Raw genomic sequence first — 54,846 nt, 5'->3', positions numbered from 1 at the left:
AAAATAGGCTCCATAAGATCCATAGGGGATTTACCCACTACAAATATTATAGAGCCAATTTTTTGAACAAACTTGTCATTGTTGAACATTTATGGTAAACTAAATTTATACTATTTGAAAATCAAAGTAAATGAGGTCTGCATCGTTTGACTGTACTTAGATATGGTTTATAACGAACTTCCTAATTTGTTCTTGCATTTTCATTTCGTATGAATTAAAAAAATAGGGAGTAACTTATGATTAACGCATATAAGAATTTCTTTAAAGGTTATGTAGATTTTACAGGCCGTTCAACACGCTCAGAGTATTGGTGGATTTGGCTAGGAAATATGATTCTCCTTGTCCCTTTTTACTCAGTATATTTTAAGGCACTCGCAAATCCAAGAAATGAGGCGGCTCTTATGGCCTTGGGTGGAATTGCTATTATCTACATGATTTTCGGGCTAGCCCTAATATTACCTATGTTAGCTTTGACAGTTCGTCGACTACGTGATGCTGGTTTCCACTGGGCTCTAATCTTTATCATTTTTATTCCGATGGTTGGACCTCTTGCTCTTTTAGTTTTGTTAGCCATGCCATCGAAACAAGTAGAAGTAGTAACCATCAATGAAACTGAAGAAGTTGTAGAAGTTTCACCATTCGAAGAATCAGACAAAAACTAAGAAGTTCAGGTTTTACAAGTGAAACTGTTTTAGAGTTTTCTTTATATTGTTAAGCAAATATCTAACACTCCCATATCTAAAAATAGATTTGGGAGTGTTTTAGAACAATGAGGCTGCTTTATAGTATACAGTTGTTAAAAAGGAGAAATATCTTGTTTAGGGCTTATATAAATTTTTTAAAAGGTTATGTAGATTTTGTAGGACGCTCAACACGTCCAGAGTATTGGTGGGTTTGGTTGATGAATAATATTTTTTGCATCCCACTTTATATTATCTATTTTCAAATGATTTTGAATGACGGAAAAGAAATAGACCCAATTTCAGGCGTAGCTATCTTAAGTCTTTATATCATTTTGTTTATGGTGTTATTTATTCCTAGCCTTGCTCTAAAAGTTCGTCGTTTACGTGATGCAGGCCTCCACTGGGCTTTCATCTTCCTTCACTTTGTTCCAATGGTCGGACGTTTTGCTCTATTAGTTCTGCTAGCTATGCCAAGTAAGGAAGTAGAAATAGTAACAATCAATAGATCTAAAGAAGTTGAAAGCGAAGAAGTTTCCCCTTTTGAATAATTGGACGAATACGGGGAATGTCATTCTCCTCATTAAGACCAGACAAAAAACTCCCAAACCTAACTTTTAGGCTGGGAGTCTTTTGTTTTAGCGTTTTAATTGTAGATGGTGTAAAATGTCTGTTGGGTGGTGAGCAATCCAGTCAGGATTATAGTCCATGAGGTCTTTCTCCTCACCGAATCCCCAGGTTACCGCTAATTTTTTAATGCCGGTTTCTTGGGCGCCAATCATATCAAACTTGGTATCTCCGATAATAACGACTGTTTCGGGAGTTAGATGATGAGTTTCCAGAGCTTGACGAATGACATCAGCCTTGTGTAGGGCCTGAGGGCTTGAACCATAAATGCCATCAAAAAAGTGGTCAATCCCAAAATTGCTAGTCATGTCAACGGCGGTTGGTGTATTCTTCGTAGTAGTGATATAAAGAGGATAATGCTCAGCTAGTTCTACGAGTAAATCTTTGATATGTGGAAAGAGTTGGGCTTCGTACACACCTTTTTCCTTATAATAAGAACGATAGAGCTGGATGGCTTCCTCTATCTGCTCAGCCGGCAAACAACTAGCAAAGCTGGTTTCTAGTGGGGGCCCCATAAAACCTCGAATAATTTTGGCACCAGGACTAGAAACTCCAAGTTGGTCAAAGGTATAGGTGAAACCATTGTGAATTCCGATAGAACTATCCACAAGTGTTCCATCTAAGTCAAAAAAGATAGCAGATATAGATGACATTGATTCTCCTCATAATGATGAAATTATTCGCCGAAGATTTCTTTTTGAAGGCGACGGCCTGTCGGTGTGGCAGCGAGCCCCCCTTCAGCAGTTTCACGAAAGGCAGTTGGTAAGCTAGATCCTACTTGATACATGGCGTCAATGACCTCATCAACTGGAATTTTGGATTCAATACCAGCTAGAGCCATATCGGCTGCGATGAATGCAAAGCTTGCTCCCATGGCATTCCGCTTGACACAAGGAACTTCAACCAAACCTGCAACGGGATCACAGATTAGGCCGAGCATGTTTTTGATAACGAAGGCGATAGCCTGACTCGCTTGATAAGGCGTTCCGCCTGCAGCTAGAGTTAGGGCAGCGGCACTCATGGCTGAAGCTGAACCGACTTCGGCCTGGCAGCCACCTTCGGCTCCCGAGATAGAAGCGTTGTTAGCAATCACGAGTCCAAAAGCACCTGCAGCGAATAAGAAGTCTAGTTGTTGTTCATGAGTTAGATTGAGTTTTTGAATAGCAGATGTGAGAACTGCAGGAAGACAACCTGCGCTACCTGCGGTTGGTGTCGCACAAACAAGACCCATCTTGGCATTGTGCTCATTAACGGCAATGGCGTTACGGGCGGCAGACAAGACAGTGAAGTCTGATAGGGTCTTTTCTTTTTTGATGTAGTGGTCAAGCTTGGCAGCATCTCCACCTGTTAAGCCGCTACGAGATTTCTTCTCGCTAAGTCCAAGTTCTACAGAAGCCTTCATGACTTCAAGGTTGCGCTCCATGAGAAGGAGAACTTCTTCGCGCTCGCGTCCAGTCAATTCAAACTCAGTCCTAATCATGAGTTCAGCAACATTGCCTTGAAAATCAAGTTCAGCTTGTTGGACTAATTCTTTGATAGAGTAAAACATATTTTCTCCTATTGAAAGAAATTGACATTATGCAAATGAGGAATTTTACGAATTTCTTCGATAGATTCTTCACAGTTGCGGCTATCAACTTCGATAATCATAATGGCTTTCTCACCAGCTTTTTCTCGAGTTACATTCATTTGAGCGATGTTAATATTAAAGCGCGATAAGGCCTCTGTCACATGAGCGATCATACCAGGTACATCCTGATGAACGATGATAATGGTAGGGGTGTTCATGTTGAGAGATACGGCAAAGCCATTTAGTTCTGTCACCTGGATGTTACCACCACCGATTGAGATTCCTGTTACACTGATAGTCTTACGATCGTTCTTCACAGTGATTTTCGTGGTGTTTGGGTGGGGAGCATTACTATCCTTTTGGATGGTCCATACGATTTTGATACCACGTTTGTGGGCAATTTCCAGACTGTTAGGAATTTCAGGGTCATCTGTATCCATTCCTAAGATCCCAGCGACGAGGGCAAGATCGGTCCCATGTCCGCGATAGGTTTTGGCAAAAGAATTGAAAAGTTGGAACTCGACTTCAGTAGGAGTGTCGTCAAAGATAGAAGAGACGATTTTACCGATACGAACAGCTCCTGCCGTGTGACTACTAGATGGGCCAATCATGACTGGCCCAATGATATCAAAGACAGATTGAAAACGAAGTGATTGCATCTGTTTCCCCTTAAAAAGATTCTTAACTCTATTATATCAAAGATTAGATGCAAGCGCTCAATTCCATGATAAAATATCTAAAATCCTCATAAAGCCTATAAAATCAAGCCTTTTGTAACAAAAAGAGGCTATTTAAGTGAAATAAAACATAGTCTTGTAACATTTCTACATAAAACCGTCAAGAAACAGTAATAATAGTAGGGTATGATGGAAATATAAGAAAGAAGGAGAATCTTTTAATATGAAATCAACAACTAACAAAATTAAAACAGGACTTGTAGGAGTAGCAGCAGCGCTTGCTTTCCTTGCACCATCACTTACTTTTGCACAAGAAACAACAACTTACACAGTAAAATCAGGTGACACTCTATCAGGAATCGCTGAAAAATACAATACAACTGTTGAAAAATTGGCAGAAAAAAATAAGATTAAAGATATTCATTTGATCTATGTAGACCAAGTATTGGTTATTGATGGTGAAGCACCAGCATCTTCAACTACTTCAGCTGCGACAGCAGAAGCTCCAGTAGCAGCACCTGCAACTACTGAAACAACAACTTATGAAGCACCAGCAGCAAGCGTAACTGTTGCAGAAGAAACTGTTGCTACAACAGAAACTTCAGCATCAACTTCAACTGTAAGCGGATCTGAAGCAGAAGCTAAAGAATGGATCGCTCAAAAAGAATCAGGCGGTAGTTACGCAGCTACAAACGGACGTTACATCGGACGTTACCAATTGACAGATTCATACTTGAACGGTGACTACTCAGCTGAAAACCAAGAACGTGTAGCAGATGCCTACGTTGCAGGACGTTACGGTTCATGGACTGCAGCTAAGAACTTCTGGCTTAACAACGGTTGGTACTAAGAACTGACGAACAAAATAAGATGCAAAAGTCGAGGGATTTCCTCGACTTTTTTCGTGTTTCCTAATTGAAGGCCTCTGTCATCTTTCTTGTCTTCTCCAACCAAGCATGTTATAATGAAAACTGCTCAAACGACCTTCAATCGTTAAAGCACACACGACCTTCAATCGTGAATAAACGAATAGATGGGAGAACTACCATGAGTGATAACTCTAAAACACGTGTTGTCGTGGGGATGAGTGGTGGTGTTGATTCGTCGGTGACGGCTCTCTTGCTCAAAGAACAGGGCTACGATGTGATCGGTATCTTCATGAAGAACTGGGACGACACAGATGAAAACGGCGTCTGTACGGCGACCGAAGATTACAAGGATGTGGCTGCGGTGGCAGATCAGATTGGCATTCCTTACTACTCTGTCAATTTTGAAAAAGAGTACTGGGACCGCGTTTTTGAGTATTTCCTAGCGGAATACCGTGCAGGACGCACGCCAAATCCAGACGTTATGTGTAACAAGGAAATCAAGTTCAAGGCCTTTTTGGACTATGCCATGACCTTGGGAGCAGACTATGTAGCGACTGGGCACTATGCCCGTGTGACGCGTGATGAGGATGGCATCGTTCACATGCTTCGTGGCGTGGACAATGGCAAGGATCAGACCTATTTCCTCAGCCAACTTTCACAAGAACAACTCCAAAAGACCATGTTCCCTTTGGGACATTTGGAAAAACTTGAAGTTCGCAGACTAGCAGAAGAAGCAGGCCTTGCGACTGCTAAGAAGAAAGACTCAACAGGGATTTGCTTTATCGGAGAAAAGAACTTTAAAGAATTTCTCAGCAACTACCTACCAGCTCAGCCTGGTCGCATGATGACTGTGGATGGACGTGATATGGGCGAACATGCTGGTCTGATGTATTATACGATTGGTCAGCGTGGTGGCCTAGGTATTGGTGGACAACACGGCGGTGACAATGCCCCTTGGTTTGTTGTTGGAAAAGACCTGAGCAAGAATATCCTCTATGTCGGCCAAGGCTTCTACCATGATTCGCTCATGTCAACTAGCCTAGAGGCGAGTCAAGTCCACTTTACTCGTGACATGCCAGAGGAATTTACGCTCGAATGTACGGCTAAATTCCGCTACCGTCAGCCGGACTCGAAGGTGACTGTACATGTCAAAGGAGACAAGGCAGAGGTCATTTTCGCAGAACCGCAACGCGCCATTACACCAGGACAGGCAGTTGTCTTTTACGATGGTGAAGAATGTCTCGGTGGTGGTTTGATTGATAATGCCTACCGCGATGGCAAGGTTTGTCAGTATGTCTAACTGGAGTTAAGTAAAAACGATGAGTTCTCAATTTTTTTATGCATTTATGGCATTTTTCGCTATAATGAACCCAATTTCAAATCTTCCTGCTTACATGGCTTTAGTAGCAGATGATAGTCAAAAAATTTCACGAAAAATTGCTTTTAGGAGTCTTTTGATTGCCTTTGTTATTGTAACTGTTTTTATCTTTTCAGGAGATTTCATTTTTAAAGTATTTGGAATTACAATTGTTTCTTTCAGAATTGCTGGTGGAATATTAGTGGCCGTTATCGGTTATCATATGATTAATGGTAATCATTCACCCAGCTATAAAGGAATGGAGCAGCAAGCAGTAAATTCAGATCCAATGTCTATTGCTATTTCTCCTCTTGCAATGCCACTTTTTGCAGGACCAGGTACAATTACAACTGCTTTAAGTCTGGCTAATGGAGGTTTGCAGAATCAACTGATGACCGTAGTTGCTTTTGCTCTACTATGTGTCATCACTTATCTCCTGTTAAGAAGTGCAAAACAAATTGCAGGCTTCTTGGGAGAAAATTTGATGAAAATTATAACAAAAATGATGGGACTTTTACTATTCTCGATAGGAATACAGATGATTATCGTCAGTGTGCAGACCTTGCTCAAATAGTGATTTGCATTGACAAAACGATTTGATTTGATAAAATAACTTTAACAATAGTCATGATGGTCAAAGCTCATGGATATTGCAGGCTTTTTGTTCTGCACTTCTTACGAGTTTTGACTGTTTTTGTATCGTTTAAAGGAAAGGGCAAAAATGACTCAACAAGACTTTCGGACAAAGGTGGGAAACACTGTTTTTGGTGTTCGGGCTACAGCCTTGATTGTCCAAAATCACAAGCTTCTAGTTACCAAAGACAAGGGCAAGTATTACACTATTGGTGGTGCGATTCAAGTCAATGAGAGAACGGAAGATGCGGTAGTCCGTGAAGTGAGGGAAGAACTGGGTGTCAAAGCTCAAGCTGGACAACTAGCTTTCGTGGTTGAAAATCGTTTTGAAGAAGACGGCGTCTATTATCACAACATCGAGTTTCATTATTTAGTGGACTTACTTGAGGATGCCCCATTGACCATGCAGGAAGATGAGAAAATGCAGCCCTGTGAGTGGATTGATTTGGACAAGCTTGAGGATATTCAGCTAGTTCCAGCCTTTTTGAAAACAGCCCTGCCAAATTGGGACGGACAATTACGACACATCCATCTTAACGAATAGGAGAGAAAATGATGGTTAAGCTTATTGCCCATGTACTTGTTCATAGTGGTGGTGATTATTTACTCATTCAGCGTTCGGAAATTAAAAGAGGACAACCCAACGTTTATCCAACTTACTGGGATATTCCTGGTGGCGGGGTTGAAAAGGGTGAACTTCCGCGAGATGGAGCTCTTAGAGAATGTATTGAAGAAGCGGGAGTTAGGCTAGACAGCAGTTCGCTCAAACTTCTTCACGAAGATAGTCAACTGGATACCTCTAAGGATACTGTCTTTACTCGCTTAGTTTATAAAGCAGAGTGGGTTGGGGAGAAGCCAATTATCAGATTAGATCCTGAAGAGCATACGCACTTTAAATGGGTTGCTATGGATCAAGCTCTAGAGGAGGAAAAGTTAGTTCCTTATTTGCGAGAAATTTTTGAAAGGTTAAGAAATGACTTATAATTTTACAGAAGAATACGATATTATTGTAATCGGTGCTGGGCATGCGGGAGTAGAAGCCTCTCTAGCAGCTAGCCGTATGGGTTGCAAGGTCTTACTTGCGACTATTAACATTGAAATGTTGGCTTTCATGCCATGTAATCCCTCTATCGGTGGTTCTGCCAAGGGGATTGTCGTGCGCGAAGTCGACGCCCTTGGTGGTGAAATGGCCAAGACCATTGACAAGACTTACATCCAGATGAAGATGCTTAACACTGGGAAAGGTCCAGCTGTTCGTGCCCTTCGTGCGCAAGCTGACAAGGAGCTCTACTCTAAGGAAATGCGCAAGACAGTTGAAAACCAAGAAAATCTAACCCTACGTCAAACTATGATTGATGAGATTTTGGTGGAAGATGGCAAGGTTGTCGGTGTGCGTACTGCGACCCATCAAGAGTATGGAGCTAAGGCTGTTATCGTGACAACAGGGACTGCCCTCCGTGGGGAAATCATCATCGGAGACCTCAAGTACTCATCGGGTCCAAATCACAGCCTAGCTTCTATTAATCTAGCTGATAATCTCAAGGAACTCGGCCTCGAAATCGGTCGTTTCAAGACAGGAACGCCTCCACGTGTCAAGGCTTCCTCTATCAACTACGATGTGACAGAAATCCAGCCAGGAGACGAAGCGCCTAATCACTTCTCATACACTTCACGTGACGAAGATTATGTCAAGGACCAAGTTCCATGCTGGTTGACCTACACAAATGGTACTAGTCATGAGATTATCCAAAACAACCTCCACCGTGCGCCTATGTTTACAGGTGTGGTCAAGGGAGTGGGGCCTCGTTACTGTCCATCGATTGAGGATAAAATTGTGCGTTTTGCGGACAAGGAACGCCACCAACTCTTCCTTGAGCCAGAAGGACGCAATACAGAAGAAGTATATGTCCAAGGTCTCTCAACCAGCCTTCCTGAGGATGTGCAACGTGACTTGGTACATTCCATCAAAGGTTTGGAAAATGCAGAGATGATGCGAACTGGTTATGCTATCGAGTACGACATGGTCTTGCCTCATCAATTGCGTGCGACTCTGGAAACCAAGAAAATCTCAGGACTTTTCACAGCTGGTCAGACCAATGGAACGTCAGGTTACGAAGAAGCAGCTGGCCAAGGGATTATCGCTGGTATCAATGCGGCTCTGAAAATCCAAGGTAAGCCTGAGTTGATTCTGAAACGAAGCGACGGTTATATCGGAGTGATGATTGACGACTTGGTAACAAAGGGTACCATTGAACCTTACCGTCTCTTGACCAGTCGTGCTGAGTACCGTCTCATCCTCCGTCATGACAATGCGGATATGCGTTTAACTGAGATGGGGCGCGAGATTGGGCTTGTTGACGATGAACGCTGGGCTCGCTTTGAAATCAAGAAAAATCAATTTGACAATGAGATGAAGCGCCTAGACAGCATCAAACTCAAGCCGGTCAAGGAAACTAACGCCAAGGTCGAAGCGATGGGATTCAAACCATTGACTGATGCAGTCACTGCCAAGGAGTTCCTCCGTCGTCCAGAAGTCTCTTACCAAGATGTGGTTGCCTTCATCGGACCTGCTGCTGAAGAATTGGATGACAAAATTATCGAATTGATTGAAACGGAAATCAAGTACGAAGGATACATCTCAAAAGCCATGGATCAGGTTGCTAAGATGAAACGCATGGAAGAAAAACGGATTCCAGCCAACATCGACTGGGATGATATTGACTCCATTGCGACAGAGGCTCGTCAGAAGTTCAAACTCATTAATCCAGAAACCATTGGTCAAGCCAGCCGTATTTCTGGAGTTAACCCAGCAGATATCTCCATTCTGATGGTGTATCTGGAAGGTAAAAATCGAAGCATTTCGAAAAATTTAGAAAAGAAAGCTGATTAGAAACAAAGCGCTGAATTCTCTTTTGGAAATTCAGCTTTTTTGATAGAATCGTCCTCTATTTTCGAATAAAGAGAAAAGGAGGAATGATTATGCTGACGGTAGAAGAAAAAAATTTTTTAGACCACTATAAAAATGCTTCCTATCATCGTTTTTATGAGATTGAACGCTTCGCTAGTCTCTGTCAAAAGTTAGACAAATGGCCACCACAGGCTGACAAGCTTTAGACTTTTTGATATACTAGAACAAATTAAAACATAGGAGAGAATGAATGAACGTATATGGCAGATTAGAAGAGGAACCAACTCCATCTTGGACGGGAATTCAGGATGATTTAGTTGGGAGAGAGGAGCGCTTCGAGGATGAACCAAGTTCATTTGCTCCCTTACCATTATTTAAGATCCTAATCTGGAGCACTCTAGTTGTACTTGTATCTGTAGTTCTTCCTTTTTTGCTAGGACTAACTAGCCCAGAGCAGGCACAAGATTTTTATATGGGATGGGCGATGCACCAGGGGGGAGATATCTACACAGACTATTTTGGAACGAGTGGTCTTCTCTATTACTTTTTACAGTATCTAAGCAAGGGTAGTATTTTGTTTGCAGCCTTTACTTGGCTTGCTCTAGTGGGTGCTGGGATTTTTCTTTTCCGTTCAACTTATACCTTGACGGAGGAGAACAAGCAGTCGCAACAAGTGTTGACCATCTTTTATCTTCTTGTTGGAGGACTTAGCTTTGGCGGTGGTTATGCCACCATTTTGGCCCTTCCATTTCTGTTTTACGCTCTTAGTTTAGTAACAAGGTATTTGGTAGAGTATAATCATGACAAAGGTTTTGTGCGTATCGGGATGAGTTTGGCGCTTGCCTTCTTCTTGGCCCCTCTAGTCGCAGTTCTATATACTCTTGTCTTGTTTTTAGCCTTATTAGCCTTTAATATCGGACGTGGTCGCTTGGTTCATGGGTTCTATCAATTCTTTGCAGCTGGTCTTGGGTTCTCACTTTTCTTTTATCCAATTGGTTACTATACGGCTTATAACGGGAGTTTCGGGAATGCTATTAGTCAAATTCTCTATCCAGTAGATAGTTTGAAGTTTATGTCCAATCCAGCCTTGCTAGACAACCTCCTTTTTTATGGATTATTAACAATTGGTCTTGGAGGATTAAGATTCGTATTTACAGGGCTTTTTCAGTCTAAGCCAAGCAAGCAATATGTCTTATCTATTTTTGCTTCAGTAGCTATCTTATTGTTACTAGGATTGGAAATTTTCTCTACAGAACCGATTCACGGTAGTCGTCTAGCTACTTTTCTTCCGTTCTTGTCCATTCTTCTATTGACTCACATTCGAACTGGGGAATTAGAAGGAGCCAATCGCCGTAGAAGACATCGAGAAGTTCCTTCAATATGGGCAATATTTCTTCAGGGTAATGTCTATTTGCCAGTGTTAGCTTTGACCTACCTATTTTTGGCTCCTCTGGTCGCCCGTTATGTTCTTCACTCAGAACAATATCAAGAACGAACTCGTATAGAAACTACGGTTAAAGGACAAACACAGGCAACAGATCGTATTTATATATGGGATGATCTTACTAATGGTTATAAGACTAGTGAACGTTTAGCAGCTAGTCAGTTGCTATCACCAAAATTATATACTGGCCTGGATGCAAATCGTAGCAAACTTGTCAATGATTTACGTGATAATCAGCCTAAAGTGATTGTGGTCAATACCAAAACAGCTCTGTGGACAGAAGTAGAACAGCTTCTAGCAGAAAGTTATCAACCAGTTCAAAGTGAATTCAAAGACTTTAAACTTTACAAATTAAAATAAAATAATCAATATCTAGTGTAAATTTTATGAAAATATGAATTTTGACACTAGATATTGATTTTTATTTTTATAGTGATATAATACTTTAAGAAAGAAAATTTAAGAAAAGAGCCTGGATATGATTGTATTAGAAGAGAAAACAAACCCTGATCCAACCTTATTCGTTGAAAAGCGCGACGGTAGACGCGTCATTTTTGATGTAGACAAGATTGACAAAGCCTTGCATAAGGCTGCGGAAAAAGTCATGGATGTAACCCCCTTGGTCGAAAAGCGTCTTAATACTCTAGTTGAACGTATTGTAGAAGAGATTCATAGTCGCTTTCCTCAAGGTGTAAAAATCTATGAAATCCAAAATATCGTAGAACATGAGTTATTGGAAGCTAAAGAATATGCCTTGGCAGAGGAATATATCACTTACCGAACTCAAAGGGATTTTGAGCGCTCAAAAGCAACAGATATCAATTTCAGTATCCATAAACTTCTCAACAAAGACCAGGCAGTTGTCAATGAGAATGCTAATAAAGATAGTGATGTTTTTAATACCCAGCGTGATTTGACGGCGGGGATTGTTGGGAAATCAATCGGTCTTCAAATGCTTCCTAAGCATGTGGCTAATGCCCACCAAAAAGGGGATATCCACTATCACGATTTGGACTATAGCCCTTACACCCCGATGACCAACTGCTGTCTGATTGATTTCAAGGGCATGTTGGAAAATGGTTTTAAGATTGGGAATGCTGAGGTAGAGAGTCCTAAGTCTATTCAGACTGCGACTGCTCAGATATCACAAATCATCGCCAACGTTGCATCAAGTCAGTATGGGGGATGTTCAGCAGACCGTATTGATGAAGTCTTGGCTCCTTATGCAGAGAAAAATTACCAAAAGCACCTCAAAGATGCAGAGGAATGGGTTCTACCTGATAAACGCGAAGAATATGCTTGGAAGAAAACCCAAAAAGACATCTATGATGCTATGCAATCATTGGAGTATGAAATCAATACCCTCTTCACTTCAAATGGGCAAACACCCTTTACTTCCCTTGGTTTCGGTCTAGGAACCAATCGTTTTGAACGAGAAATTCAAAAGGCAATCCTGAACATTCGTATCAAGGGGCTTGGTTCAGAACACCGTACAGCTATCTTCCCTAAACTCATCTTCACTCTTAAAAGAGATCTTAACTTAGAGGAAGGTTCGCCTAACTACGATATCAAGCAGTTAGCACTTGAATGCGCAACTAAACGCATGTATCCAGATGTCTTGTCTTATGATAAGATTGTCGAGCTGACAGGTTCTTTCAAGGTTCCTATGGGTTGTCGATCATTTCTTCAAGGCTGGAAGGATGAAAATGGAGTAGAAGTCAATTCTGGTCGTATGAACCTAGGTGTGGTAACAGTCAATCTTCCTCGTATCGCCCTCGAGTCTGAAGGCGACCTGAACAAGTTCTGGGAAATCTTCAATGAGCGGATGAATATCGCAGAAGATGCACTGGTCTATCGTGTAGAGCGGACCAAGGAAGCAACTCCAGCTAATGCGCCTATCCTTTATCAATACGGAGCTTTTGGTCGTCGTCTTGGGAAAGAAGAAAGTGTCGATGAGCTCTTTAAGAATAGACGTTCCACAGTTTCGCTTGGCTACATTGGACTTTATGAAGTAGCGACAGTCTTCTTTGGCAACAATTGGGAAACCAATCCAGAAGCTAAAGAATTCACCCTTGATATCATTCGAGATATGAAACATCGAGTAGAAGAGTGGTCAGACCAATATGGATATCACTTCTCAATCTACTCAACTCCATCTGAAAGTTTAACGGACCGTTTCTGTCGTTTGGATACAGAGAAATTCGGTTCTATTCCAGATATAACGGATAAAGAGTACTACACAAATTCCTTCCATTATGATGTGCGAAAAAATCCAACTCCTTTTGAAAAATTGGACTTCGAGAAGGTTTATCCAGAAGCGGGTGCATCAGGTGGCTTTATCCATTACTGTGAGTACCCAGTTCTTCAACAAAATCCAAAGGCCTTGGAAGCTGTTTGGGACTATGCTTATGATCGAGTAGGTTATCTAGGAACTAATACTCCGATTGATCGTTGCTACAAGTGTGATTTCGAAGGAGACTTTGATCCAACTGAGAGAGGTTTTGCATGTCCTAACTGTGGCAATAGCGACCCTAAAACAGTAGATGTTGTCAAACGGACCTGTGGCTATCTAGGAAATCCTCAAGCTCGTCCAATGGTTAACGGACGTCACAAGGAAATTGCTGCGCGTGTGAAACACATGAACGGTTCTACTATCAAAGCAGCAGGACATGAAGTAAGAAATTAGAAAGAGATAGAATGGGAAAATATCAATTAGATGATAAGGGCAAGGCCTTGGTTCAACGATTCCACGAAAAACATTCAAAGGGTGGAGTCAATAAAAAAGACCGAGTAGCTAGCCTTAGAGAACAATTTTTAAACAAAAACAAGAAAAAGTGAGAGTTGCCTCTCACTTTTCTTATAGCGGGGAGGGGAATATGGAACTACGCAGACCAGGATTGGCAGATAAAGAAACAATTTTAGAGATGATGTCAGAGTTTGAAAAGAACCAATCAGTCCACGATGGTGGATTTTGGGATGCTGAGGGTTTTGTTTACGAAGAGTGGCTGGAGACAAATATGCAAAAAGAAATGGGAATAAATTTGCCTGAAAATCGTGTTCCTTCTATTCAATTTGTATCATTTGATGCTGTAGGTCGAGCTCTAGGATTTTTGAATCTGCGATTGAGACTGAATGAGGGCTTGCTGAATTATGCTGGCCACATTGGCTATTCCATTCGTCCATCTGAAAGAGGTAAGGGTTATGCGAAAGAATCCCTCCGACAAGGTCTACAAGTTGCTAAGGGAAAGAATATCAAACGAGCGCTTGTGACTTGTAGCACAGAAAATCCTGCCAGCCGAGCTGTTATTTTAGCTAACGGTGGTGTTTATGAGGATGTTCGAAACGGAACAGAGCGCTATTGGATAGACTTGGAGTAGACAGCATGACATGGAATACACCAAAACCAGGCGAGTGGAAAAGTGAAGAACTCAGTCAGGGGCGTATCATTGACTATAAGGCTTTTAACTTTGTGGATGGAGAAGGGGTGCGCAACTCCCTTTACGTAGCAGGTTGTATGTTTCACTGTGAGGGCTGTTATAATGTTGCAACCTGGTCTTTCAATGCTGGTATCCCATATACGCCAGAGTTAGAAGAACAAATCATGGCAGACTTGGCTCAGCCTTATGTTCAAGGATTGACTTTATTAGGAGGAGAACCCTTCCTAAATACAGGAATCCTCTTGCCCCTAGTCAAACGCATTCGAAAAGAATTGCCAGATAAAGATATCTGGTCTTGGACAGGATATACCTGGGAAGAAATGCTGTTAGAAACTCCAGATAAACTAGAACTTTTATCCATGATTGATATCTTAGTCGATGGTCGGTATGACAAAAGCAAGCGCAATCTCATGCTCCAGTTCCGAGGCTCTTCTAACCAGCGGATTATCGATGTTCAAAAATCTCTTAAAAGCGGGGAAGTCATTATTTGGGAAAAGCTTAACGATGGAAAAGAAAGCTATGAACAGGTGAAGAGAGAATGAAGAAAAAAGACTTAATAGAGCAACTGGTCTCAGAAATAGACTCAGGAAGAATTAGGACGCTAGGGATCTACGGTCATGGAGCTTCAGGAAAATCAACTTTTGCTCAAGAATTGTACCAAGAACTTGATTCCCAAAAGGTAAATTTACTAGAGACAGATCCCTACATTACTTCGGGACGATATTTAGTGGTACCTAAAGAGACACCAGACCAAAAGGTGACAGCATGTTTACCGGTAGCACATGAGCTGGCAAGTTTACAAAGAGATATTCTTGCTCTGCAAGCGGGTATGGATGTCTTGACAATAGAAGAACCTTGGAAAACTAGTGAGATCTTATCTGGAGAAAAAAAGATTTTGATTGTCGAAGGGATGTCTGTGGGTTTTCTACCCAAGGAACTCTTTGACAAAACCATTTGTTTCTACACGGATGAGGAGACTGAATTAAAGAGACGACTAGCTCGAGATACGACTGTGAGAAATCGTGATGCATCCTTTATATTAGCTAGTCAGCAGATGAGACGGGAGCAGTATCTACAATACTATAAAGAAACCGAGTCAAGAGCTGATATCTTGGTAGATCAATCAGATGATAAATTTCAAATTAAAACTAACTATATATAGAAGAAAAGTCAGAAAATCCAGCACTTAAATATGCAAATTCATTAAAATGGAACAAGAAAACAGTTTCATTTAAAAAATTTAAAAAAACCTGTCAAATCCCTTGCAATCGCAGGGGCTTTGTGTTATTCTATTATGGTGCTGTAAATTACAGCTTTAGCTTTGATGCAAGAGGTTGCGACACGCTCGGTTGCATTGCCACGCAACGCGCGTCGGTTTTCTTGTGGAGCTAGCCTATTATCTTAAATAGACGAAAAGGAGAAAAAGATGGCAAACAAAAAAATCCGTATCCGTTTGAAAGCTTACGAACACCGTACGCTTGACACAGCGGCTGCAAAAATCGTAGAATCAGCTACTCGTACAGGTGCACAAGTTGCGGGTCCAATCCCACTTCCAACTGAGCGTAGCCTCTACACAATCATTCGTGCGACTCACAAATACAAAGACTCTCGCGAACAATTTGAAATGCGTACACACAAACGTTTGATCGATATCGTTAACCCAACTCAAAAAACAGTTGACGCTTTGATGAAATTGGATCTTCCAAGTGGTGTAAACGTAGAAATCAAACTTTAATTTAAAGCTTGATACCTTGAGCATAAAAAACGCTCGTTAAAAACTTTTTGAATAAAAAATATAGAAAAGGAACTATTTTCTCATGACAAAAGGAATCTTAGGGAAAAAAGTGGGAATGACTCAAATCTTCACTGAAGCTGGCGAATTGATCCCTGTAACAGTTATTGAAGCAACTCCAAACGTTGTTCTTCAAGTTAAAACTGTTGAAACAGACGGATACAACGCTATCCAAGTTGGTTTCGATGATAAACGCGAAGTATTGAGCAACAAACCTGCTAAAGGACATGTAGCAAAAGCTAACACGGCTCCTAAGCGCTTCATTCGTGAATTCAAAAACGTTGAAGGCTTGGAAGTTGGTGCTGAAATCACAGTTGAAACATTCGCAGCTGGAGACGTTGTTGACGTAACTGGTACTTCTAAAGGTAAAGGTTTCCAAGGTGTTATCAAACGCCACGGACAATCACGTGGACCTATGGCTCACGGTTCTCGTTACCACCGTCGTCCAGGTTCTATGGGACCTGTTGCACCTAACCGCGTATTCAAAGGTAAAAACCTTGCAGGACGTATGGGTGGCGACCGTGTAACAATTCAAAACCTTGAAGTTGTACAAGTTGTTCCAGAAAAGAACGTTATTCTTATCAAAGGTAACGTACCAGGTGCTAAGAAATCTCTTATCACTATCAAATCAGCAGTTAAAGCTGGTAAATAATAAGGAAAGGGGAATACAGTCAAAATGGCAAATGTAACATTATTCGACCAAACTGGTAAACAAGCGGGCGAAGTTGTTCTTAACGATGCAATCTTTGGTATCGAACCAAACCAATCTGTTGTGTTTGATGTCATCATCAGCCAACGTGCTAGCCTTCGTCAAGGAACTCACGCTGTTAAAAACCGTTCAGCCGTTTCAGGTGGCGGACGCAAACCATGGCGTCAAAAAGGAACTGGACGTGCTCGTCAAGGTTCTATCCGCTCTCCACAATGGCGTGGTGGTGGAATCGTCTTCGGACCAACTCCACGTAGCTATGCGTACAAACTTCCTCAAAAAGTTCGTCGCCTTGCACTAAAATCTGTTTACTCAGAAAAAGTTGCTGAAAACAAATTTGTAGCCGTTGATTCTCTTGAATTTACAGCTCCAAAAACTGCTGAATTTGCAAAAGTTCTTGCAGCTTTGAGCATCGATTCTAAAGTCCTTGTTATTCTTGAAGAAGGAAACGAATTCGCAGCTCTTTCAGCTCGTAACCTTCCAAACGTGAAAGTTGCGACTGCTACAACTGCAAGTGTTCTTGACATCGCAAATAGTGACAAACTTCTTGTTACTCAAGCAGCTATCTCTAAAATCGAGGAGGTTCTTGCATAATGAATTTGTATGATGTTATCAAAAAACCTGTAATCACTGAAAGCTCAATGGCTCAACTTGAAGCAGGAAAATATGTATTTGAAGTTGACACACGTGCGCACAAACTTTTGATCAAGCAAGCTGTTGAAGCTGCTTTCGAAGGTGTTAAAGTTGCAAATGTTAACACAATCAACGTAAAACCTAAAGCTAAACGTGTTGGACGTTACACTGGTTTTACTAACAAAACTAAAAAAGCTATCATCACACTTACAGCTGATTCAAAAGCAATCGAGTTGTTCGCTGCTGAAGCTGAATAATCTAAGGAGGAAATATCGTGGGAATTCGTGTTTATAAACCAACAACAAACGGTCGCCGTAATATGACTTCTTTGGATTTCGCTGAAATCACAACAAGCACACCAGAAAAAACTTTGCTTGTTGCTTTGAAGAACAAGGCTGGTCGTAACAACAACGGTCGTATCACTGTTCGTCACCAAGGTGGTGGACACAAACGCTTCTACCGTTTGGTTGACTTTAAACGTAACAAAGATAACGTTGAAGCAGTTGTTAAAACTATCGAGTACGATCCAAACCGTTCTGCAAACATCGCTCTTGTGCACTACACTGACGGTGTGAAAGCATACATCATCGCTCCAAAAGGTCTTGAAGTTGGTCAACGTATCGTTTCAGGTCCTGAAGCAGATATCAAAGTAGGTAACGCTCTTCCACTTGCTAACATCCCAGTTGGTACTTTGGTTCACAACATTGAGTTGAAACCAGGTCGTGGTGGTGAATTGGTTCGTGCTGCTGGAGCTTCTGCTCAAGTATTGGGACAAGAAGGTAAATACGTTCTTGTTCGTCTTCAATCAGGCGAAGTTCGTATGATTCTTGGAACTTGTCGTGCTACAGTTGGTGTTGTCGGAAACGAACAACATGGACTTGTAAACCTTGGTAAAGCAGGACGTAGCCGTTGGAAAGGTATCCGCCCAACAGTTCGTGGTTCTGTAATGAACCCTAACGATCACCCACACGGTGGTGGTGAAGGTAAAGCACCAGTTGGTCGTAAAGCACCATCTACTCCATGGGGCAAACCTGCTCTTGGTCTTAAAACTCGTAACAAGAAAGCGAAATCTGACAAACTTATCGTTCGTCGTCGCAACGAGAAATAATTTAAAACTAGTCGCTTAGGCAACTAGAAATTCCGCCAGCTCGGTAGCGCTCCTTGTGAGCGCAAGCCGCTGTGGTACAAAATTTAAAGGAGAAAATATAAAAATGGGACGCAGTCTTAAAAAAGGACCTTTCGTCGATGAGCATTTGATGAAAAAAGTTGAAGCTCAAGCTAACGACGAAAAGAAAAAAGTTATCAAAACTTGGTCACGTCGTTCAACGATTTTCCCAAGTTTCATTGGTTACACTATCGCAGTTTATGATGGACGTAAACATGTACCTGTTTACATCCAAGAAGACATGGTAGGTCACAAACTTGGTGAATTCGCACCAACTCGTACTTACAAAGGTCACGCCGCAGACGACAAGAAGACACGTAGAAAATAAGGAGAACATAAATGGCAGAAATTACTTCAGCTAAAGCAATGGCTCGCACAGTACGTGTTTCACCTCGTAAATCACGTCTTGTTCTTGACAACATCCGTGGTAAAAGCGTAGCCGATGCAATCGCAATTTTGACATTCACTCCAAACAAAGCTGCTGAAATCATCTTGAAAGTTTTGAACTCAGCTGTAGCTAACGCTGAAAACAACTTTGGTTTGGATAAAGCTAACTTGGTAGTATCTGAAGCATTCGCAAACGAAGGACCAACTATGAAACGTTTCCGTCCACGTGCGAAAGGTTCAGCTTCACCAATCAACAAACGTACAGCTCACATCACTGTAGCTGTTGCAGAAAAATAAGGAGGTAAAATCGTGGGTCAAAAAGTACATCCAATTGGTATGCGTGTCGGCATCATCCGTGATTGGGATGCCAAATGGTATGCTGAAAAAGAATACGCGGATTACCTTCATGAAGATCTTGCAATCCGTAAATTCGTTCAAAAAGAACTTGCTGACGCAGCTGTTTCAACTATTGAAATCGAACGCGCAGTAAACAAAGTTAACGTTTCACTTCACACTGCTAAACCAGGTATGGTTATCGGTAAAGGTGGTGCTAACGTTGATGCACTTCGTGCTAAACTTAACAAATTGACTGGAAAACAAGTACACATCAACATCATCGAAATCAAACAACCTGATTTGGATGCTCACCTTGTTGGTGAAGGAATTGCTCGTCAATTGGAGCAACGTGTTGCTTTCCGTCGTGCACAAAAACAAGCAATCCAACGTGCAATGCGTGCTGGAGCTAAAGGAATCAAAACTCAAGTATCAGGTCGTTTGAACGGTGCAGATATCGCCCGTGCTGAAGGATACTCTGAAGGAACTGTTCCACTTCACACACTTCGTGCAGATATCGATTATGCTTGGGAAGAAGCAGACACTACATACGGTAAACTTGGTGTTAAAGTATGGATCTACCGTGGTGAAGTTCTTCCAGCTCGTAAAAACACTAAAGGAGGTAAATAACCAATGTTAGTACCTAAACGTGTTAAACACCGTCGTGAATTCCGTGGTAAAATGCGCGGTGAAGCTAAAGGTGGAAAAGAAGTAGCATTCGGTGAATACGGTCTTCAAGCTACAACTAGCCACTGGATCACTAACCGCCAAATCGAAGCTGCTCGTATCGCCATGACTCGTTACATGAAACGTGGTGGTAAAGTTTGGATTAAAATCTTCCCACACAAATCATACACAGCTAAAGCTATCGGGGTTCGTATGGGATCTGGTAAAGGGGCACCTGAAGGTTGGGTAGCACCAGTTAAACGTGGTAAAGTAATGTTTGAAGTTGCTGGTGTATCTGAAGAGATCGCTCGCGAAGCGCTTCGTCTTGCAAGCCACAAATTGCCAGTTAAATGTAAATTCGTAAAACGTGAAGCAGAATAAGGAGAAGGCATGAAACTTAATGAAGTAAAAGAATTTGTTAAAGAACTTCGTGGTCTTTCTCAAGAAGAACTCGCGAAGCGCGAAAACGAATTGAAAAAAGAATTGTTTGAACTTCGTTTCCAAGCTGCTACTGGTCAATTAGAACAAACAGCTCGCTTGAAAGAAGTTAAAAAACAAATCGCTCGTATCAAAACAGTTCAATCTGAAGCGAAATAATAGACTAGGGAAGGAGAAATTTCAATGGAACGCAATAATCGTAAAGTTCTTGTTGGACGTGTTGTATCTGACAAAATGGACAAGACAATCACAGTTGTAGTTGAAACAAAACGTAACCACCCAGTCTATGGTAAACGTATTAACTACTCTAAAAAATACAAAGCACATGATGAAAACAATGTTGCCAAAGAAGGCGATATCGTACGTATCATGGAAACTCGTCCGCTTTCAGCTACAAAACGTTTCCGTCTTGTAGAAGTCGTTGAAGAAGCGGTTATCATCTAATCAAACCTGAAAGGAGAAAACTGAAATGATTCAAACAGAAACTCGTTTGAAAGTCGCAGACAACAGCGGTGCACGCGAAATCTTGACTATCAAAGTTCTTGGTGGTTCTAAACGTAAATTTGCGAACATCGGTGATGTTATTGTGGCATCTGTAAAACAAGCTACTCCTGGTGGTGCGGTTAAAAAAGGTGACGTTGTTAAAGCAGTTATCGTTCGTACTAAATCAGGTGCTCGTCGTGCTGATGGTTCATACATCAAATTTGACGAAAACGCAGCAGTTATCATCCGTGAAGATAAAACTCCTCGCGGAACACGTATCTTTGGCCCAGTTGCACGTGAATTGCGTGAAGGTGGCTTCATGAAGATCGTGTCACTTGCTCCAGAAGTACTTTAATTGATTGCTCAAAGAAAATTAAAACAAGTCTAGGAAGTAAGACGAAAGCATAACTTAAGTTAGGTGAGTTGAAACTGACGAAGGATTGCTTTAATTTTCACAGAGCAAAAACAAACAAACACAGTCCCCTGGCTTAGCCAGGGTGCCCATTGGGCGTAAGAATAAAAGGAGAAAAAAATGTTTGTAAAAAAAGGCGACAAAGTTCGCGTAATCGCTGGTAAAGATAAGGGAACAGAAGCTGTTGTCCTTACTGCCCTTCCAAAAGTAAACAAAGTTATCGTTGAAGGTGTTAACATCGTTAAGAAACACCAACGTCCAACTAACGAACTTCCTCAAGGTGGTATCATCGAGAAGGAAGCAGCTATCCACGTATCAAATGTTCAAGTTTTGGACAAAAATGGTGTAGCTGGTCGTGTTGGTTACAAATTTGTAGACGGTAAAAAAGTTCGCTACAACAAAAAATCAGGCGAAGTGCTTGATTAATCACGAAGGAAAGGAGAAGTATAATGGCAAATCGTTTAAAAGAAAAATATCTTAATGAAGTAGTTCCTGCTTTGACAGAACAATTCAACTACTCATCAGTGATGGCTGTGCCTAAAGTAGATAAGATCGTTTTGAACATGGGTGTTGGTGAAGCTGTATCAAACGCTAAAAGCCTTGAAAAAGCTGCTGAAGAATTGGCGCTTATCTCAGGTCAAAAACCACTTATCACTAAAGCTAAAAAATCAATCGCCGGCTTCCGTCTTCGTGAAGGTGTTGCGATCGGTGCAAAAGTTACCCTTCGTGGTGAACGTATGTACGAATTCTTGGATAAATTGGTTTCAGTTTCACTTCCACGTGTGCGTGACTTCCATGGTGTTCCAACAAAATCATTTGATGGACGAGGAAACTACACACTTGGTGTGAAAGAACAATTGATCTTCCCAGAAATCAACTTTGATGACGTTGACAAAACTCGTGGTCTTGACATCGTTATCGTAACTACTGCTAACACTGACGAAGAGTCACGTGCATTGCTTACAGGCCTTGGAATGCCTTTTGCAAAATAATATAGGAGGTATAACTAATGGCTAAAAAATCTATGATTGCTAAGAACAAACGCCCAGCGAAGTTCTCTACTCAAGCATACACTCGCTGTGAACGTTGTGGACGTCCACACTCAGTTTACCGCAAGTTTAAACTTTGCCGTGTTTGCTTCCGTGAATTGGCATATAAAGGTCAAATCCCTGGTGTAACAAAAGCATCTTGGTAATATCATGATACAAAGAGCGTAACAACCATAGCAAAAATAGGAGATTTGGTGCAGGAGCGATGCTCCAAGACAAATCTATCTTTTTTGCCCAGGTTGTAGCTCGTGTTCAAATGAGAGTTATCTTATTTGAATGTGTCAATACTATCTGAGCTTAGCTCAATCATTAACTAGCAAGTGCAACTTGCAAACTACTAGTAAGAGGAGAAAAATAAAATGGTTATGACTGACCCAATCGCAGACTTCCTAACTCGTATTCGTAACGCTAACCAAGCAAAACACGAAGTACTTGAAGTACCTGCATCAAACATCAAAAAAGGAATTGCTGAAATCCTTAAACGCGAAGGTTTTGTTAAGAACGTAGAAATCATCGAAGATGACAAACAAGGCATCATCCGTGTATTCCTTAAATACGGACCAAACGGTGAAAAAGTTATCACAAACTTGAAACGTGTTTCTAAACCAGGACTTCGTGTCTACAAAAAACGTGAAGACCTTCCAAAAGTACTTAACGGTCTTGGAATTGCTATCCTTTCAACTTCTGAAGGTTTGCTTACTGATAAAGAAGCACGCCAAAAGAACGTTGGTGGAGAAGTTATCGCTTACGTTTGGTAATATTTAGCTCCCAATTTCTTTGTGATTCGTCGTTATCGTCTCTTGCCTAACCCAAAGTTATGCCTGCGAGACGATGCCTAGATTCACTTTGAAATTGAAACCTAAATATTCCTTTAAATCGAGAAATCGATTTAACCCCGTGAAAACTGGCCAACATGGCCTGACAATTTAACAGGAGAATAAAAACATGTCACGTATTGGTAATAAAGTTATCGTGTTGCCTGCTGGTGTTGAAATCACTAACAATGACAACGTTGTAACTGTAAAAGGACCTAAAGGAGAACTTACTCGTGAGTTCTCAAAAGATATTGAAATTCGTGTGGAAGGTACTGAAGTAACTCTTCACCGTCCAAACGATTCAAAAGAAATGAAAACTATCCACGGAACTACTCGTGCTCTTTTGAACAACATGGTTATTGGTGTATCAGAAGGATTCAAGAAACAACTTGAAATGCGTGGGGTTGGTTACCGTGCACAACTTCAAGGATCAAAACTTGTTTTGGCTGTTGGTAAATCACATCCAGACGAAGTTGAAGCTCCAGAAGGAATTACTTTTGAACTTCCAAACCCAACAACAATCGTTGTTAGCGGAATTTCAAAAGAAGTAGTTGGTCAAACAGCTGCTTACGTACGTAGCCTTCGTTCACCAGAACCATACAAAGGTAAAGGTATCCGTTACGTTGGCGAATATGTTCGTCTTAAAGAAGGTAAAACAGGTAAATAATATTGAGTGGTTGATTTTCAACCACCAATACTATTTCCAACTTTGTGCATAGCACACGATTTAAAACTAAAGAGGTGAAAACTGTGATTTCTAAACCAGATAAAAACAAACTCCGCCAAAAACGCCACCGTCGCGTTCGCGGAAAGCTCTCTGGAACTGCTGATCGCCCACGTTTGAACGTATTCCGTTCTAATACAGGCATCTACGCTCAAGTTATTGATGACGTAGCGGGTGTAACGCTCGCAAGTGCTTCAACTCTTGACAAAGAAGTTTCAAAAGGAACAAAAACTGAACAAGCCGTTGCTGTCGGTAAACTCGTTGCAGAACGTGCAAACGCTAAAGGTATTTCAGAAGTGGTGTTCGACCGCGGTGGATATCTATATCACGGACGTGTGAAAGCTTTGGCTGATGCAGCTCGTGAAAACGGATTGAAATTCTAATAGGAGGACACTAGAAAATGGCATTTAAAGACAATGCAGTTGAATTAGAAGAACGCGTAGTTGCTGTTAACCGTGTTACTAAAGTTGTTAAAGGTGGACGTCGTCTTCGTTTTGCAGCTCTTGTAGTCGTTGGTGACCACAACGGTCGCGTAGGATTTGGTACTGGTAAAGCTCAAGAAGTTCCAGAAGCAATCCGCAAAGCAGTAGAAGATGCTAAGAAAAACTTGATCGAAGTTCCTATGGTTGGAACAACAATCCCACACGAAGTTATTTCAGAATTCGGTGGAGCTAAAGTATTGTTGAAACCAGCTGTAGAAGGTTCTGGAGTTGCCGCTGGTGGTGCTGTTCGTGCCGTTATCGAGTTGGCAGGTGTAGCTGATGTTACATCTAAATCTCTTGGCTCAAATACTCCAATCAACATTGTTCGCGCAACTGTTGAAGGTTTGAAACAATTGAAACGCGCTGAAGAAGTTGCTGCCCTTCGTGGTATTTCAGTTTCTGATTTGGCATAAGAAAGGGGATAAAATGGCTCAAATTAAAATTACTTTGACTAAGTCTCCAATCGGACGCATTCCATCACAACGTAAAACTGTTGTAGCACTTGGACTTGGCAAATTGAACAGCTCTGTTATTAAAGAAGATAACGCTGCAATTCGTGGTATGATTACTGCAGTATCTCACTTGGTAACAGTTGAAGAAGTAAACTAATTAAATTTTAGGGGATGTGCAGTATACCATCCCCTAAAACTAGATATAGTCATCTTTGATGACAAACGTATAGGCGAGTTGATAGGAGAGACAACCTTTTCTCTCTTATCGGCGCTAGCATTTTACAAAAGAGGAGAAAATATATAATGAAACTTCATGAATTGAAACCTGCAGAAGGTTCTCGTAAAACTCGTAACCGTGTTGGTCGTGGTACTTCATCAGGTAACGGTAAAACATCTGGTCGTGGTCAAAAAGGTCAAAAAGCTCGTAGCGGTGGCGGAGTACGTCTTGGTTTTGAAGGTGGACAAACTCCATTGTTCCGTCGTCTTCCAAAACGTGGATTCACTAACATCAACGCTAAAGAATACGCAATTGTTAACCTTGACCAATTGAACGTCTTTGAAGATGGTGCAGAAGTAACTCCAGTTGTTCTTATCGAATCAGGAATTGTTAAAGCTGAAAAATCAGGTATCAAAATTCTTGGTAACGGTGAGTTGACTAAGAAATTGTCTGTAAAAGCAGCTAAATTCTCTAAATCAGCTGAAGAAGCTATCACTGCTAAAGGTGGTTCAGTAGAAGTCATCTAAGAGAGGTGACCTATGTTTTTTAAATTATTGAGAGAAGCCTTCAAAGTTAAGCAAGTTCGATCAAAAATTCTTTTTACAATTTTTATCGTCTTTGTCTTCCGTATCGGGACTAGCATTACGGTTCCATGGGTGAATGCCAATAGCTTGAATGCTTTGAGTGGTCTATCTTTTCTAAATATGTTAAGTTTGGTGTCTGGTAATGCCATGAAAAACTTTTCAGTTTTTGCACTTGGTGTTAGTCCATACATTACTGCTTCTATCGTTGTCCAACTCTTACAAATGGATTTATTACCAAAGTTTGTAGAGTGGGGTAAACAAGGGGAAGTTGGTCGTAGAAAATTGAACCAGGCAACACGATATATTGCCCTTGTTCTTGCATTCGTGCAATCTATCGGAATTACAGCTGGTTTTAATGCTTTATCTGGAGCCAAACTTTTGACTGTTCCTCTAACACCACAAGTTTTCCTTGTGATTGGAGCAATCCTAACAGCGGGTAGTATGATTGTAACTTGGTTGGGAGAGCAAATTACTGATAAGGGTTATGGGAATGGTGTTTCCATGATTATCTTTGCCGGGATTGTTGCTTCAATTCCTGATATGATCAAAGGTATCTATGTTGACTATTTTGTCAACGTACCAAGCGACCGCTTGACTTCATCCCTCATTTTTGTTGCTATCTTAATTGTAGCAGTCTTATTGATTGTTTACTTTACAACTTATGTTCAACAAGCTGAATATAAGATACCAATTCAGTATACTAAGGTAGCACAAGGAGCACCGTCAAGTTCCTATCTTCCATTGAAGATTAACCCTGCAGGAGTTATTCCAGTTATCTTTGCTAGCTCAATTACAGCAGCACCAGCGGCAATTTTACAATTTGTAAGTGCATCTGGTCTTGATTGGGCCTGGGTACGTAGTGCTCAGGAGTTACTATCTACAACAGCTCCTACAGGTATCGCTTTGTACGCTCTGTTGATTATCCTCTTTACATTCTTCTATACATTTGTACAGATTAATCCAGAGAAGGCAGCAGAAAATTTGCAAAAGAGTGGTGCTTATATCCACGGTGTCCGTCCTGGTAAAGGGACAGAAGAGTATATGTCAAAACTTCTTCGTCGTCTCGCAACAGTCGGTTCCCTCTTCTTAGGTGTTATTTCTATTTTACCTATTGTAGCTAAGGATTTATTCGGTCTTTCAGAAGTAGTTGCTTTTGGGGGAACAAGTCTTTTGATCATTATCTCAACAGGTATTGAAGGAATTAAACAATTGGAAGGTTATTTATTGAAACGTAAGTATGTTGGTTTCATGAATACAACAGAATAATTGTAATAGAAAAGAAAATTCACTATTGCTCAGAGAGTGGAGTTTAAAAATCAAAGACCTTGTCAGATTTTTATCTCCTCTCTTCTATTTTGTTTTTAAATAGGAGTTGAAATGAATTTTTGCTTCTATTTAAAAACAAAAAAGGAGTTTGAATCATGAATCTTTTGATTATGGGCTTACCTGGTGCAGGTAAGGGTACACAGGCAGCAAAAATTGTTGAACAATTTCATGTTGCTCATATCTCAACAGGTGATATGTTCCGTGCGGCAATGGCTAACCAAACTGAAATGGGTGTCTTAGCTAAGTCTTATATCGACAAAGGCGAGTTGGTTCCAGATGAAGTTACAAATGGTATCGTGAAAGAGCGTCTCTCACAAGATGACATTAAAGAAACTGGTTTCTTGTTGGACGGGTACCCACGTACAATTGAACAAGCTCATGCCTTGGATAAAACTTTAGCTGAATTAGGGATTGAGCTTGAAGGTGTTATTAACATCGAAGTAAATCCAGATTGTCTTTTGGAGCGTTTGAGTGGTCGTATCATTCACCGTGAAACTGGCGAAACTTTCCACAAAGTTTTCAATCCACCAGTTGACTACAAAGAAGAAGATTATTACCAACGTGAAGATGACAAACCTGAAACAGTAAAACGTCGTTTAGATGTTAATATTGCCCAAGGTGAACCAATTATTGCCCACTATCGTGCAAAAGGTTTGGTACATGATATCGAAGGTAACCAAGATATCAATGATGTCTTTGCAGATATCGAAAAAGTATTGACAAAATTGAAATAAAAGCGTTTTTCATGCTTGCAAAATGTCTCTACAAATGTTATACTGAGTTAGTCTGACTTATAATTGTTGTCTCTGTGTCTAGAGGCATCAAATCGAAATTTATGGAGGTACTTTTGCGTGGCAAAAGACGATGTGATTGAAGTTGAAGGTAAAGTAGTTGATACTATGCCGAATGCAATGTTTACGGTTGAACTTGAAAATGGACATCAGATTTTAGCAACAGTTTCTGGTAAAATTCGTAAAAACTATATTCGTATTTTAGCGGGAGATCGTGTTACTGTCGAAATGAGTCCATATGACTTGACACGTGGACGTATCACTTACCGCTTTAAATAATCGAAAAACTTGGAGGGATAAGAAATGAAAGTAAGACCATCGGTCAAACCAATTTGCGAATACTGTAAAGTAATTCGTCGTAATGGTCGTGTTATGGTAATTTGCCCAGCAAATCCAAAACACAAACAACGTCAAGGATAAGATAGAAAGGAGAAAACATGGCTCGTATTGCTGGAGTTGACATTCCAAATGACAAACGCGTAGTAATTTCATTGACTTATGTGTACGGTATCGGACTTCCAACATCTAAGAAAATCTTAGCAGCTGCTGGAATTTCAGAAGATGTACGTGTTCGCGATCTTACACCAGATCAAGAAGATGCTATCCGTCGTGAAGTGGATGCAATTAAAGTTGAAGGTGACCTTCGTCGTGAAGTTAACTTGAACATCAAACGTTTGATGGAAATCGGTTCATACCGTGGTATCCGTCACCGTCGTGGACTTCCTGTCCGTGGACAAAACACTAAAAACAACGCTCGCACTCGTAAAGGTAAAGCTGTTGCGATTGCTGGTAAGAAAAAATAATATAGGAGGTAAAAGTCTTGGCTAAACCAACACGTAAACGTCGTGTGAAAAAGAATATCGAATCTGGTATTGCTCATATTCACGCTACATTTAATAACACTATTGTTATGATTACTGATGTGCATGGTAATGCAATTGCTTGGTCATCAGCTGGTGCTCTTGGTTTCAAAGGTTCTCGTAAATCTACACCATTTGCTGCTCAAATGGCTTCTGAAGCTGCTGCTAAATCTGCACAAGAACACGGTCTTAAGTCAGTTGAAGTTACTGTTAAAGGTCCAGGTTCTGGTCGTGAGTCAGCTATTCGTGCTCTTGCTGCCGCTGGTCTTGAAGTAACAGCAATTCGTGATGTGACTCCAGTGCCACACAATGGTGCTCGTCCTCCAAAACGTCGCCGTGTATAATCATAACCTTACACTGCTTTTCGTTTAAGAGGGAGTAACTAAATGATCGAGTTTGAAAAACCAAATATAACAAAAATTGATGAAAATAAAGATTATGGCAAGTTTGTAATCGAACCGCTTGAACGTGGTTACGGTACAACACTTGGTAACTCTCTTCGTCGTGTACTTCTAGCTTCTCTTCCAGGGGCTGCTGTAACATCTATCAATATCGAAGGTGTATTGCATGAATTTGATACAGTTCCGGGTGTTCGCGAAGACGTGATGCAAATCATTCTGAACATCAAAGGTATTGCAGTAAAATCTTACGTTAAAGACGAAAAGATCATTGAACTAGATGTGCAAGGTCCTGCTGAAATTACAGCTGGAGATATCTTGACAGATAGCGACATTGAAATTGTAAATCCAGATCATTATCTCTTTACAATCGGTGAAGGTTCTTCTCTAAAAGCGACAATGACTGTTAACAGTGGTCGTGGATATGTACCTGCTGATGAAAACAAAAAAGATAATGCACCAGTTGGAACACTTGCTGTAGATTCTATTTATACACCAGTTACAAAAGTCAACTATCAAGTTGAACCTGCTCGTGTAGGTAGCAATGATGGTTTCGACAAATTAACCCTTGAAATCTTGACTAATGGAACAATTATTCCAGAAGATGCTTTAGGGCTTTCAGCACGTATCTTGACAGAGCACCTTGATTTGTTTACAAATCTTACAGAGATTGCTAAGTCAGCAGAAGTGATGAAAGAAGCTGATACTGAATCGGACGACCGTATCTTGGAACGTACGATTGAGGAACTTGACTTGTCTGTGCGTTCATACAACTGTTTGAAACGTGCCGGTATCAACACTGTGCATGATTTGACAGAAAAATCTGAAGCAGAGATGATGAAAGTAAGAAATCTTGGACGCAAGAGTTTGGAAGAAGTGAAAGTCAAACTCATTGATTTGGGTCTTGGATTAAAAGATAAATAAAGGAGGAATAAATGGCTTACCGTAAACTAGGACGCACTAGCTCACAACGTAAAGCAATGCTTCGCGATTTGACAACTGACCTTTTGATCAACGAATCAATCGTGACAACTGAAGCTCGTGCTAAAGAAATCCGTAAAACTGTTGAAAAAATGATTACTCTAGGTAAACGTGGTGATTTGCATGCACGTCGTCAAGCAGCTGCTTTCGTACGTAATGAAATCGCATCTGAAAACTATGATGAAGCAACTGATAAGTACACTTCTACTACAGCACTTCAAAAATTGTTCTCAGAAATCGCACCTCGTTATGCTGAGCGTAACGGTGGATACACTCGTATCCTTAAAACTGAACCACGTCGTGGTGATGCAGCGCCAATGGCGATCATCGAATTAGTATAAAATCATCAATTTTGTTGAGTGTTATGATGATGGGGTCTTGTGCTCTTAGTCTAGCTCTGGTCTACCGCTAGGACTTATGTCCTAGCGGGAACACTCATCATAAGATGATAAGGTAGACGCTTGTTTACGAAATTGTTTTTTACTAAAGAACAATTTCGTAAGCAGGCGTTTTTGAGTATTTTATTAGGAAATATGCTATACTATTGAAAAAGAAAATCAACAATGTTCATTTTTTCAAAAATATTCTATAAAGAGGTTATGAGTCAATATACTATCAGTTTCAAGTTCTAAACTAGCGACTTGGTAAAAAAAAATACTAGTCTGGTACAAGATCAACTAAGAGATTTTTTAGGGTTTCAACTTGGATAATCGTTCACTATTAAGTAATTTAGTTACTCTATCCCCCCTTTTTTATTTTGTTTTTGGCCGAAATGGATATCGTTCTGTGTTAGAAACGGAGTTTAATCATGAAAGCTATTATTACTGTTGTTGGTAAAGATAAATCTGGAATTGTTGCAGGTGTTGCGACAAAAATTGCTGAATTAGGCTTAAATATTGATGATATCTCGCAAACAGTCTTGGACGAATTCTTTACAATGATGGCTGTGGTATCTAGTGATGAAAAACAAGATTTTACTCATCTTAGAAACGAATTTGAGGTTTTTGGTCAGACTTTGAATGTCAAAATCAATATTCAAAGTGCGGCTATTTTTGATGCTATGTACAATATCTAGGAGGTATTTATGGATATTAGACAAGTTACCGAAACAATCGCTATGATTGAGGAGCAAAACTTTGATATTAGAACCATTACCATGGGGATTTCCCTTTTGGACTGTATCGATCCAGATATCAATCGTGCTGCGGATAAAATATATGAAAAGATTACTACAAAAGCAGCTAATTTAGTGGCTGTTGGGGATGAAATTGCGGCTGAGCTGGGAATTCCCATCGTAAATAAACGGGTATCAGTTACTCCAATTTCCTTGATTGGTGCTGCTACCGATGCGACGGATTATGTAGTCTTAGCTAAAGCACTGGATAAAGCTGCGAAAGAAATTGGTGTTGACTTCATTGGTGGTTTTTCAGCCTTGGTACAAAAGGGTTATCAAAAAGGTGATGAAATCCTTATCAACTCCATTCCTCGTGCATTGGCAGAAACGGATAAGGTTTGTTCATCAGTAAATATCGGTTCTACCAAATCGGGCATCAATATGACTGCAGTAGCGGATATGGGACGCATTATCAAGGAAACGGCTTCTTTATCTGATATGGGGGCGGCTAAATTAGTTGTATTTGCCAACGCGGTAGAGGACAATCCTTTTATGGCAGGCGCTTTTCATGGTGTAGGTGAAGCAGATGTCATCATCAATGTCGGTGTTTCAGGACCGGGTGTTGTCAAACGTGCCTTGGAAAAAGTTCGAGGTCAGAGCTTTGATGTTGTTGCTGAAACTGTTAAAAAAACAGCTTTCAAGATTACCCGTATTGGTCAATTGGTTGGTCAAATGGCTAGTGAGCGCCTCGGAGTTGATTTTGGGATTGTCGATTTGAGTTTAGCTCCAACTCCAGCAGTGGGTGATTCTGTAGCTCGTGTTCTTGAAGAAATGGGGCTAGAGACAGTTGGGACTCATGGAACGACTGCTGCCTTGGCTCTCTTGAATGATCAAGTTAAAAAAGGCGGAGTTATGGCTTGCAACCAAGTTGGTGGATTGTCAGGTGCTTTTATCCCAGTTTCTGAGGACGAGGGGATGATTGCTGCAGTGCAAAACGGCTCCCTTAATTTGGAAAAATTAGAAGCTATGACAGCTATCTGTTCAGTTGGTTTGGATATGATTGCCATTCCTGAGGATACACCTGCAGAAACGATTGCGGCAATGATTGCGGATGAAGCTGCTATCGGAGTCATCAACATGAAAACAACTGCTGTACGTATTATTCCAAAAGGAAAAGAAGGCGACATGATTGAGTTTGGTGGCCTTTTAGGAACAGCTCCAGTCATGAAAGTCAACGGTGCATCGTCTGTTGATTTCATTGCACGTGGAGGACAAATCCCAGCTCCAATCCATAGTTTTAAAAATTAAAAAGAAATTGAATCTGTTTAAGTTGGGTTTAAGGATAGACCTGTATACTACTATTATTAAATAAAGACCTCCTAACTTTATTTAATTAAAATCCTAACTTTTTCATAATAATCTCCTACAAAAGTCACTCCAAAGGGTGACTTTTGTTTTATCTCAAGAGAAAGTAGCATGTTCAAATTTGTAAATTTGTCAAAAAATAATATGATTTAAAGGATAAAACTAGTTTTTTCATTCTGTAAAATGGGCTAAAACCTTGCTATGATTGGCTTTTTGAAAAATTATGGTATAATAGTAGTAGTTTTAATAGATGGAGTTGAATTTTGAAAAAACGCTTTCGTGTAAAAAAAGAGAAAGATTTTAGTGCAATATTTAAAAAAGGGGAGAGTTTTGCTAATCGTAAATTTGTTATTTATCGATTAGAAAATAATGAGCAGCATTTTCGAGTTGGTCTGTCTGTCAGCAAAAAATTGGGAAACGCTGTCATGAGGAATCAGATCAAGAGAAGAATTCGACATATTCTGATTGAACATAAAAATCAGCTGGTTGAAAATGTAGATTTTGTTGTGATTGCTCGAAAAGGTGTTGAGATCTTAGACTACGCGGAAATGGAAAAAAATCTACTTCACGTATTAAAGTTATCAAAGATTTACCAGGAAGGAAATGGGAGTGAAAAAGAAATTACAGTTGACTAGCTTAATGGTGCTTGCTTTATTTGTGATGAGCGCCTGCACGGCTAGTGGTACGACGAGTGAGATTACAGCGGAATCAACAGATTTTTGGAGTAAATTTGTTTATTTTTTTGCTGAAACTATTCGCTTTTTATCATTTGATACAAGTATTGGTCTGGGTATTATTTTATTTACCCTTTTAATCAGAACCATTCTTTTACCAGTCTTTCAGATACAGATGGTGGCATCTAGAAAGATGCAAGAAGTACAACCACTGGTTAAGGAGTTGCGAGAACGTTATCCGGGACGGGATATGGAGAGCCGTACCAAGCTGGATCAAGAAATGCGTCAGTTGTTTAAGCAACATGGTGTGAAGCAGTCAGCTTCTCTTTGGCCAATCTTAATCCAAATGCCAGTCTTGTTGGCCTTGTTCCAAGCTTTGAGTAGGGTAGAATTTCTAAAAACGGGTCATTTCTTATGGATTAACCTTGGTGGTGTTGATACGACTTTTGTTTTGCCTATTCTGGCAGCTATCTTTACTTTCCTTAGCACCTGGTTATCCAATAAGGCCATGGTTGAGAAAAATGGTGCTATGACAGGAATGATGTATGCAATGCCAGTCATGATTTTCTTCTTTGCCATGTATTCACCAAGTGGGGTTGCCTTATACTGGGCGGTATCCAATGCTTATCAGGTGCTCCAAACCTATCTGCTCAACAATCCATTTAAGATTATTGCAGAGCGTGAGGCGGGAGTACAGGCTAAGAAGGATTTAGAAATCAAGAAGAGAAAAGCTCTCAAGAAAGCACAGAAAAAGAAAAAGTAAGGAGGAATCTTGTAATGGTATTATTTACAGGTTCAACTGTTGAGGAAGCGATCCAAACGGGATTGAAGGAATTGGAGATTCCTAGAATGAAGGCGCATATCAAGGTTGTCTCAAGGGAGAAAAAAGGTTTCTTTGGCCTTTTTGGGAAGAAACCAGCGCAAGTTGATATCGAAGCAATTAGTGAGACAACTGTTGTGAAGGCAAATCAGCAAGCAGTTAAGGGAGTTCCAAAGGAAGTTAATGCTAAGAACGAACCCGTTAAGACTGTTAGTGAAGCAACAGTAGACTTAGGGCATGTTGTTGAAGCAATCAAGAAAATCGAGGAAGAAGGACAAGGGATCTCTGAAGAAGTTAAGGCCGAAATTCTTAAAAATGAGAAAGAAGCTAGTACAATTTTAGAGGAGACTGGTCATATTGCCATTCTAAAAGATTTACTGCCAGAAGAATCTAAAGAGCAGGAAGAAGTCGAGCAGAATGATGATTTAGAAAATCTAGGTTTGAAGATTGAACCGACCTATGATATTGACCAGGTGGTCGAAGAAGTAACCAACTATGTTCAAGGTATTATTGATGATATGGATGTTGAGGGAGCAATTTCAAGTACCTCAAATCGCCGTTCTATCAATATGCAAATTGATACCAATGAACCGGGTCGTATTATCGGTTACCATGGTAAGGTCTTGAAATCTCTTCAGCTCTTAGCACAAAATTATCTTTATAACCGCTATTCAAGAACCTTCTATATTACCATCAATGTTAATGACTATGTAGAGCACCGTGCAGAAGTCTTGCAGAGCTATGCACAAAAATTAGCTACACGTGTCCTAGAAGAGGGACGAAGCCAGGTGACTGATCCAATGTCTAGTAGCGAACGTAAAATTATCCATCGTATCATCTCACGTATGGAAGGTGTTACTAGTTATTCAGAAGGTGATGAGCCAAATCGTTACGTTGTCGTGGATACAGAATAGTCAAAGCAAAATCAGGGTATCCCTGATTTTTTGCTAGCCAAGGGAGATTGAGCCTATGTTGAATACAATGAGAGACTACCTTGCATACTCTGGTTTACAGTATCAAAAACCAGAGAAGGCAGGACAAGATGCTGAGAAAATGCTATATTTGAGGAGTAAGGGACAGGAAGCTAGAAAGGCTTTTACAGAACTGGCTAAAGCTTTTCAAGCAAGGCATCCAGAATGGATACTGCAAAGATCGAGTCAGTGGATGAATCAAGCCCAACGTTTGCGACCCCATTTCTGGGCCTATTTGCAGCGTGAGGGAAGAGTGACAGAACCTATGTTGGCCCTTCGTTTGTATGGAAGCCCTTCTGATTTTGGAATTTCACTAGAAGTGAGTTTTATTGAACGTAAGAAGGATGAGCGAACTTTAGATAAACAGGCCAAGGTCCTAGAAGTTCCAGTGGTAGAAGGGATTTATTATTTAGCATACTCAGATGGAGAAAGTCAAAAGATGGAGGCTACTGAGGAAAATCGCCAAGTTTTAAGAGAAAAACTATCCCATCAGGAAGTCCGCAAAGTTTTAGTAAAGGCAGATGTTCCAGTAACTGCAAATTCATCGGAAGAAGAAATCGTAAAAGCTCTACTGAAATCTTATGACAAAATTCTTCCATTTTATCTAGCTACAAGAAAATAAGATAATCATTAAAATATCATAAATCATACAGTCCAAGAGTGAACAGTCCGCTGTGTAATTCTTGGTCTTTTTGTTTCCGTTTTCAAATTATATAATAAACTTACAAAAACAATTCAAAAGGAGAACAATTATGGAAGTCATTTCAAGTGTTCTAAATTGGTTTTCTAGCAATATTTTGCAGAATCCCGCATTTTTCGTAGGTTTATTGGTGCTAATAGGATACGCACTTTTGAAAAAACCTGCTCATGACGTTTTCTCAGGTTTCGTTAAAGCAACAGTAGGGTATATGTTGCTCAACGTGGGTGCTGGTGGTTTGGTTACAACCTTCCGTCCAATCTTGGCAGCCCTTAACTATAAATTCCAAATTGGTGCGGCGGTTATCGACCCTTACTTTGGACTTGCTGCAGCAAACAACAAAATTGCAGCAGAGTTTCCAGATTTCGTTGGGACTGCAACTACAGCTCTATTGATCGGTTTTGGAGTAAATATCTTACTTGTAGCTCTACGCAAGATTACGAAAGTAAGAACCCTCTTTATTACTGGTCACATCATGGTACAACAAGCTGCGACTGTATCTCTTATGGTTCTATTCTTAGTCCCACAATTGCGTAATGCTTATGGTACAGCAGCAATCGGTATCATCTGTGGCCTTTACTGGGCAGTTAGTTCAAATATGACTGTTGAGGCAACTCAACGCTTGACTGGTGGTGGCGGATTTGCGATTGGTCACCAACAACAATTTGCAATCTGGTTTGTAGATAAAGTAGCAGGACGCTTTGGTAAGAAAGAAGAAAGCCTAGACAATCTTAAATTACCTAAGTTCCTCTCAATTTTCCACGATACAGTTGTTGCATCTGCTACTTTGATGCTCGTATTTTTCGGAGCTATTCTGTTAATCTTGGGTCCAGAGATTATGTCTAATAAAGAAGTCATCACTTCAGGAACTCTATTCAATCCTGCTAAACAAGATTTCTTTATGTACATTATCCAAACAGCCTTCACCTTCTCAGTTTACTTGTTCGTTTTGATGCAAGGTGTCCGCATGTTCGTATCTGAGTTGACAAATGCCTTCCAAGGTATTTCAAACAAATTGTTGCCTGGTTCATTCCCAGCGGTTGACGTTGCGGCTTCTTATGGATTTGGTTCTCCAAACGCGGTCTTGTCAGGATTTGCCTTTGGTTTGATTGGTCAATTGATTACAATTGTCTTGCTCATCGTCTTTAAAAACCCTGTCCTTATTATTACAGGATTTGTACCAGTGTTCTTTGATAATGCAGCCATCGCGGTCTATGCTGATAAGCGTGGCGGATGGAAAGCAGCCGTTATCCTATCTTTCATTTCAGGTGTCCTACAAGTTGCTCTAGGAGCTCTCTGTGTAGCCCTTCTCGACTTAGCATCTTACGGTGGTTACCATGGAAATATCGACTTTGAATTCCCATGGCTTGGATTTGGCTATATCTTCAAATACCTTGGTATTGTTGGTTATGTACTTGTATGTCTCTTCTTGCTCGTTATTCCTCAACTTCAATTTGTAAAAGCAAAAGATAAAGAGAAATATTACAACGGTGAAGTTCAAGAAGAAGCTTAGTATCTAGAAAAGGAGAAATAAAATGGTTAAAGTATTAGCAGCGTGCGGAAATGGAATGGGTTCATCTATGGTTATCAAGATGAAGGTTGAAAATGCCCTCCGTAAACTTAATCAAACAGATTTTACAGTCAATTCATGCAGTGTCGGTGAAGCAAAAGGTTTAGCAGCAGGCTATGACATCGTAATCGCTTCTCTTCATTTGATCCAAGAATTGGAAGGTCGGACTAATGGGAAGTTAATCGGGCTTGACAACTTGATGGATGATAAAGAAATCACTGAAAAACTCAGTCAAGCACTACAGTAAAAGGTTGGAGGGGGCTGGACAGAAACTGAGAGTTATCGTTTCTGTCCTTCTCCCTCTTTAAATAAAGGAGGCAGATATGAATTTAAAACAAGCTTTAATTGAAAATGACTCAATCCGACTAGGTCTAGAAGCTAAAGACTGGAAGGAAGCAGTCAAGGTAGCAGTAGATCCCTTGATTGAAAGTGGGGCAATCTTGCCAGAGTATTACGATGCTATCATCGAATCGACTGAAGAGTATGGCCCTTACTATATCTTGATGCCAGGTATGGCTATGCCCCATGCTAGACCTGAAGCTGGAGTGCAAAGAGATGCCTTTTCATTGATTACCTTACAAAATCCTGTTGTATTTTCAGATGGGAAAGAGGTCTCTGTTTTGTTGGCACTAGCAGCAACAAGCTCAAAAATTCACACAAGTGTTGCCATTCCACAAATCATTGCCTTATTTGAATTAGAAGATTCTATCGCACGTTTACAGGCTTGCCAGACTAAAGAAGATGTCTTGGCGATGATCGAAGAATCTAAGGATAGCCCTTATCTTGAAGGATTGGATTTGGAAAGTTAGAAAGAGGAATAAAGAGATGACAAAAAGAATACCTAATTTACAAGTTGCATTAGACCATTCAGACTTGCAAGGAGCGATTAAAGCAGCTGTTTCTGTTGCTCAGGAAGTAGATATTATCGAAGCTGGAACTGTTTGCTTGCTTCAAGTTGGAAGTGAACTGGTTGAGGTCTTGCGTAGCCTTTTCCCAGATAAGATTATTGTGGCAGATACAAAATGTGCTGATGCTGGTGGAACAGTTGCCAAAAATAATGCCGTTCGTGGAGCAGATTGGATGACTTGTATCTGTTGTGCAACCATCCCTACTATGGAAGCAGCTCTAAAGGCTATCAAGGCTGAACGTGGGGACCGAGGCGAAATCCAGATCGAGCTTTATGGTGATTGGACTTTTGAACAAGCTCAGCTTTGGCTAGATGCAGGTATCTCACAAGCTATCTATCACCAATCTCGTGATGCCCTTCTTGCTGGTGAAACTTGGGGTGAAAAAGACCTTAATAAGGTTAAAAAACTCATTGACATGGGCTTCCGAGTTTCTGTAACAGGTGGTCTAGATGTAGATACTCTCAAACTCTTTGAAGGTGTTGATGTCTTTACCTTTATCGCAGGTCGTGGAATTACGGAGGCTGCGGATCCAGCAGGAGCAGCGCGTGCCTTCAAGGATGAAATCAAACGGATTTGGGGGTAAACCATGGCACGTCCAATTGGAATTTATGAAAAGGCAACCCCGACCCACTTTACTTGGATAGAACGTTTAAATTTCGCTAAGGAGTTAGGCTTTGATTTTGTCGAGATGTCTATTGATGAACGTGACGAGCGTTTAGCAAGACTTGACTGGAGCAAGGAAGAGCGCTTGGAAGTTGTCAAAGCGATTTATGAAACTGGAGTTCGTATTCCTTCTATCTGTTTTTCAGGTCATCGTCGTTACCCATTGGGATCGAATGATCAAGTTCTAGAGGAAAAATCTCTGGAACTCATGAAAAAATGTATCGAATTAGCCCAAGATTTGGGAGTTCGTACGATTCAATTAGCTGGTTACGACGTTTACTATGAGGAAAAGTCACCCCAGACACGCCAACGTTTTATCAAAAATTTGAGAAAAGCTTGTGACTGGGCTGAAGAAGCTCAGGTGGTACTTGCTATTGAAATTATGGATGATCCTTTCATCAATAGCATCGAAAAATACTTGGCTATAGAAAAAGAAATTGACTCTCCCTACCTCTTTGTATATCCAGATATTGGGAATGTGTCTGCCTGGCATAATGATGTCTACAGTGAATTTTATCTTGGCCATCATGCCATCGCAGCTCTCCATCTCAAGGATACTTATGCAGTGACAGAAAGTTCAAAGGGCCAGTTCCGAGATGTACCTTTTGGGCAAGGTTGTGTCAAATGGGAAGAAGCTTTCGATATTTTAAAGCAAACCAATTATAATGGACCTTTCTTAATCGAAATGTGGTCTGAAAATTGTGAAACTGTAGAAGAAACACGCGCAGCCATTCAAGAGGCCCAAGCCTTTCTCTACCCACTAATTAAGAAAGCAGGTTTGATGTAAGATGAATCAAATAATCAATGCTATGCGTAAACGAGTCTGTGATGCTAATCAATCATTGCCAAAACATGGACTTGTTAAATTTACCTGGGGCAATGTATCGGAAGTCAATCGCGAACTCGGTGTCATTGTTATCAAACCATCAGGCGTAGATTATGACGAATTGACACCTGAAAACATGGTGGTGACTGACCTGGATGGCAAGGTTCTAGAAGGAGATTTAAGACCATCTTCGGACCTTCCAACTCATGTACAGTTATATAAAGCTTGGCCAGCCATTGCTAGTGTGGTCCATACCCATTCGACAGAAGCTGTTGGTTGGGCTCAGGCAGGCCGTGATATTCCTTTCTATGGAACAACCCATGCGGATTATTTCTACGGTTCAATTCCTTGCGCCCGTAGTTTGACCAAGGATGAAGTAGAAGTAGCCTATGAAAAAGATACTGGCCTAGTTATCGTAGAAGAGTTTGAACGTCGTGGTCTCAACCCTGTTGAAGTACCAGGGATTGTCGTACGTAATCACGGTCCATTCACCTGGGGCAAAAACCCAGAGAATGCTGTCTATCACTCTGTTGTATTAGAGGAAGTATCTAAGATGAATCGCTTTACAGAGCAAATCAATCCAAGAGTTGAACCTGCTCCTCAGTACATCCTAGAAAAACACTACCAACGTAAACATGGACCAAATGCTTATTACGGTCAAAAGAAATAAGAAATTGAATTGAAAAGAGGCTAGGACCTTTCGATCCAAGCCTCGCTTTTGTAGTTGTCAGTATCCACTGTTAAGAGTTTACAGCATATAATTGCAAAGTCTGTACGAATGTGATACCATTATAAAGTTGTTTTGGAAGCGATTGACAAATAGAGGAGTATGAATTATGGTTTTAGATAAGGCGAGCTGTGACTTGCTTCAATATTTGATGGATCAAGAAACGTCCAAAACGATTATGACGATTTCAAAAGATCTGGCTCAATCTCGAAGAAAAATCTACTATCACATTGATAAAATCAATGATGCTTTGGACGATGAGAATTTGCATATCATCAGTCTGCCTCGGATTGGTATTTACTTGACCGATGAACAAAGAGAAGCTTGTCGTCAATTATTAGACGAAGTTGATTCTTATGATTACATCATGAGTGCAAACGAGCGGATGCAGCTGATGCTCCTTCTGATTGGTATTTCCAAAGAGAGAATCACGCTTGAAAAACTCATGGAATTGACAGAAGTTTCTCGAAATACGGTCCTAAATGATTTAAATACCATTCGTTACCAGCTGACATTAGAGCAGTATCAAGTAACGCTTCAAGTTAGTAAATCTCGCGGTTACTATCTAAATGCACATCCTCTTAATAAAATCCAGTATCTTCAATCCCTTCTCTATCATATCTTTATGGAGGAAAATCCAGCCTTTGTTGCTATTTTAGAGGAAAAAATCAAGGAAAGATTAGACGGTGAGATGCTTCTTTCCGATGAGGTCAATCAATTTCTCAAAAAACAGGTTCCGTTGGTTGAGCAAGATTTGGGGAAAAAAATAAACCATCACGAAGTCACTTTTATGTTACAGGTCCTCCCCTATCTTCTACTTGGATGTGATACCGTTACTCGTAATCAGGACAAACACCAAGAAATTGAGCAAGAGTTTTCATTGATTCGAAAGAGAATTGAATATCAGGTATCAAAAAAACTAGGAGAGCGCTTGTTTGAAACATTTAGCATCTCGTTTTCAGAATTAGATAGATCTCTGTTAGCCATTCTTTTGTTATCCTATCGAAAAGATCGAGACATCCATGCAGAAAGTAAAGATTTTCAGCATTTGAGAATGGCTTTAGAAGAGTTTATTTGGTATTTTGAATCCCAAACCAGAATGGAGATTGAACAGAAAGAAGATTTACTGAGAAATCTTGTGATTCATTGTAAGGCTCTACTATTTAGAAAAAATTATGGGATCTTCTCAAAAAATCCCTTAACACGTCAGATTCGTTCTAAGTATAGTGAACTTTTCGTAATTACAAAAAAATGTGCAGAAGTGTTAGAAGAAGCTTGGCAGATTCGATTGACGGATGATGAGATTGCCTATTTGACCATTCATGTTGGAGGTTTTTTAAAGTATACTCCATCGATTCAAAACAATACCAAGAAGATTTATATTGTGTGTGATGAAGGAGTGGGCGTCTCTAAACTCTTACTTAAACAATGTCGATTCTATCTTCCAAATGAACAGATAGGGGCAGTCTTTACAACTGAGCAGTTCAAAAGCGTAGAGGATATTACTCAGGTTGATTTACTAATCACAACCAACGATGAACTTGAGAGTCATTTCCCAGTTTTAAAGGTAAATCCTATACTTGAGGCAGAAGATATTTTACGCATAACAGACTTTATGAAGAATAAGGTCCTCAGAAAAGACGGTCGAACCTTCAAGGAAAATCTATCAACCATTATCGGCACCTATATATCGGATAAACATGCTGCGGCAAAATTACAAGAAGAAATTCAACTTTTAATCAACCAAGAATTAGTCATCCAAGCTTTTTTAGATGAATCATAAACATCACAGTCCAATGATGAACACAAACCTGTGTTTTTCTTGGTCTTTTTTAATATATCGGTCGGTGTTATACTAAGTATGAAATAAATACTTGAACAAAATATGGAGGATTTCAAATGCCAAACGTAAAAGAAATTACGAGAGAATCATGGATTTTAGCTACTTTCCCAGAGTGGGGAACATGGTTGAACGAAGAAATCGAAGAAGAAGTCGTTCCTGAAGGTAACTTTGCCATGTGGTGGCTAGGCAACTGTGGTACTTGGATTAAAACACCAGGTGGTGCTAACGTTGTCATGGACCTTTGGTCAAACCGTGGAAAATCAACTAAAAAAGTGAAAGATATGGTTCGCGGACACCAAATGGCAAATATGGCAGGTGTTCGTAAATTGCAACCAAACTTACGTGTTCAGCCAATGGTTATCGATCCATTTGCTATCAATGAACTCGACTACTACTTGGTTTCACACTTCCATAGTGACCATATCGACCCATACACAGCTGCAGCAATTCTCAATAATCCTAAGTTAGAACATGTTAAGTTTATCGGCCCTTACCATTGTGGACGAATCTGGGAAGGATGGGGTGTTCCAAAAGAACGCATCATCGTTGTCAAACCAGGTGATACTATTGAACTAAAAGACATGAAGATTCATGCGGTAGAATCATTTGACCGTACTTGCTTGGTAACGCTACCAGTGAACGGTGCTGATGAGACAGGTGGCGAACTTGCTGGTTTAGCTGTTACAGATGAAGAAATGGCTCAAAAGGCTGTTAACTATGTCTTTGAAACACCAGGTGGAACCATTTATCATGGTGCGGATTCTCACTTCTCAAACTACTTTGCGAAACATGGTAAAGACTTCAAAATTGATGTTGCTTTGAATAACTATGGTGAAAACCCAGTAGGTATCCAAGATAAAATGACCTCTATCGACCTACTTCGCATGGCAGAAAATCTTCGTGCTAAAGTCATTATCCCAGTTCACTATGATATCTGGTCTAACTTCATGGCTTCTACGAATGAAATCCTAGAACTTTGGAAGATGAGAAAAGATCGTTTGCAATACGATTTCCATCCATTTATCTGGGAAGTTGGTGGTAAATACACTTATCCTCAAGACCAACACTTAATAGAATACCATCACCCGCGTGGTTTTGATGACTGCTTCGAACAAGACTCAAATATCCAATTCAAAGCCTTGCTTTAATATAAAAATTTTTTCTGGAGGTTATCCGTATGTTGCACGATACGGATAATTTTCATATAATAGTACAAATAGAATATGTGATAGACCTATCACCTCAAAGAGAAAGGAAATTCTATGTCAAATCTATCTGTTAATGCGATTCGTTTTCTAGGTATTGACGCTATCAATAAAGCCAACTCAGGTCACCCAGGGGTGGTTATGGGAGCTGCACCGATGGCATACAGCCTATTCACTAAAGAACTTCGTATCAATCCAGCTCAACCAAACTGGATTAACCGCGACCGTTTCATTCTTTCAGCTGGTCACGGATCAATGCTTCTCTATGCCCTTCTTCACCTTTCTGGATTTGAAGATGTGAGCATGGATGAAGTGAAGAACTTCCGTCAATGGGGCTCTAAAACTCCAGGTCACCCAGAATTTGGTCATACAGCAGGGGTTGATGCAACAACAGGTCCTCTAGGACAAGGGATTGCGACTGCGACAGGTTTTGCACAAGCAGAACGTTTCCTTGCAGCTAAGTACAACCGTGAAGGTTATAGCATCTTTGACCACTACACTTACGTTATCTGTGGAGATGGTGACTTGATGGAAGGTGTTTCAAGTGAAGCTGCTTCTTATGCAGGCTTGCAAAAGCTTGACAAGTTGGTTGTTCTTTATGATTCAAATGATATCAACTTGGATGGTGAGACAAAAGATTCTTTCACAGAAAGTGTCCGCGATCGTTACAATGCTTATGGTTGGCATACAGCCTTGGTAGAAGATGGAACAGACTTAGAAGCTATTCATGCTGCTATTGAAGAAGCTAAGGCTTCAGGAAAACCATCTTTGATTGAAGTGAAAACTGTTATTGGTTATGGTTCTCCAAACAAACAAGGCACCAATGCTGTACACGGTGCTCCTCTTGGAGCGGATGAAACTGCAGCAACTCGCCAGGCACTTGGTTGGAACTATAAACCATTTGAAATCCCAGCAGAAGTTTATGCTGATTTCAAAGAAAATGTTGCAGACCGTGGCGCATCAGCCTATGAAGCATGGACAAAACTAGTCGCAGATTATAAAGAAGCTCACCCAGAACTGGCTGCAGAAGTGGAAGCAATCATCGACGGACGCGATCCAGTTGAATTGACTCCAGAAGACTTCCCAGCTTTAGAAAATGGCTTCTCTCAAGCGACGCGTAACTCAAGTCAAGATGCCTTGAATGTTGTGGCTGCTAAATTGCCAACCTTCCTTGGTGGATCAGCAGACCTAGCTCACTCAAATATGACTTACATCAAAACGGACGGACTTCAAGACGATGCAAATCGCTTAAATCGCAACATCCAGTTTGGTGTTCGTGAATTTGCAATGGGTACTGTCTTGAACGGAATGGCTCTTCACGGTGGACTTCGAGTTTATGGTGGAACTTTCTTCGTATTCTCAGACTACCTTAAAGCAGCAGTTCGTTTGTCAGCCTTACAAGGTCTTCCAGTGACTTATGTCTTCACTCACGATTCAATCGCAGTTGGTGAAGATGGACCAACTCATGAACCGATTGAGCACTTGGCAGGTCTTCGTGCGATTCCAAACCTTAATGTTTTCCGTCCAGCAGATGCGCGTGAAACTCAAGCAGCTTGGTATCAAGCAGTTAAAAGCGAGAAAACTCCGACTGTTCTTGTCTTGACTCGTCAAAACTTGACTGTTGAAGAAGGAACAGACTTTGCTAAAGTTGCAAAAGGTGCTTATGTCGTTTATGAAAATGCTACAGACTTTGACACTATTTTGATTGCAACAGGTTCAGAAGTTAATCTGGCTGTTGCAGCCGCTAAAGAATTGGCAAGTCAAGGTGGTAAGGTGCGCGTGGTCAGCATGCCATCTACAGATGTATTTGATGCACAAGATGCAGCATACAAAGAAGAGATTTTACCAAATGCTGTCCGTCGTCGTGTAGCAGTTGAAATGGGAGCAACTCAAAACTGGTACAAATACGTTGGTCTTGATGGAGCGGTTCTCGGTATTGATACCTTTGGAGCGTCTGCCCCAGCACCAAAAGTTTTAGCAGAATATGGATTTACAGTTGAAAACTTAGTAGAACTTGTAAACAACTTGAAATAAGAAAAATCAGGGCATTTGCTCTGGTTTTTTATTGACCTAAAATCAAGGTGCAATCTTGTAAAAACAAGTGAAATTTGATATAGTAGTTTTATCTGAATTACAAAGGAGAAAAAATAATGGGTGGGAATTTAACATTCTTGATTATGCTTGTTTTGATGTTCGGCTTGATGTTCTTCATGCAACGTTCTCAAAAAAAACAAGCTGAAAAACGTATGGAGAGCCTCAACAAACTTCAAAAAGGCTACGAAGTAATCACAATCGGTGGTCTCTACGGTACAGTCGACGAAGTTGATACTGAAAACAAAACGATTGTACTTGATGTAGACGGAGTATACTTGACTTTCGAATTAGGTGCAATTAGAACAGTTTTGCCAGTCAAAGAAGCTGTCACACCTGAAGGTGCAGTTATCGAAGAAGGCAGTGCTATTGAAGAATAAAACGGGGTGGAATGCATTCCCGTTTTTCTATAAATGAGAGGAACAATGATGAAAAAAGTTGTCTTTGTCTGTCTTGGCAATATTTGTCGTAGCCCTATGGCGGAATTTGTAATGAAATCCCTGACCGATAAATATGAGATTCAAAGTCGTGCGACTTCTTCCTGGGAACACGGTAGTCCAATCCACAAAGGAACGCAAGGAATCTTTCGAAGTCATGGCGTTCCTTATGATACTTCAAAAACTTCCCAACAAATTTCTAAAAAAGATTTTGAGTATTTTGACTATATCATTGGGATGGATGAGTCTAATCTCGCTGATTTGCGTCAGATGTGTCCACAAGAACAACAATACAAGATACAGCCTTTTGCATCTGAAAGCGTTCCAGATCCCTGGTATACAGGTGATTTTGAAGAAACTTATGACCGAGTTTTAACTGGTTGCCAGGCTTGGTTAAGTCGCTTAGAAAATGAGAGTGAACATGGAAAACTTAAAAAAACTCTATGAAAAATATAGTGTCTATTTAACACGTCCCCGTTTAGAAATTGCGACAGTGATCGTCATTGTTGTCTGTGCAGGTCTCGTATTTCTGACCAATCTTCCAAAACAGGGCGTTCTTAAGCTTGATAACGATGCTATTATTTATGACGGGAGCCTAGTTCGTGGTAAGATGAATGGTCAGGGCACTGTTACCTTCTCAAACGGTGATACCTATACTGGAGAATTTAGCAATGGTGCCTTCAATGGTAAAGGTACCTACCAAGCTAAAGCAGGTTGGGTATATGAGGGAGACTTTGTAAATGGCCAAGCTGAAGGAAAAGGAAAACTGACTACCGAACAAGAAGTAGTCTATGAAGGGGACTTCAAACAAGGTTTATTTCAACAAGCACAATAACCTCCTCCTAGAAGGAGGTATTCTTCCAGACCGGCAGAAAGCGCTTACATGGAAATAAAAACGGCTTACAAGACTCTTTTACAACTAAGTTTGTGAAAAATAAAACTTTTATGGAATAATTCACAAACTTTAAGTGAAAAAGTGCATGTGCGGGTATGTTTGAAATTATTTTCACAAACAAATAAAAAAAGTTTGTGAAATATCTATGAAACTGTTTACAAACGTTTAAAAAAGAGTTATAATAAACTTGTGAAAAAATTAACAAAGGACTTGCAATCCTTGAAAGCTATGGAGGAAAATATGGCTGATAAAAAAACTGTAACACCAGAAGAAAAGAAACTCGCTGCTGAAAAGCATGTCGATGGTTTGGTGCAAAAAGCTTTAGTTGCCCTTGAAGAAATGCGTAAACTTGACCAAGATCAAGTCGATTATATCGTAGCAAAAGCTTCAGTTGCTGCACTTGATGCTCACGGAGAATTGGCTTTACATGCCTTTGAAGAAACAGGACGTGGAGTATTTGAAGATAAAGCAACTAAAAACCTATTTGCTTGTGAGCACGTGGTAAATAACATGCGCCACACTAAAACAGTTGGTGTTATCGAAGAAGATGATGTAACAGGATTGACTCTTATCGCTGAACCAGTTGGTGTTGTTTGTGGTATCACTCCAACAACAAACCCTACTTCAACAGCAATCTTTAAAGCGTTGATTTCATTGAAGACTCGTAATCCTATTGTCTTTGCATTCCACCCATCAGCTCAAGAATCATCAGCTCACGCAGCTCAAATCGTTCGTGATGCAGCGATTAAAGCAGGTGCACCTGAAAACTGTGTACAGTGGATTACTGAACCATCTATGGAAGCAACTAGCGCATTGATGAACCACGAAGGTGTTGCAACAATCCTTGCAACAGGTGGTAATGCCATGGTTAAAGCTGCATATTCATGTGGTAAACCAGCTCTTGGGGTAGGTGCCGGAAACGTTCCAGCTTATGTTGAAAAATCAGCTAACATCCGCCAAGCTGCTCACGATATCGTAATGTCTAAATCATTTGACAATGGTATGGTCTGTGCATCTGAACAAGCGGTTATCATTGATAAAGAAATTTACGATGAATTTGTAGCAGAGTTCAAATCTTACCATACTTACTTTGTAAACAAAAAAGAAAAAGCACTTCTTGAAGAGTTCTGCTTCGGCGTAAAAGCAAACAGCAAAAACTGTGCTGGTGCAAAATTGAACGCTGGCATCGTTGGTAAACCAGCAACTTGGATTGCAGAACAAGCAGGATTTACTGTTCCAGAAGGAACAAACATTCTTGCTGCAGAATGTAAAGAAGTTGGTGAAAATGAGCCATTAACTCGTGAAAAATTGTCACCAGTTATCGCAGTTTTGAAAGCTGAAAGCCGTGAAGATGGTATTGCTAAAGCTCGTCAAATGGTTGAATTTAACGGTCTTGGGCACTCAGCAGCCATCCATACTGCCGATGAAGAATTGACTAAAGAATTTGGTAAAGCTGTTAAAGCTATTCGTGTTATCTGTAACTCACCTTCTACTTTTGGTGGTATCGGGGACGTTTACAATGCCTTCTTGCCATCATTGACACTCGGATGTGGTTCTTACGGACGTAACTCAGTTGGGGATAACGTTAGCGCCATTAACCTCTTGAACATCAAAAAAGTCGGAAGACGGAGAAATAACATGCAATGGATGAAACTTCCTTCAAAAACATACTTTGAACGTGATTCAATTCAATACCTTCAAAAATGTCGTGACGTTGAGCGTGTCATGATCGTTACTGACCACGCTATGGTGGAGCTTGGTTTCCTTGATCGTATCATCGAACAACTTGACCTTCGTCGCAATAAGGTTGTTTACCAAATCTTTGCAGATGTAGAACCAGATCCAGATATCACTACAGTTGAACGTGGTACTGAGATTATGCGCTCTTTCAAACCAGATACAATCATCGCTCTTGGTGGTGGATCACCAATGGATGCTGCTAAAGTTATGTGGCTCTTCTACGAGCAACCAGAAGTGGACTTCCGTGACCTTGTACAAAAATTCATGGATATCCGTAAACGTGCCTTCAAATTCCCATTGCTTGGTAAGAAGACTAAATTCATCGCGATCCCAACTACATCTGGTACAGGATCTGAAGTAACTCCATTTGCCGTTATCTCTGATAAAGCAAACAACCGTAAATACCCAATCGCTGACTACTCATTGACACCAACTGTGGCAATCGTAGACCCTGCCTTGGTATTGACAGTGCCTGGATTTGTTGCTGCTGATACTGGTATGGACGTATTGACTCACGCAACTGAAGCATACGTATCGCAAATGGCTAGCGACTATACTGACGGACTTGCTCTTCAAGCCATCAAACTTGTATTCGAAAACCTTGAAAGCTCAGTTAAGAATGCAGACTTCCACTCACGTGAGAAAATGCATAACGCTTCAACAATCGCTGGTATGGCCTTTGCCAATGCCTTCCTAGGTATTTCTCACTCAATGGCCCATAAGATTGGTGCGCAATTCCACACAATCCATGGTCGTACAAATGCAATCTTGCTTCCATACGTTATCCGTTACAACGGTACTCGCCCAGCTAAGACAGCTACATGGCCTAAGTACAACTACTACCGTGCAGACGAGAAATATCAAGATATCGCTCGTATGCTTGGACTTCCAGCTTCTACACCAGAAGAAGGGGTTGAATCTTTTGCAAAAGCTGTTTACGAACTCGGTGAGCGCGTAGGTATCGAAATGAACTTCAAAGCACAAGGTGTTGACGAAAAAGAATGGAAAGAACATTCACGTGAGTTGGCCTTCCTTGCTTATGAAGACCAATGTTCACCTGCAAACCCACGTCTTCCAATGGTTGACCATATGCAAGAAATCATCGAAGATGCTTACTATGGTTACAAAGAAAGACCAGGACGCCGTAAATAATTAATTAATTATCAGCCAAAACCGAGGGTAAACCTCGGTTTTTTATGCTTAGAGAATATGTTTTTATTAAGAAATGCATAGAATTGGAGTAGGCTGCAAGGCTAAGTAAAGAAATGAAAATATTGCCAAAGCTTATCAGAAAAACAAGGCCAGCGCTTGCAATTAAACTCAAATAGTTATATAATAGGTATGTTGAAAGGTGATTTGTAGTGATTCAAGTTACTCTTTTCACAATAAAATTTTCATGATTTTCATAAGGAGGAAATCACTAATGGTAGTTAAAGTTGGTATTAACGGTTTCGGACGTATCGGTCGTCTTGCTTTCCGCCGTATCCAAAACGTAGAAGGTGTTGAAGTTACTCGCATCAACGACCTTACAGATCCAGTTATGCTTGCACACTTGTTGAAATATGACACAACTCAAGGTCGTTTCGACGGAACTGTGGAAGTTAAAGAAGGTGGATTTGAAGTTAACGGTAAATTCATCCGTGTTTCTGCTGAACGTGATCCAGAACAAATCGACTGGGCTAACGACGGTGTAGAAATCGTTCTTGAAGCTACTGGTTTCTTTGCTAAGAAAGCAGCTGCTGAAAAACACTTGCACCCAGGTGGAGCTAAGAAAGTTGTTATCACTGCTCCTGGTGGAAACGACGTTAAAACAGTTGTATTCAACACTAACCACGATGTTCTTGATGGTACTGAAACAGTTATCTCAGGTGCTTCATGTACTACAAACTGCTTGGCTCCAATGGCTAAAGCTCTTCAAGACAACTTTGGTGTTGTAGAAGGATTGATGACTACTATCCACGCTTACACTGGTGACCAAATGATCCTTGACGGACCACACCGTGGTGGTGACCTTCGTCGTGCTCGCGCTGGTGCAGCAAACATCGTTCCTAACTCAACTGGTGCTGCTAAAGCTATCGGTCTTGTAATCCCAGAATTGAACGGTAAACTTGACGGATCTGCACAACGTGTTCCAACTCCAACTGGATCAGTTACTGAATTGGTAGCTGTTCTTGAAAAGAACGTTACTGTTGATGAAGTGAACGCAGCTATGAAAGCAGCTTCAAACGAATCATACGGTTACACAGAAGATCCAATCGTATCTTCAGATATCGTAGGTATGTCTTACGGATCATTGTTTGACGCAACTCAAACTAAAGTTCTTGACGTTGACGGTAAACAATTGGTTAAAGTTGTTTCATGGTACGACAACGAAATGTCATACACTGCACAACTTGTACGTACTCTTGAATACTTCGCTAAAATTGCTAAATAATTCTTGAGTTGATAAAAGCAAGGCTAACTGGTCTTGCTTTTTTTGTATCTATAAGAAAAAATGGATGATAGTGTCATCCATTTTGGTTTAATTCTCTTTCAAATGTGTCTGATAGCGCAGTAAAGCTTAATTTGTTTAAGGTCAGAGGATGGACAAAGGAAAGTTTAAATGCATGAAGCATTAGTCTCTTAGTTTTTGAGTGTGGATTGTAGAGCGGGTCTCCTAGGATTGGATGTCCGTGGTGAGATAGATGAACCCGAATCTGATGAGTTCGACCTGTTTTTAATCTACAGCGGACCAGAGAGGTCTTGCTTTGAAATTGCTTCAATCGAGTTACATGAGTTTCAGCATATTGACCATTTTTGAAATCCACCACCCGTTTTCTACGATCGTGACGATCGCGACCTATTTTATCTCGGAAGATAAGCTCTTTAGAACCTACTTTTCCTTCAACCAGAGCCCAGTACTCGCGGGAAATCTCTTTTTTCTCCAATAATCGATTGAGGATGGGCAGTATAAATGGATTTTTAGCAAAGAGGATGAGACCGCTCGTTTCCTTATCTAGCCGATGGACAACATAGCAAGTCTGGCCTACATAGGCGCTGACATGATTGAGAAAAGCAATTTCTTCTGGTTGATTCCCGTGAGTTTTCATACCTTCGGGTTTGTTCACGATGATCAAATGTTGGTCTTGGTAGACTTCTTGGACAAGATTAGGATTTCCCCAAACAATTTCTTTTGTAGGATAATCCTCCTCATCGAAAATCAGTTGACATTCATCTCCGGATTTGACAGTTTGATGCCAGTGGACTTCTTCTTGATTGATGAGAATGTGCTTTTTAATTCTCAAGAAATGCCGTATTTTTCTCGGAATGAGTAGTTGCTCCTCCAAGAAGACTTTGACAGTCATTTCAGGAAGAGAATCAGGGATAACAAAGGTAAATTTCATACAGATATTGTAACAAAAAATAGATTATTTGGATAGGGAAACTAGCTAAATTCTTGTCTTCCTAAGGGGAAGATGATAAAATAAACGCATGAAATTAGATACATTATTTGAAAAGTTTCTTTCTTTATTTAAAAAAGAAGAATCTGAAATGGCAGAAATAGAAATCGATGAAGTTAATAATGAAGAAAATACCTCGACTAATTTAAGAAGGTCAAGAGGTGGGCGAAAGAAAACTGGGCAAGTTGGACCTATTCGAAAATTTTGGCGTCGCTATCATTTGACCAAAATCTTTCTAATTCTTGGACTAAGTGTAAGCTTGTTTGTTGGGGTTTATCTATTTGCCTTGGCTAAATCGACAAATGTTACAGACTTGCAGAATGCTTTGAAAACACGAACGGTGATTTTTGATAGAGAAGAGAATGAGGCTGGTGCCTTGTCAGGCCAAAAAGGAACTTACGTTGAGCTCTCGGAAATTAGTGAAGATTTGCAGAATGCTGTTATTGCGACAGAAGATAGAAGCTTCTATAAAAATAGTGGAATTAACTATGGTCGTTTTTTCCTAGCTATCCTAACAGCTGGTCGCTCGGGTGGTGGATCTACAATTACTCAACAGTTGGCGAAAAATGCTTATCTTTCACAAGATCAAACTGTGCAGAGAAAGGCCAAAGAATTCTTTCTTGCTTTAGAATTAACCAAAAAATACAGTAAAAAAGAAATTCTAACCATGTATTTGAACAATGCCTACTTCGGTAATGGAGTTTGGGGTGTTGAAGATGCTAGCAAAAAGTACTTTGGTGTTTCGGCATCGGAATTAACTCTTGATGAAGCCGCCACTTTAGCAGGTATGCTTAAAGGCCCAGAATTGTACAATCCTCTGAATTCCATTGAGCATTCAACTAATCGAAGAGATACTGTCTTACAAAATATGGTGGTTGCCGGCTACCTTGATAAAAATAAGGAAGCAGAAGCAGCAAGTGTTGATATGGCTTCTCAATTGAAAGATAGTTATGAAGGGAAAATATCAGACTACCGTTATCCTTCTTATTTTGATGCAGTTGTTAATGAAGCTATTGAAAAGTATAATCTAACAGAGGAAGAAATCGTTAATAACGGTTATCGAATTTATACGGAGCTAGATCAAAATTACCAAGCAAATATGCAGGTTATCTATCAAAACACTTCGCTCTTTCCGACAGCTGAAGATGGGACGCATGCAGAGTCTGGTAGCGTCGCTTTGGAGCCAAAAACGGGTGGAGTTCGAGGAGTTGTTGGTCGAGTGGTAGGGGATGATAAAACAGGTTTCAGAAATTTTAACTATGCAACCCAATCCAAAAGAAGTCCAGGGTCTACTATTAAACCCTTGATAGTGTACACACCAGCGGTTGAGGCAGGCTGGTCTCTTAATAAGGAGTTGGATAATCATACCATGCAATATGGTGATTATAAAGTAGACAACTACGCAGGAATCAAGACATCACGAGAAGTACCCATGTATCAAGCTTTGGCTAAATCTCTAAATTTACCTGCAGTAGCTACTGTTAAAGAGCTTGGAATAGATAAAGCCTTTGAAGCGGGGGAAAAGTTTGGTCTCAACATGAGCGATGTAGATCGTGTGCTTGGAGTGGCTTTAGGTGGTGGCGTAGAAACTAACCCTCTTCAGATGGCCCAAGCCTACGCAGTGTTTGCAAATGAAGGACTCATGCCAGACGCTCACTTTATCAATCGTATTGAAAATGCTAGTGGTCAAGTGATTGCTACTCATAAAAACACTCAAAAACGAGTAGTTGACAAATCGGTAGCTGATAAAATGACAAGTATGATGCTCGGAACCTTTACAAATGGTACAGGGGTCAGTTCGTCTCCAGATGATTATGTCATGGCTGGAAAAACAGGAACAACAGAGGCGGCCTTTAACCCAGAATATACCAGTGATCAATGGGTGATTGGATATACCCCTGATTTAGTGATTAGCCATTGGCTTGGTTTCCCTACTACCGATGAAAATCATTATCTAGCAGGTTCGACTTCGAATGGTGCTGCTCACATTTTTAGAAGTATGGCGGAAACAATCCTTCCATATACGCCAGGTAGCACCTTTACAGTTGAAAATGCTTATAAAATGAATGGTATTGCACCAGAAAATACACCTAAACAAACTACAAGTGATACTAGTACGCAGTCGGATGATATATTAGCAGATATTCGTGGACGAGCACAAAATCTGGTCGATGAAGCAGGAAAAGCTATTTCAGATGCTAAAATTAAAGAAAAGGCTCAGACTGTATGGGATACCATTGTAGATCTCTTTCGCTAATACGTTTATAAGCTAAAAGACAAGGATTCAAATCTTTGTCTTTTTTTACCCTCACTTGTCAATATCCATACTTCTTGATACACATTGGACTTGAAAAAACACAAGATAGGAACGATGGCCCTTCTTTCCCCCTTTCTCTGCTATACTACAAGCAGAGAAAGGGGGAAAGCAAATGCTTGAGAAGTACTATGAGAAGGTAAAAGGAATTGTTCATAAATGTAGAAAAGATTACTACCTCCACCTGTGGGAGAAAGAAGATTGGGACCAAGAAGGCATGATCTGTCTTCATGAACTTTTAGAACACCATCCAGAACTGGTGGAAGAAGAAAAGAAACTCTACGTCTACTTCAAAACAAAATTTCGCAATCGAATCCTTGATAGCGTTAGAAAACAAGAGAGTCAAAAGCGTCGCCTAGACCGGATGGCCTATGAAGAAGTAGGGGAGATTAGCCATCGATTACCAGAAGGAGGATTGTGGTTGGATGATTACTACGCCCTTCATGAATTGTTGAATACTTATAGAAGAAAATTACCAGAAGATAAACAAGAAGCCTATGAACGCCTCTGGGCAGACGAACGATTTAAAGGCCGCAAAGCCCTTCTCAGAGAGCTGAAGGAAACATTACAAGACTTCTAAAAAAAAATTAAAAAAGGTGTTGACAAAGCAAAAAAAGTCGGTATAATAGTAAGAGTTGAAAATAACAACT

The 54,846-nt window shown here is 40.5% G+C and carries 70 protein-coding genes; 66 read left to right on the top strand and 4 right to left on the bottom strand.

Annotated elements, in window-relative coordinates:
- Nucleotides 1–236 precede the first annotated feature (236 nt).
- A complete protein-coding gene (locus tag ADH81_RS03685) occupies nt 237–662 on the top strand; it encodes a DUF805 domain-containing protein (protein WP_049526548.1) in 426 nt (141 codons plus the stop codon).
- A 152-nt stretch (nt 663–814) separates the two neighbouring features.
- Nucleotides 815–1,231: a DUF805 domain-containing protein gene (locus ADH81_RS03680; protein WP_049526546.1), complete on the top strand. Its 417-nt coding sequence runs from the start codon at nt 815–817 to the stop codon at nt 1,229–1,231.
- Between the two features lie 87 nt (nt 1,232–1,318).
- Here the strand turns inward: ADH81_RS03680 and ADH81_RS03675 are convergent, their stop codons facing one another.
- From ADH81_RS03675 to sdaAB, 3 genes are read right to left on the bottom strand one after another with little or no spacing between them, the layout of a single operon-like run.
- A complete protein-coding gene (locus tag ADH81_RS03675) occupies nt 1,319–1,960 on the bottom strand; it encodes an HAD hydrolase-like protein (RefSeq protein ID WP_049526545.1) in 642 nt (213 codons plus the stop codon).
- 23 nt (nt 1,961–1,983) lie between these two features.
- Nucleotides 1,984–2,856 carry an L-serine ammonia-lyase, iron-sulfur-dependent, subunit alpha gene (gene sdaAA / locus ADH81_RS03670; protein WP_049526544.1) on the bottom strand — a complete coding sequence of 291 codons (873 nt, stop codon included), beginning with the start codon at nt 2,854–2,856 and terminating at the stop codon, nt 1,984–1,986.
- An 8-nt stretch (nt 2,857–2,864) separates the two neighbouring features.
- Entirely contained in the window at nt 2,865–3,536 is a 672-nt protein-coding gene (gene sdaAB / locus ADH81_RS03665) for an L-serine ammonia-lyase, iron-sulfur-dependent subunit beta (protein ID WP_049526542.1), read from the bottom strand.
- Between the two features lie 241 nt (nt 3,537–3,777).
- Between sdaAB and ADH81_RS03660 the strand changes: the two genes are divergently transcribed.
- The 62 genes from ADH81_RS03660 (at nt 3,778) to gap (ending at nt 50,876) form a co-directional block, all read left to right on the top strand.
- Nucleotides 3,778–4,404, top strand: a complete 627-nt coding sequence (locus ADH81_RS03660; protein WP_049526540.1) for a LysM peptidoglycan-binding domain-containing protein — start codon at nt 3,778–3,780, stop codon at nt 4,402–4,404.
- A gap of 197 nt (nt 4,405–4,601) precedes the next feature.
- Complete coding sequence (mnmA, locus tag ADH81_RS03655; protein WP_049526538.1) at nt 4,602–5,723, top strand: tRNA 2-thiouridine(34) synthase MnmA; 1,122 nt, start codon at nt 4,602–4,604, stop codon at nt 5,721–5,723.
- Nucleotides 5,724–5,742: 19 nt separating this feature from the next.
- Nucleotides 5,743–6,354 (top strand): MarC family protein, encoded by a 612-nt coding sequence (locus tag ADH81_RS03650; RefSeq protein ID WP_049526536.1) that lies wholly within the window; start codon nt 5,743–5,745, stop codon nt 6,352–6,354.
- Between the two features lie 147 nt (nt 6,355–6,501).
- Nucleotides 6,502–6,957 (top strand): NUDIX hydrolase, encoded by a 456-nt coding sequence (locus tag ADH81_RS03645; protein ID WP_049526534.1) that lies wholly within the window; start codon nt 6,502–6,504, stop codon nt 6,955–6,957.
- Nucleotides 6,958–6,965: 8 nt separating this feature from the next.
- Nucleotides 6,966–7,397, top strand: a complete 432-nt coding sequence (locus ADH81_RS03640) for an NUDIX hydrolase (protein ID WP_049526532.1) — start codon at nt 6,966–6,968, stop codon at nt 7,395–7,397.
- Nucleotides 7,387–9,303, top strand: a complete 1,917-nt coding sequence (mnmG, locus tag ADH81_RS03635; protein WP_049526530.1) for a tRNA uridine-5-carboxymethylaminomethyl(34) synthesis enzyme MnmG — start codon at nt 7,387–7,389, stop codon at nt 9,301–9,303. The genes ADH81_RS03640 and mnmG overlap by 11 nt, the downstream gene beginning before the upstream one ends.
- A gap of 89 nt (nt 9,304–9,392) precedes the next feature.
- Nucleotides 9,393–9,527 carry a hypothetical protein gene (locus ADH81_RS11530; RefSeq protein ID WP_261673714.1) on the top strand — a complete coding sequence of 45 codons (135 nt, stop codon included), beginning with the start codon at nt 9,393–9,395 and terminating at the stop codon, nt 9,525–9,527.
- 44 nt (nt 9,528–9,571) lie between these two features.
- Nucleotides 9,572–11,125, top strand: coding sequence for a damage-inducible protein CinA (locus ADH81_RS03630; protein ID WP_049526528.1), 1,554 nt, complete (start codon nt 9,572–9,574; stop codon nt 11,123–11,125).
- Between the two features lie 118 nt (nt 11,126–11,243).
- Nucleotides 11,244–13,451: an anaerobic ribonucleoside-triphosphate reductase gene (gene nrdD / locus ADH81_RS03625; protein ID WP_049526526.1), complete on the top strand. Its 2,208-nt coding sequence runs from the start codon at nt 11,244–11,246 to the stop codon at nt 13,449–13,451.
- 11 nt (nt 13,452–13,462) lie between these two features.
- Nucleotides 13,463–13,603, top strand: coding sequence for a hypothetical protein (locus ADH81_RS11285; protein ID WP_000521611.1), 141 nt, complete (start codon nt 13,463–13,465; stop codon nt 13,601–13,603).
- A gap of 38 nt (nt 13,604–13,641) precedes the next feature.
- The gene (locus ADH81_RS03615; protein ID WP_049526525.1) at nt 13,642–14,142 is read left to right on the top strand and encodes a GNAT family N-acetyltransferase; all 501 of its coding nucleotides are present in this window, start codon (nt 13,642–13,644) and stop codon (nt 14,140–14,142) included.
- 5 nt (nt 14,143–14,147) lie between these two features.
- Entirely contained in the window at nt 14,148–14,744 is a 597-nt protein-coding gene (gene nrdG, locus ADH81_RS03610; protein ID WP_049526523.1) for an anaerobic ribonucleoside-triphosphate reductase activating protein, read from the top strand.
- Nucleotides 14,741–15,364 (top strand): uridine kinase family protein, encoded by a 624-nt coding sequence (locus ADH81_RS03605; RefSeq protein WP_049526522.1) that lies wholly within the window; start codon nt 14,741–14,743, stop codon nt 15,362–15,364. The genes nrdG and ADH81_RS03605 overlap by 4 nt, the downstream gene beginning before the upstream one ends.
- Nucleotides 15,365–15,628: 264 nt before the next feature.
- Nucleotides 15,629–15,937, top strand: a complete 309-nt coding sequence (gene rpsJ, locus ADH81_RS03600) for a 30S ribosomal protein S10 (RefSeq protein WP_001284513.1) — start codon at nt 15,629–15,631, stop codon at nt 15,935–15,937.
- Between the two features lie 82 nt (nt 15,938–16,019).
- Complete coding sequence (gene rplC / locus ADH81_RS03595; RefSeq protein WP_000160197.1) at nt 16,020–16,646, top strand: 50S ribosomal protein L3; 627 nt, start codon at nt 16,020–16,022, stop codon at nt 16,644–16,646.
- 24 nt (nt 16,647–16,670) lie between these two features.
- Nucleotides 16,671–17,294 carry a 50S ribosomal protein L4 gene (rplD, locus tag ADH81_RS03590; protein ID WP_000024549.1) on the top strand — a complete coding sequence of 208 codons (624 nt, stop codon included), beginning with the start codon at nt 16,671–16,673 and terminating at the stop codon, nt 17,292–17,294.
- On the top strand, nt 17,294–17,590 hold the full coding sequence (locus ADH81_RS03585; protein ID WP_001055347.1) for a 50S ribosomal protein L23: 297 nt from the start codon (nt 17,294–17,296) through the stop codon (nt 17,588–17,590). The genes rplD and ADH81_RS03585 overlap by 1 nt, the downstream gene beginning before the upstream one ends.
- Nucleotides 17,591–17,607: 17 nt before the next feature.
- Nucleotides 17,608–18,441 (top strand): 50S ribosomal protein L2, encoded by an 834-nt coding sequence (gene rplB / locus ADH81_RS03580; protein ID WP_000512914.1) that lies wholly within the window; start codon nt 17,608–17,610, stop codon nt 18,439–18,441.
- Nucleotides 18,442–18,544: 103 nt separating this feature from the next.
- A complete protein-coding gene (rpsS, locus tag ADH81_RS03575; RefSeq protein WP_000533766.1) occupies nt 18,545–18,826 on the top strand; it encodes a 30S ribosomal protein S19 in 282 nt (93 codons plus the stop codon).
- A gap of 11 nt (nt 18,827–18,837) precedes the next feature.
- The gene (gene rplV / locus ADH81_RS03570) at nt 18,838–19,182 is read left to right on the top strand and encodes a 50S ribosomal protein L22 (protein ID WP_000818137.1); all 345 of its coding nucleotides are present in this window, start codon (nt 18,838–18,840) and stop codon (nt 19,180–19,182) included.
- 12 nt (nt 19,183–19,194) lie between these two features.
- Nucleotides 19,195–19,848 (top strand): 30S ribosomal protein S3, encoded by a 654-nt coding sequence (rpsC, locus tag ADH81_RS03565; RefSeq protein WP_000529936.1) that lies wholly within the window; start codon nt 19,195–19,197, stop codon nt 19,846–19,848.
- Between the two features lie 3 nt (nt 19,849–19,851).
- The gene (gene rplP, locus ADH81_RS03560; protein ID WP_000960948.1) at nt 19,852–20,265 is read left to right on the top strand and encodes a 50S ribosomal protein L16; all 414 of its coding nucleotides are present in this window, start codon (nt 19,852–19,854) and stop codon (nt 20,263–20,265) included.
- 9 nt (nt 20,266–20,274) lie between these two features.
- Complete coding sequence (gene rpmC, locus ADH81_RS03555; RefSeq protein WP_000772918.1) at nt 20,275–20,481, top strand: 50S ribosomal protein L29; 207 nt, start codon at nt 20,275–20,277, stop codon at nt 20,479–20,481.
- A 24-nt stretch (nt 20,482–20,505) separates the two neighbouring features.
- Nucleotides 20,506–20,766: a 30S ribosomal protein S17 gene (gene rpsQ, locus ADH81_RS03550; protein WP_000440801.1), complete on the top strand. Its 261-nt coding sequence runs from the start codon at nt 20,506–20,508 to the stop codon at nt 20,764–20,766.
- Between the two features lie 25 nt (nt 20,767–20,791).
- On the top strand, nt 20,792–21,160 hold the full coding sequence (gene rplN / locus ADH81_RS03545; protein ID WP_000616548.1) for a 50S ribosomal protein L14: 369 nt from the start codon (nt 20,792–20,794) through the stop codon (nt 21,158–21,160).
- A gap of 177 nt (nt 21,161–21,337) precedes the next feature.
- Entirely contained in the window at nt 21,338–21,643 is a 306-nt protein-coding gene (gene rplX / locus ADH81_RS03540) for a 50S ribosomal protein L24 (protein ID WP_000497691.1), read from the top strand.
- Between the two features lie 23 nt (nt 21,644–21,666).
- On the top strand, nt 21,667–22,209 hold the full coding sequence (gene rplE / locus ADH81_RS03535; protein ID WP_000013542.1) for a 50S ribosomal protein L5: 543 nt from the start codon (nt 21,667–21,669) through the stop codon (nt 22,207–22,209).
- Nucleotides 22,210–22,226: 17 nt separating this feature from the next.
- Nucleotides 22,227–22,412, top strand: coding sequence for a type Z 30S ribosomal protein S14 (locus ADH81_RS03530; protein WP_001085699.1), 186 nt, complete (start codon nt 22,227–22,229; stop codon nt 22,410–22,412).
- Nucleotides 22,413–22,625: 213 nt separating this feature from the next.
- Nucleotides 22,626–23,024 carry a 30S ribosomal protein S8 gene (rpsH, locus tag ADH81_RS03525; protein WP_000245504.1) on the top strand — a complete coding sequence of 133 codons (399 nt, stop codon included), beginning with the start codon at nt 22,626–22,628 and terminating at the stop codon, nt 23,022–23,024.
- Nucleotides 23,025–23,211: 187 nt separating this feature from the next.
- Complete coding sequence (gene rplF, locus ADH81_RS03520) at nt 23,212–23,748, top strand: 50S ribosomal protein L6 (protein WP_000086625.1); 537 nt, start codon at nt 23,212–23,214, stop codon at nt 23,746–23,748.
- Between the two features lie 83 nt (nt 23,749–23,831).
- The gene (gene rplR / locus ADH81_RS03515) at nt 23,832–24,188 is read left to right on the top strand and encodes a 50S ribosomal protein L18 (protein WP_000624044.1); all 357 of its coding nucleotides are present in this window, start codon (nt 23,832–23,834) and stop codon (nt 24,186–24,188) included.
- Nucleotides 24,189–24,205: 17 nt separating this feature from the next.
- Nucleotides 24,206–24,700 (top strand): 30S ribosomal protein S5, encoded by a 495-nt coding sequence (rpsE, locus tag ADH81_RS03510; RefSeq protein WP_000874203.1) that lies wholly within the window; start codon nt 24,206–24,208, stop codon nt 24,698–24,700.
- 13 nt (nt 24,701–24,713) lie between these two features.
- On the top strand, nt 24,714–24,896 hold the full coding sequence (rpmD, locus tag ADH81_RS03505) for a 50S ribosomal protein L30 (RefSeq protein WP_000057241.1): 183 nt from the start codon (nt 24,714–24,716) through the stop codon (nt 24,894–24,896).
- Nucleotides 24,897–25,042: 146 nt separating this feature from the next.
- Nucleotides 25,043–25,483: a 50S ribosomal protein L15 gene (rplO, locus tag ADH81_RS03500; RefSeq protein WP_000766079.1), complete on the top strand. Its 441-nt coding sequence runs from the start codon at nt 25,043–25,045 to the stop codon at nt 25,481–25,483.
- 12 nt (nt 25,484–25,495) lie between these two features.
- A complete protein-coding gene (gene secY / locus ADH81_RS03495) occupies nt 25,496–26,806 on the top strand; it encodes a preprotein translocase subunit SecY (protein ID WP_049526520.1) in 1,311 nt (436 codons plus the stop codon).
- 155 nt (nt 26,807–26,961) lie between these two features.
- Nucleotides 26,962–27,600, top strand: a complete 639-nt coding sequence (locus tag ADH81_RS03490; RefSeq protein WP_001050432.1) for an adenylate kinase — start codon at nt 26,962–26,964, stop codon at nt 27,598–27,600.
- A 117-nt stretch (nt 27,601–27,717) separates the two neighbouring features.
- A complete protein-coding gene (gene infA / locus ADH81_RS03485) occupies nt 27,718–27,936 on the top strand; it encodes a translation initiation factor IF-1 (RefSeq protein WP_001029883.1) in 219 nt (72 codons plus the stop codon).
- Nucleotides 27,937–27,960: 24 nt separating this feature from the next.
- A complete protein-coding gene (gene rpmJ / locus ADH81_RS03480) occupies nt 27,961–28,077 on the top strand; it encodes a 50S ribosomal protein L36 (RefSeq protein ID WP_001808836.1) in 117 nt (38 codons plus the stop codon).
- Nucleotides 28,078–28,094: 17 nt separating this feature from the next.
- Entirely contained in the window at nt 28,095–28,460 is a 366-nt protein-coding gene (rpsM, locus tag ADH81_RS03475) for a 30S ribosomal protein S13 (RefSeq protein WP_000090783.1), read from the top strand.
- Between the two features lie 17 nt (nt 28,461–28,477).
- Complete coding sequence (gene rpsK, locus ADH81_RS03470; RefSeq protein WP_001118385.1) at nt 28,478–28,861, top strand: 30S ribosomal protein S11; 384 nt, start codon at nt 28,478–28,480, stop codon at nt 28,859–28,861.
- Between the two features lie 42 nt (nt 28,862–28,903).
- Complete coding sequence (locus ADH81_RS03465) at nt 28,904–29,839, top strand: DNA-directed RNA polymerase subunit alpha (protein ID WP_000568996.1); 936 nt, start codon at nt 28,904–28,906, stop codon at nt 29,837–29,839.
- Between the two features lie 11 nt (nt 29,840–29,850).
- Entirely contained in the window at nt 29,851–30,237 is a 387-nt protein-coding gene (gene rplQ / locus ADH81_RS03460) for a 50S ribosomal protein L17 (RefSeq protein WP_000331493.1), read from the top strand.
- A gap of 467 nt (nt 30,238–30,704) precedes the next feature.
- Complete coding sequence (locus ADH81_RS03455) at nt 30,705–30,971, top strand: ACT domain-containing protein (RefSeq protein ID WP_000644115.1); 267 nt, start codon at nt 30,705–30,707, stop codon at nt 30,969–30,971.
- 9 nt (nt 30,972–30,980) lie between these two features.
- Complete coding sequence (locus tag ADH81_RS03450; RefSeq protein WP_049526518.1) at nt 30,981–32,318, top strand: PFL family protein; 1,338 nt, start codon at nt 30,981–30,983, stop codon at nt 32,316–32,318.
- Nucleotides 32,319–32,638: 320 nt separating this feature from the next.
- Entirely contained in the window at nt 32,639–33,010 is a 372-nt protein-coding gene (gene rnpA / locus ADH81_RS03445; RefSeq protein ID WP_000745628.1) for a ribonuclease P protein component, read from the top strand.
- A complete protein-coding gene (locus tag ADH81_RS03440) occupies nt 32,985–33,812 on the top strand; it encodes a membrane protein insertase YidC (protein ID WP_162837480.1) in 828 nt (275 codons plus the stop codon). Before rnpA ends, ADH81_RS03440 begins: the two co-directional genes overlap by 26 nt.
- Before the next feature lie 14 nt (nt 33,813–33,826).
- The gene (gene jag, locus ADH81_RS03435) at nt 33,827–34,783 is read left to right on the top strand and encodes an RNA-binding cell elongation regulator Jag/EloR (protein WP_049526514.1); all 957 of its coding nucleotides are present in this window, start codon (nt 33,827–33,829) and stop codon (nt 34,781–34,783) included.
- 55 nt (nt 34,784–34,838) lie between these two features.
- Nucleotides 34,839–35,462 (top strand): hypothetical protein, encoded by a 624-nt coding sequence (locus tag ADH81_RS03430; RefSeq protein WP_049526512.1) that lies wholly within the window; start codon nt 34,839–34,841, stop codon nt 35,460–35,462.
- A 130-nt stretch (nt 35,463–35,592) separates the two neighbouring features.
- On the top strand, nt 35,593–37,050 hold the full coding sequence (locus ADH81_RS03425) for a PTS ascorbate transporter subunit IIC (protein ID WP_049526510.1): 1,458 nt from the start codon (nt 35,593–35,595) through the stop codon (nt 37,048–37,050).
- Between the two features lie 22 nt (nt 37,051–37,072).
- On the top strand, nt 37,073–37,354 hold the full coding sequence (locus ADH81_RS03420) for a PTS sugar transporter subunit IIB (protein ID WP_000241466.1): 282 nt from the start codon (nt 37,073–37,075) through the stop codon (nt 37,352–37,354).
- Between the two features lie 76 nt (nt 37,355–37,430).
- A complete protein-coding gene (locus ADH81_RS03415) occupies nt 37,431–37,916 on the top strand; it encodes a PTS sugar transporter subunit IIA (protein ID WP_049526509.1) in 486 nt (161 codons plus the stop codon).
- 16 nt (nt 37,917–37,932) lie between these two features.
- The gene (locus ADH81_RS03410; RefSeq protein ID WP_049526507.1) at nt 37,933–38,598 is read left to right on the top strand and encodes a 3-keto-L-gulonate-6-phosphate decarboxylase UlaD; all 666 of its coding nucleotides are present in this window, start codon (nt 37,933–37,935) and stop codon (nt 38,596–38,598) included.
- Between the two features lie 3 nt (nt 38,599–38,601).
- Nucleotides 38,602–39,465, top strand: coding sequence for an L-ribulose-5-phosphate 3-epimerase (locus tag ADH81_RS03405; protein WP_049526505.1), 864 nt, complete (start codon nt 38,602–38,604; stop codon nt 39,463–39,465).
- A gap of 1 nt (nt 39,466) precedes the next feature.
- Nucleotides 39,467–40,174: an L-ribulose-5-phosphate 4-epimerase gene (locus tag ADH81_RS03400; RefSeq protein WP_049526503.1), complete on the top strand. Its 708-nt coding sequence runs from the start codon at nt 39,467–39,469 to the stop codon at nt 40,172–40,174.
- Nucleotides 40,175–40,340: 166 nt separating this feature from the next.
- The gene (locus ADH81_RS03395; RefSeq protein WP_049526501.1) at nt 40,341–42,014 is read left to right on the top strand and encodes a BglG family transcription antiterminator; all 1,674 of its coding nucleotides are present in this window, start codon (nt 40,341–40,343) and stop codon (nt 42,012–42,014) included.
- 116 nt (nt 42,015–42,130) lie between these two features.
- Nucleotides 42,131–43,222, top strand: a complete 1,092-nt coding sequence (gene ulaG, locus ADH81_RS03390; protein WP_006153413.1) for an L-ascorbate 6-phosphate lactonase — start codon at nt 42,131–42,133, stop codon at nt 43,220–43,222.
- Nucleotides 43,223–43,336: 114 nt separating this feature from the next.
- Nucleotides 43,337–45,313 carry a transketolase gene (gene tkt, locus ADH81_RS03385; RefSeq protein ID WP_049526498.1) on the top strand — a complete coding sequence of 659 codons (1,977 nt, stop codon included), beginning with the start codon at nt 43,337–43,339 and terminating at the stop codon, nt 45,311–45,313.
- Nucleotides 45,314–45,429: 116 nt separating this feature from the next.
- On the top strand, nt 45,430–45,750 hold the full coding sequence (gene yajC, locus ADH81_RS03380) for a preprotein translocase subunit YajC (protein WP_000509386.1): 321 nt from the start codon (nt 45,430–45,432) through the stop codon (nt 45,748–45,750).
- A 48-nt stretch (nt 45,751–45,798) separates the two neighbouring features.
- Nucleotides 45,799–46,254, top strand: a complete 456-nt coding sequence (locus tag ADH81_RS03375) for a low molecular weight protein-tyrosine-phosphatase (RefSeq protein WP_049526553.1) — start codon at nt 45,799–45,801, stop codon at nt 46,252–46,254.
- On the top strand, nt 46,229–46,642 hold the full coding sequence (locus tag ADH81_RS03370; RefSeq protein WP_049504892.1) for an MORN repeat-containing protein: 414 nt from the start codon (nt 46,229–46,231) through the stop codon (nt 46,640–46,642). Before ADH81_RS03375 ends, ADH81_RS03370 begins: the two co-directional genes overlap by 26 nt.
- Nucleotides 46,643–46,942: 300 nt before the next feature.
- On the top strand, nt 46,943–49,594 hold the full coding sequence (gene adhE / locus ADH81_RS03365) for a bifunctional acetaldehyde-CoA/alcohol dehydrogenase (RefSeq protein ID WP_049526552.1): 2,652 nt from the start codon (nt 46,943–46,945) through the stop codon (nt 49,592–49,594).
- Nucleotides 49,595–49,865: 271 nt separating this feature from the next.
- Entirely contained in the window at nt 49,866–50,876 is a 1,011-nt protein-coding gene (gap, locus tag ADH81_RS03360; RefSeq protein WP_000260668.1) for a type I glyceraldehyde-3-phosphate dehydrogenase, read from the top strand.
- Nucleotides 50,877–50,949: 73 nt separating this feature from the next.
- Here the strand turns inward: gap and ADH81_RS03355 are convergent, their stop codons facing one another.
- Nucleotides 50,950–51,825: an RluA family pseudouridine synthase gene (locus tag ADH81_RS03355; protein ID WP_152904376.1), complete on the bottom strand. Its 876-nt coding sequence runs from the start codon at nt 51,823–51,825 to the stop codon at nt 50,950–50,952.
- An 88-nt stretch (nt 51,826–51,913) separates the two neighbouring features.
- Between ADH81_RS03355 and pbp2a the strand changes: the two genes are divergently transcribed.
- A complete protein-coding gene (gene pbp2a / locus ADH81_RS03350; protein ID WP_049526496.1) occupies nt 51,914–54,139 on the top strand; it encodes a penicillin-binding protein PBP2A in 2,226 nt (741 codons plus the stop codon).
- A gap of 172 nt (nt 54,140–54,311) precedes the next feature.
- The gene (locus ADH81_RS03345) at nt 54,312–54,776 is read left to right on the top strand and encodes a sigma-70 family RNA polymerase sigma factor (RefSeq protein WP_049526494.1); all 465 of its coding nucleotides are present in this window, start codon (nt 54,312–54,314) and stop codon (nt 54,774–54,776) included.
- Nucleotides 54,777–54,846: the final 70 nt, after the last annotated feature.

The sequence above is a fragment of the Streptococcus pseudopneumoniae genome (genome assembly GCF_001072925.1).
In the GTDB taxonomy this organism is placed as follows: Bacteria; Bacillota; Bacilli; order Lactobacillales; family Streptococcaceae; genus Streptococcus; species Streptococcus pseudopneumoniae_Q.
The sequence above is the reverse complement of the archived record's forward strand: the minus strand, read 5'-3'. Positions and strand labels throughout refer to the sequence as shown.

Coding starts and splice junctions, on each gene's coding strand:
- ADH81_RS03685 (WP_049526548.1), top strand. CDS start 237: ATGATTAACGCATATAAGAATTTCTTTAAAGGTTATGTAGATTTTACA.
- ADH81_RS03675 (WP_049526545.1), bottom strand. CDS start 1,960: ATGTCATCTATATCTGCTATCTTTTTTGACTTAGATGGAACACTTGTG.
- sdaAA (WP_049526544.1), bottom strand. CDS start 2,856: ATGTTTTACTCTATCAAAGAATTAGTCCAACAAGCTGAACTTGATTTT.
- sdaAB (WP_049526542.1), bottom strand. CDS start 3,536: ATGCAATCACTTCGTTTTCAATCTGTCTTTGATATCATTGGGCCAGTC.
- ADH81_RS03660 (WP_049526540.1), top strand. CDS start 3,778: ATGAAATCAACAACTAACAAAATTAAAACAGGACTTGTAGGAGTAGCA.
- mnmA (WP_049526538.1), top strand. CDS start 4,602: ATGAGTGATAACTCTAAAACACGTGTTGTCGTGGGGATGAGTGGTGGT.
- ADH81_RS03650 (WP_049526536.1), top strand. CDS start 5,743: ATGAGTTCTCAATTTTTTTATGCATTTATGGCATTTTTCGCTATAATG.
- ADH81_RS03645 (WP_049526534.1), top strand. CDS start 6,502: ATGACTCAACAAGACTTTCGGACAAAGGTGGGAAACACTGTTTTTGGT.
- ADH81_RS03640 (WP_049526532.1), top strand. CDS start 6,966: ATGATGGTTAAGCTTATTGCCCATGTACTTGTTCATAGTGGTGGTGAT.
- mnmG (WP_049526530.1), top strand. CDS start 7,387: ATGACTTATAATTTTACAGAAGAATACGATATTATTGTAATCGGTGCT.
- ADH81_RS11530 (WP_261673714.1), top strand. CDS start 9,393: ATGCTGACGGTAGAAGAAAAAAATTTTTTAGACCACTATAAAAATGCT.
- ADH81_RS03630 (WP_049526528.1), top strand. CDS start 9,572: ATGAACGTATATGGCAGATTAGAAGAGGAACCAACTCCATCTTGGACG.
- nrdD (WP_049526526.1), top strand. CDS start 11,244: ATGATTGTATTAGAAGAGAAAACAAACCCTGATCCAACCTTATTCGTT.
- ADH81_RS11285 (WP_000521611.1), top strand. CDS start 13,463: ATGGGAAAATATCAATTAGATGATAAGGGCAAGGCCTTGGTTCAACGA.
- ADH81_RS03615 (WP_049526525.1), top strand. CDS start 13,642: ATGGAACTACGCAGACCAGGATTGGCAGATAAAGAAACAATTTTAGAG.
- nrdG (WP_049526523.1), top strand. CDS start 14,148: ATGACATGGAATACACCAAAACCAGGCGAGTGGAAAAGTGAAGAACTC.
- ADH81_RS03605 (WP_049526522.1), top strand. CDS start 14,741: ATGAAGAAAAAAGACTTAATAGAGCAACTGGTCTCAGAAATAGACTCA.
- rpsJ (WP_001284513.1), top strand. CDS start 15,629: ATGGCAAACAAAAAAATCCGTATCCGTTTGAAAGCTTACGAACACCGT.
- rplC (WP_000160197.1), top strand. CDS start 16,020: ATGACAAAAGGAATCTTAGGGAAAAAAGTGGGAATGACTCAAATCTTC.
- rplD (WP_000024549.1), top strand. CDS start 16,671: ATGGCAAATGTAACATTATTCGACCAAACTGGTAAACAAGCGGGCGAA.
- ADH81_RS03585 (WP_001055347.1), top strand. CDS start 17,294: ATGAATTTGTATGATGTTATCAAAAAACCTGTAATCACTGAAAGCTCA.
- rpsS (WP_000533766.1), top strand. CDS start 18,545: ATGGGACGCAGTCTTAAAAAAGGACCTTTCGTCGATGAGCATTTGATG.
- rplV (WP_000818137.1), top strand. CDS start 18,838: ATGGCAGAAATTACTTCAGCTAAAGCAATGGCTCGCACAGTACGTGTT.
- rplP (WP_000960948.1), top strand. CDS start 19,852: ATGTTAGTACCTAAACGTGTTAAACACCGTCGTGAATTCCGTGGTAAA.
- rpmC (WP_000772918.1), top strand. CDS start 20,275: ATGAAACTTAATGAAGTAAAAGAATTTGTTAAAGAACTTCGTGGTCTT.
- rpsQ (WP_000440801.1), top strand. CDS start 20,506: ATGGAACGCAATAATCGTAAAGTTCTTGTTGGACGTGTTGTATCTGAC.
- rplN (WP_000616548.1), top strand. CDS start 20,792: ATGATTCAAACAGAAACTCGTTTGAAAGTCGCAGACAACAGCGGTGCA.
- rplX (WP_000497691.1), top strand. CDS start 21,338: ATGTTTGTAAAAAAAGGCGACAAAGTTCGCGTAATCGCTGGTAAAGAT.
- rplE (WP_000013542.1), top strand. CDS start 21,667: ATGGCAAATCGTTTAAAAGAAAAATATCTTAATGAAGTAGTTCCTGCT.
- ADH81_RS03530 (WP_001085699.1), top strand. CDS start 22,227: ATGGCTAAAAAATCTATGATTGCTAAGAACAAACGCCCAGCGAAGTTC.
- rpsH (WP_000245504.1), top strand. CDS start 22,626: ATGGTTATGACTGACCCAATCGCAGACTTCCTAACTCGTATTCGTAAC.
- rplF (WP_000086625.1), top strand. CDS start 23,212: ATGTCACGTATTGGTAATAAAGTTATCGTGTTGCCTGCTGGTGTTGAA.
- rpsE (WP_000874203.1), top strand. CDS start 24,206: ATGGCATTTAAAGACAATGCAGTTGAATTAGAAGAACGCGTAGTTGCT.
- rpmD (WP_000057241.1), top strand. CDS start 24,714: ATGGCTCAAATTAAAATTACTTTGACTAAGTCTCCAATCGGACGCATT.
- rplO (WP_000766079.1), top strand. CDS start 25,043: ATGAAACTTCATGAATTGAAACCTGCAGAAGGTTCTCGTAAAACTCGT.
- secY (WP_049526520.1), top strand. CDS start 25,496: ATGTTTTTTAAATTATTGAGAGAAGCCTTCAAAGTTAAGCAAGTTCGA.
- ADH81_RS03490 (WP_001050432.1), top strand. CDS start 26,962: ATGAATCTTTTGATTATGGGCTTACCTGGTGCAGGTAAGGGTACACAG.
- rpmJ (WP_001808836.1), top strand. CDS start 27,961: ATGAAAGTAAGACCATCGGTCAAACCAATTTGCGAATACTGTAAAGTA.
- rpsM (WP_000090783.1), top strand. CDS start 28,095: ATGGCTCGTATTGCTGGAGTTGACATTCCAAATGACAAACGCGTAGTA.
- ADH81_RS03465 (WP_000568996.1), top strand. CDS start 28,904: ATGATCGAGTTTGAAAAACCAAATATAACAAAAATTGATGAAAATAAA.
- rplQ (WP_000331493.1), top strand. CDS start 29,851: ATGGCTTACCGTAAACTAGGACGCACTAGCTCACAACGTAAAGCAATG.
- ADH81_RS03455 (WP_000644115.1), top strand. CDS start 30,705: ATGAAAGCTATTATTACTGTTGTTGGTAAAGATAAATCTGGAATTGTT.
- ADH81_RS03450 (WP_049526518.1), top strand. CDS start 30,981: ATGGATATTAGACAAGTTACCGAAACAATCGCTATGATTGAGGAGCAA.
- jag (WP_049526514.1), top strand. CDS start 33,827: ATGGTATTATTTACAGGTTCAACTGTTGAGGAAGCGATCCAAACGGGA.
- ADH81_RS03430 (WP_049526512.1), top strand. CDS start 34,839: ATGTTGAATACAATGAGAGACTACCTTGCATACTCTGGTTTACAGTAT.
- ADH81_RS03425 (WP_049526510.1), top strand. CDS start 35,593: ATGGAAGTCATTTCAAGTGTTCTAAATTGGTTTTCTAGCAATATTTTG.
- ADH81_RS03420 (WP_000241466.1), top strand. CDS start 37,073: ATGGTTAAAGTATTAGCAGCGTGCGGAAATGGAATGGGTTCATCTATG.
- ADH81_RS03415 (WP_049526509.1), top strand. CDS start 37,431: ATGAATTTAAAACAAGCTTTAATTGAAAATGACTCAATCCGACTAGGT.
- ADH81_RS03410 (WP_049526507.1), top strand. CDS start 37,933: ATGACAAAAAGAATACCTAATTTACAAGTTGCATTAGACCATTCAGAC.
- ADH81_RS03405 (WP_049526505.1), top strand. CDS start 38,602: ATGGCACGTCCAATTGGAATTTATGAAAAGGCAACCCCGACCCACTTT.
- ADH81_RS03400 (WP_049526503.1), top strand. CDS start 39,467: ATGAATCAAATAATCAATGCTATGCGTAAACGAGTCTGTGATGCTAAT.
- ADH81_RS03395 (WP_049526501.1), top strand. CDS start 40,341: ATGGTTTTAGATAAGGCGAGCTGTGACTTGCTTCAATATTTGATGGAT.
- ulaG (WP_006153413.1), top strand. CDS start 42,131: ATGCCAAACGTAAAAGAAATTACGAGAGAATCATGGATTTTAGCTACT.
- tkt (WP_049526498.1), top strand. CDS start 43,337: ATGTCAAATCTATCTGTTAATGCGATTCGTTTTCTAGGTATTGACGCT.
- yajC (WP_000509386.1), top strand. CDS start 45,430: ATGGGTGGGAATTTAACATTCTTGATTATGCTTGTTTTGATGTTCGGC.
- ADH81_RS03375 (WP_049526553.1), top strand. CDS start 45,799: ATGAAAAAAGTTGTCTTTGTCTGTCTTGGCAATATTTGTCGTAGCCCT.
- ADH81_RS03370 (WP_049504892.1), top strand. CDS start 46,229: ATGGAAAACTTAAAAAAACTCTATGAAAAATATAGTGTCTATTTAACA.
- adhE (WP_049526552.1), top strand. CDS start 46,943: ATGGCTGATAAAAAAACTGTAACACCAGAAGAAAAGAAACTCGCTGCT.
- gap (WP_000260668.1), top strand. CDS start 49,866: ATGGTAGTTAAAGTTGGTATTAACGGTTTCGGACGTATCGGTCGTCTT.
- ADH81_RS03355 (WP_152904376.1), bottom strand. CDS start 51,825: ATGAAATTTACCTTTGTTATCCCTGATTCTCTTCCTGAAATGACTGTC.
- pbp2a (WP_049526496.1), top strand. CDS start 51,914: ATGAAATTAGATACATTATTTGAAAAGTTTCTTTCTTTATTTAAAAAA.
- ADH81_RS03345 (WP_049526494.1), top strand. CDS start 54,312: ATGCTTGAGAAGTACTATGAGAAGGTAAAAGGAATTGTTCATAAATGT.